The sequence below is a fragment of the Xanthomonas nasturtii genome (assembly GCF_023337365.3).
Taxonomy (GTDB): Bacteria; Pseudomonadota; Gammaproteobacteria; order Xanthomonadales; family Xanthomonadaceae; genus Xanthomonas; species Xanthomonas nasturtii.
On the sequence record NZ_CP142084.2, the window covers coordinates 3731981 to 3789199 of the forward strand.

At 65.7% G+C, this 57219-nt stretch carries 51 protein-coding genes, 1 other RNA gene and 1 pseudogene (2 of these 53 only partly in view); 32 read left to right on the forward strand and 21 right to left on the reverse strand.

The window, feature by feature from the left end; genetic code table 11:
- The 4 genes from M3O59_RS16205 to M3O59_RS16220 form a co-directional block, all read right to left on the reverse strand.
- Positions 1 to 29 carry the 5' portion of a nucleoside hydrolase gene (locus M3O59_RS16205; protein WP_064629457.1) on the reverse strand. It extends 910 nt beyond the left edge of the window, so the window shows 29 of its 939 coding nt (coding positions 1-29); it begins with the start codon at positions 27 to 29; its stop codon lies off the left edge, out of view.
- A 138-nt stretch (positions 30 to 167) separates the two neighbouring features.
- Entirely contained in the window at positions 168 to 2312 is a 2145-nt protein-coding gene (gene recG, locus M3O59_RS16210) for an ATP-dependent DNA helicase RecG (protein ID WP_064629459.1), read from the reverse strand.
- A gap of 30 nt (positions 2313 to 2342) precedes the next feature.
- Positions 2343 to 2723 carry a RidA family protein gene (locus tag M3O59_RS16215; protein ID WP_064629461.1) on the reverse strand — a complete coding sequence of 127 codons (381 nt, stop codon included), beginning with the start codon at positions 2721 to 2723 and terminating at the stop codon, positions 2343 to 2345.
- Between the two features lie 340 nt (positions 2724 to 3063).
- Complete coding sequence (locus M3O59_RS16220) at positions 3064 to 3396, reverse strand: UxaA family hydrolase (protein WP_249045127.1); 333 nt, start codon at positions 3394 to 3396, stop codon at positions 3064 to 3066.
- Between the two features lie 18 nt (positions 3397 to 3414).
- Here M3O59_RS16220 and M3O59_RS16225 point away from each other — a divergent pair, with 18 nt between their 5' ends.
- Complete coding sequence (locus tag M3O59_RS16225) at positions 3415 to 3717, forward strand: LysR substrate-binding domain-containing protein (protein ID WP_064634277.1); 303 nt, start codon at positions 3415 to 3417, stop codon at positions 3715 to 3717.
- A gap of 123 nt (positions 3718 to 3840) precedes the next feature.
- On the opposite strand, the gene M3O59_RS16230 is transcribed toward M3O59_RS16225, so the two are convergent.
- Positions 3841 to 6012 (reverse strand): RelA/SpoT family protein, encoded by a 2172-nt coding sequence (locus M3O59_RS16230; RefSeq protein WP_064634278.1) that lies wholly within the window; start codon positions 6010 to 6012, stop codon positions 3841 to 3843.
- Between the two features lie 198 nt (positions 6013 to 6210).
- On the opposite strand from M3O59_RS16230, the gene M3O59_RS16235 reads away from it, so the two are divergent.
- From M3O59_RS16235 to M3O59_RS16275, 9 genes are all read left to right on the forward strand, one after another.
- Positions 6211 to 6909 carry an HAD family hydrolase gene (locus M3O59_RS16235; protein WP_116905240.1) on the forward strand — a complete coding sequence of 233 codons (699 nt, stop codon included), beginning with the start codon at positions 6211 to 6213 and terminating at the stop codon, positions 6907 to 6909.
- Positions 6910 to 6934: 25 nt separating this feature from the next.
- Positions 6935 to 7888 carry a sugar-binding transcriptional regulator gene (locus M3O59_RS16240; RefSeq protein WP_005996784.1) on the forward strand — a complete coding sequence of 318 codons (954 nt, stop codon included), beginning with the start codon at positions 6935 to 6937 and terminating at the stop codon, positions 7886 to 7888.
- 184 nt (positions 7889 to 8072) lie between these two features.
- Positions 8073 to 9416 (forward strand): ABC transporter substrate-binding protein, encoded by a 1344-nt coding sequence (locus M3O59_RS16245; protein WP_116905241.1) that lies wholly within the window; start codon positions 8073 to 8075, stop codon positions 9414 to 9416.
- Between the two features lie 110 nt (positions 9417 to 9526).
- Complete coding sequence (locus tag M3O59_RS16250) at positions 9527 to 10822, forward strand: carbohydrate porin (protein WP_116905242.1); 1296 nt, start codon at positions 9527 to 9529, stop codon at positions 10820 to 10822.
- Between the two features lie 102 nt (positions 10823 to 10924).
- The gene (locus M3O59_RS16255; protein ID WP_116905243.1) at positions 10925 to 11794 is read left to right on the forward strand and encodes a carbohydrate ABC transporter permease; all 870 of its coding nucleotides are present in this window, start codon (positions 10925 to 10927) and stop codon (positions 11792 to 11794) included.
- Between the two features lies 1 nt (position 11795).
- Entirely contained in the window at positions 11796 to 12626 is an 831-nt protein-coding gene (locus M3O59_RS16260) for a carbohydrate ABC transporter permease (RefSeq protein ID WP_064634282.1), read from the forward strand.
- 25 nt (positions 12627 to 12651) lie between these two features.
- Positions 12652 to 13671 carry an ABC transporter ATP-binding protein gene (locus tag M3O59_RS16265; protein ID WP_116905244.1) on the forward strand — a complete coding sequence of 340 codons (1020 nt, stop codon included), beginning with the start codon at positions 12652 to 12654 and terminating at the stop codon, positions 13669 to 13671.
- A gap of 87 nt (positions 13672 to 13758) precedes the next feature.
- On the forward strand, positions 13759 to 14532 hold the full coding sequence (locus tag M3O59_RS16270) for an SDR family NAD(P)-dependent oxidoreductase (RefSeq protein ID WP_064634325.1): 774 nt from the start codon (positions 13759 to 13761) through the stop codon (positions 14530 to 14532).
- 3 nt (positions 14533 to 14535) lie between these two features.
- Positions 14536 to 16191: an FGGY-family carbohydrate kinase gene (locus M3O59_RS16275; protein ID WP_116905245.1), complete on the forward strand. Its 1656-nt coding sequence runs from the start codon at positions 14536 to 14538 to the stop codon at positions 16189 to 16191.
- A 298-nt stretch (positions 16192 to 16489) separates the two neighbouring features.
- On the opposite strand, the gene rpoZ is transcribed toward M3O59_RS16275, so the two are convergent.
- The 3 genes from rpoZ to M3O59_RS16290 all read right to left on the reverse strand — a co-directional run bounded on the left by rpoZ (position 16490) and on the right by M3O59_RS16290 (position 18725).
- Entirely contained in the window at positions 16490 to 16789 is a 300-nt protein-coding gene (gene rpoZ, locus M3O59_RS16280) for a DNA-directed RNA polymerase subunit omega (protein WP_002812428.1), read from the reverse strand.
- A 313-nt stretch (positions 16790 to 17102) separates the two neighbouring features.
- Entirely contained in the window at positions 17103 to 17714 is a 612-nt protein-coding gene (gene gmk / locus M3O59_RS16285; RefSeq protein ID WP_005996765.1) for a guanylate kinase, read from the reverse strand.
- 150 nt (positions 17715 to 17864) lie between these two features.
- Positions 17865 to 18725 carry a YicC/YloC family endoribonuclease gene (locus M3O59_RS16290; RefSeq protein ID WP_064634290.1) on the reverse strand — a complete coding sequence of 287 codons (861 nt, stop codon included), beginning with the start codon at positions 18723 to 18725 and terminating at the stop codon, positions 17865 to 17867.
- Between the two features lie 109 nt (positions 18726 to 18834).
- Between M3O59_RS16290 and rph the strand changes: the two genes are divergently transcribed.
- From rph to M3O59_RS16330, 8 genes are all read left to right on the forward strand, one after another.
- Positions 18835 to 19560, forward strand: coding sequence for a ribonuclease PH (rph, locus tag M3O59_RS16295; protein WP_064634292.1), 726 nt, complete (start codon positions 18835 to 18837; stop codon positions 19558 to 19560).
- Complete coding sequence (locus tag M3O59_RS16300) at positions 19557 to 19949, forward strand: VOC family protein (protein ID WP_064634294.1); 393 nt, start codon at positions 19557 to 19559, stop codon at positions 19947 to 19949. The genes rph and M3O59_RS16300 overlap by 4 nt, the downstream gene beginning before the upstream one ends.
- Complete coding sequence (gene rdgB, locus M3O59_RS16305; protein WP_064634296.1) at positions 19946 to 20545, forward strand: RdgB/HAM1 family non-canonical purine NTP pyrophosphatase; 600 nt, start codon at positions 19946 to 19948, stop codon at positions 20543 to 20545. Before M3O59_RS16300 ends, rdgB begins: the two co-directional genes overlap by 4 nt.
- Before the next feature lie 14 nt (positions 20546 to 20559).
- Positions 20560 to 21717 carry a radical SAM family heme chaperone HemW gene (hemW, locus tag M3O59_RS16310; protein WP_249045134.1) on the forward strand — a complete coding sequence of 386 codons (1158 nt, stop codon included), beginning with the start codon at positions 20560 to 20562 and terminating at the stop codon, positions 21715 to 21717.
- 159 nt (positions 21718 to 21876) lie between these two features.
- Entirely contained in the window at positions 21877 to 24300 is a 2424-nt protein-coding gene (locus tag M3O59_RS16315) for a DUF1631 domain-containing protein (RefSeq protein ID WP_249054347.1), read from the forward strand.
- Positions 24297 to 24644 (forward strand): PilZ domain-containing protein, encoded by a 348-nt coding sequence (locus M3O59_RS16320; protein ID WP_064634302.1) that lies wholly within the window; start codon positions 24297 to 24299, stop codon positions 24642 to 24644. The genes M3O59_RS16315 and M3O59_RS16320 overlap by 4 nt, the downstream gene beginning before the upstream one ends.
- Before the next feature lie 208 nt (positions 24645 to 24852).
- Positions 24853 to 26178 (forward strand): Xaa-Pro dipeptidase, encoded by a 1326-nt coding sequence (pepQ, locus tag M3O59_RS16325; protein WP_064634327.1) that lies wholly within the window; start codon positions 24853 to 24855, stop codon positions 26176 to 26178.
- Positions 26179 to 26358: 180 nt separating this feature from the next.
- A complete protein-coding gene (locus M3O59_RS16330) occupies positions 26359 to 26754 on the forward strand; it encodes an XVIPCD domain-containing protein (RefSeq protein ID WP_064634304.1) in 396 nt (131 codons plus the stop codon).
- Positions 26755 to 26933: 179 nt separating this feature from the next.
- Here M3O59_RS16330 and M3O59_RS16335 read toward each other — a convergent pair whose 3' ends face one another.
- Entirely contained in the window at positions 26934 to 28274 is a 1341-nt protein-coding gene (locus tag M3O59_RS16335) for an aminopeptidase P N-terminal domain-containing protein (RefSeq protein ID WP_249047706.1), read from the reverse strand.
- 13 nt (positions 28275 to 28287) lie between these two features.
- Positions 28288 to 28830 carry a YecA/YgfB family protein gene (locus M3O59_RS16340; RefSeq protein ID WP_064634308.1) on the reverse strand — a complete coding sequence of 181 codons (543 nt, stop codon included), beginning with the start codon at positions 28828 to 28830 and terminating at the stop codon, positions 28288 to 28290.
- A gap of 238 nt (positions 28831 to 29068) precedes the next feature.
- On the opposite strand from M3O59_RS16340, the gene M3O59_RS16345 reads away from it, so the two are divergent.
- The 8 genes from M3O59_RS16345 to M3O59_RS16380 all read left to right on the forward strand — a co-directional run bounded on the left by M3O59_RS16345 (position 29069) and on the right by M3O59_RS16380 (position 33521).
- The gene (locus tag M3O59_RS16345) at positions 29069 to 29290 is read left to right on the forward strand and encodes a TIGR02449 family protein (protein ID WP_116905260.1); all 222 of its coding nucleotides are present in this window, start codon (positions 29069 to 29071) and stop codon (positions 29288 to 29290) included.
- Entirely contained in the window at positions 29287 to 29586 is a 300-nt protein-coding gene (locus tag M3O59_RS16350) for a cell division protein ZapA (protein ID WP_064634310.1), read from the forward strand. Before M3O59_RS16345 ends, M3O59_RS16350 begins: the two co-directional genes overlap by 4 nt.
- A 95-nt stretch (positions 29587 to 29681) precedes the next feature.
- A non-coding RNA gene (gene ssrS, locus M3O59_RS16355) (6S RNA) lies at positions 29682 to 29865 on the forward strand.
- Positions 29866 to 30186: 321 nt separating this feature from the next.
- Positions 30187 to 30777 (forward strand): 5-formyltetrahydrofolate cyclo-ligase, encoded by a 591-nt coding sequence (locus M3O59_RS16360; RefSeq protein WP_064634311.1) that lies wholly within the window; start codon positions 30187 to 30189, stop codon positions 30775 to 30777.
- Entirely contained in the window at positions 30774 to 31244 is a 471-nt protein-coding gene (locus M3O59_RS16365; RefSeq protein ID WP_064634313.1) for an EVE domain-containing protein, read from the forward strand. The genes M3O59_RS16360 and M3O59_RS16365 overlap by 4 nt, the downstream gene beginning before the upstream one ends.
- Positions 31245 to 31341: 97 nt before the next feature.
- Positions 31342 to 31989 (forward strand): ribose-5-phosphate isomerase RpiA, encoded by a 648-nt coding sequence (gene rpiA, locus M3O59_RS16370; protein ID WP_064634315.1) that lies wholly within the window; start codon positions 31342 to 31344, stop codon positions 31987 to 31989.
- Positions 31990 to 32152: 163 nt separating this feature from the next.
- Entirely contained in the window at positions 32153 to 32599 is a 447-nt protein-coding gene (locus M3O59_RS16375) for a DUF192 domain-containing protein (RefSeq protein WP_064634317.1), read from the forward strand.
- Between the two features lie 40 nt (positions 32600 to 32639).
- Complete coding sequence (locus tag M3O59_RS16380) at positions 32640 to 33521, forward strand: SirB1 family protein (RefSeq protein ID WP_064634319.1); 882 nt, start codon at positions 32640 to 32642, stop codon at positions 33519 to 33521.
- A 268-nt stretch (positions 33522 to 33789) separates the two neighbouring features.
- Here M3O59_RS16380 and M3O59_RS16385 read toward each other — a convergent pair whose 3' ends face one another.
- Positions 33790 to 34029, reverse strand: a complete 240-nt coding sequence (locus M3O59_RS16385) for a rubredoxin (protein ID WP_064629154.1) — start codon at positions 34027 to 34029, stop codon at positions 33790 to 33792.
- Between the two features lie 23 nt (positions 34030 to 34052).
- Between M3O59_RS16385 and thiE the strand changes: the two genes are divergently transcribed.
- The gene (gene thiE / locus M3O59_RS16390; protein WP_116905252.1) at positions 34053 to 34676 is read left to right on the forward strand and encodes a thiamine phosphate synthase; all 624 of its coding nucleotides are present in this window, start codon (positions 34053 to 34055) and stop codon (positions 34674 to 34676) included.
- Positions 34677 to 35711: 1035 nt separating this feature from the next.
- Here the strand turns inward: thiE and M3O59_RS16395 are convergent.
- Positions 35712 to 38891, reverse strand: coding sequence for an outer membrane beta-barrel protein (locus tag M3O59_RS16395; RefSeq protein WP_249054351.1), 3180 nt, complete (start codon positions 38889 to 38891; stop codon positions 35712 to 35714).
- A 307-nt stretch (positions 38892 to 39198) separates the two neighbouring features.
- Between M3O59_RS16395 and hemL the strand changes: the two genes are divergently transcribed.
- The 3 genes and pseudogenes from hemL to M3O59_RS16410 all read left to right on the forward strand — a co-directional run bounded on the left by hemL (position 39199) and on the right by M3O59_RS16410 (position 45067).
- Positions 39199 to 40488 (forward strand): glutamate-1-semialdehyde 2,1-aminomutase, encoded by a 1290-nt coding sequence (hemL, locus tag M3O59_RS16400; protein WP_249054366.1) that lies wholly within the window; start codon positions 39199 to 39201, stop codon positions 40486 to 40488.
- A 543-nt stretch (positions 40489 to 41031) separates the two neighbouring features.
- Positions 41032 to 43802: pseudogene (locus M3O59_RS16405) on the forward strand (LuxR C-terminal-related transcriptional regulator).
- Between the two features lie 74 nt (positions 43803 to 43876).
- A complete protein-coding gene (locus M3O59_RS16410) occupies positions 43877 to 45067 on the forward strand; it encodes an FAD-dependent monooxygenase (protein ID WP_249054375.1) in 1191 nt (396 codons plus the stop codon).
- A gap of 232 nt (positions 45068 to 45299) precedes the next feature.
- Here the strand turns inward: M3O59_RS16410 and azu are convergent, their stop codons facing one another.
- From azu to M3O59_RS16440, 6 genes are all read right to left on the reverse strand, one after another.
- The gene (azu, locus tag M3O59_RS16415) at positions 45300 to 45749 is read right to left on the reverse strand and encodes an azurin (RefSeq protein ID WP_064629168.1); all 450 of its coding nucleotides are present in this window, start codon (positions 45747 to 45749) and stop codon (positions 45300 to 45302) included.
- Positions 45750 to 45956: 207 nt separating this feature from the next.
- Positions 45957 to 47159, reverse strand: a complete 1203-nt coding sequence (locus M3O59_RS16420) for a pyridoxal phosphate-dependent aminotransferase (RefSeq protein ID WP_116906908.1) — start codon at positions 47157 to 47159, stop codon at positions 45957 to 45959.
- A 30-nt stretch (positions 47160 to 47189) separates the two neighbouring features.
- On the reverse strand, positions 47190 to 47693 hold the full coding sequence (locus M3O59_RS16425; protein WP_116906909.1) for a RidA family protein: 504 nt from the start codon (positions 47691 to 47693) through the stop codon (positions 47190 to 47192).
- 22 nt (positions 47694 to 47715) lie between these two features.
- Positions 47716 to 48141 carry a c-type cytochrome gene (locus M3O59_RS16430; protein WP_064629171.1) on the reverse strand — a complete coding sequence of 142 codons (426 nt, stop codon included), beginning with the start codon at positions 48139 to 48141 and terminating at the stop codon, positions 47716 to 47718.
- Positions 48138 to 49745 (reverse strand): flavin monoamine oxidase family protein, encoded by a 1608-nt coding sequence (locus tag M3O59_RS16435; RefSeq protein ID WP_181920676.1) that lies wholly within the window; start codon positions 49743 to 49745, stop codon positions 48138 to 48140. Before M3O59_RS16435 ends, M3O59_RS16430 begins: the two co-directional genes overlap by 4 nt.
- A 70-nt stretch (positions 49746 to 49815) precedes the next feature.
- The gene (locus M3O59_RS16440; RefSeq protein WP_181920677.1) at positions 49816 to 52098 is read right to left on the reverse strand and encodes a TonB-dependent receptor; all 2283 of its coding nucleotides are present in this window, start codon (positions 52096 to 52098) and stop codon (positions 49816 to 49818) included.
- 297 nt (positions 52099 to 52395) lie between these two features.
- Here M3O59_RS16440 and M3O59_RS16445 point away from each other — a divergent pair, with 297 nt between their 5' ends.
- Positions 52396 to 53013 (forward strand): HAD-IA family hydrolase, encoded by a 618-nt coding sequence (locus M3O59_RS16445; RefSeq protein ID WP_116906912.1) that lies wholly within the window; start codon positions 52396 to 52398, stop codon positions 53011 to 53013.
- A 400-nt stretch (positions 53014 to 53413) separates the two neighbouring features.
- Here M3O59_RS16445 and M3O59_RS16450 read toward each other — a convergent pair whose 3' ends face one another.
- The gene (locus M3O59_RS16450) at positions 53414 to 54640 is read right to left on the reverse strand and encodes an acetylornithine transaminase (protein ID WP_116906848.1); all 1227 of its coding nucleotides are present in this window, start codon (positions 54638 to 54640) and stop codon (positions 53414 to 53416) included.
- Positions 54641 to 54712: 72 nt separating this feature from the next.
- Here M3O59_RS16450 and M3O59_RS16455 point away from each other — a divergent pair, with 72 nt between their 5' ends.
- Positions 54713 to 55585 carry an ion transporter gene (locus tag M3O59_RS16455; protein ID WP_064629178.1) on the forward strand — a complete coding sequence of 291 codons (873 nt, stop codon included), beginning with the start codon at positions 54713 to 54715 and terminating at the stop codon, positions 55583 to 55585.
- A 255-nt stretch (positions 55586 to 55840) separates the two neighbouring features.
- On the opposite strand, the gene M3O59_RS16460 is transcribed toward M3O59_RS16455, so the two are convergent.
- Together M3O59_RS16460 and M3O59_RS16465 are read right to left on the reverse strand one after the other, a co-directional pair.
- The gene (locus M3O59_RS16460) at positions 55841 to 56782 is read right to left on the reverse strand and encodes a YiiG family protein (protein ID WP_249047100.1); all 942 of its coding nucleotides are present in this window, start codon (positions 56780 to 56782) and stop codon (positions 55841 to 55843) included.
- A gap of 58 nt (positions 56783 to 56840) precedes the next feature.
- A protein-coding gene (locus M3O59_RS16465; RefSeq protein WP_116906849.1) for a YiiG family protein crosses the window boundary here: on the reverse strand, positions 56841 to 57219 show its 3' end. Its footprint extends 662 nt past the window's final position; only the last 379 of its 1041 coding nucleotides appear in the window; its start codon lies off the right edge, out of view — the gene reads right to left on this strand; it ends in the stop codon at positions 56841 to 56843.

The following is a 57219-nucleotide window of genomic DNA, read 5'->3' on the forward strand; positions in this document are numbered from 1 at the left end:
TCGATCAGCAGCGGTATCTTTTTGGTCATGGGATTGGAGATCGGGCATTCGGGATTCGTTGCGGCATCTTCGCAAGGATCGGCGAGCCGCGCGAATTCCGGGAACGTCCAGGTCGCAGCAACCCCGCTTTGACGAATCCCCAATCCCGACTCCCCACTCCCCGCCGCTCAAGCGGCCGCATACCGCACCGCGCCACCGATCCAGCGGGCGACGACGCGATCGGCGATTTCCGGCGCTTCGGCCAGCAGCCGTTCGGCCAGCACCTGCACGCGCGGTAGCAAGCCGGCGTCACGCGCCAGATCGGCGATGCGGAAACTGGCAAGGCCAGTCTGCCGTGTGCCCAGCAGTTCGCCGGGGCCGCGCAATTCCAGGTCCTTTTCCGCGATCACGAAGCCGTCGTTGGTCTGGCGCATGGTTTCCAGACGCTGGCGCGCCATCATCGACAGCGGGCCCTGGTACAGCAGCACGCAACTGGACGCGGCCGCGCCGCGCCCGACCCGGCCGCGCAGCTGGTGCAACTGGGCCAGGCCCAGGCGTTCGGCATTTTCGATGATCATCAGCGAGGCATTGGGCACGTCCACGCCGACTTCGATCACGGTGGTGGCAACCAGCAGATCGCTGCGGCCCTGCTTGAAATCGAGCATGGCCTTTTGTTTTTCGGCCGGCTTCATGCGGCCATGCACGAGTGCGACGCGCACGCCGGGCAGCTGCGCCGACAAGGCTTCGAAGGTGACTTCGGCGGCCTGCGCTTCGATACGTGGTGGCCCGTTTGGCGCACCCTTGCCGGGTTCCTCGCTTTCTTCGATCAGCGTGCATACCCAGTACGCCTGGCGTCCTTCGGCGCAGGCGGCGCGGATGCGCTCGACCAGATCGGGGCGGCGTTCTGCGCTCAGCACGATGGTCTGCACCGGCGTGCGGCCGGGCGGCAGTTCGTCGATGGCTGACACGTCCAGATCCGCATAGGTGGACATCGCCAGCGTGCGCGGGATCGGCGTGGCGGTCATCACCAACTGATGCGGCACGCTGCCCGCCGCCGCGCCCTTGTCGCGCAGTGCCAGGCGCTGGTGCACGCCGAAGCGGTGCTGTTCGTCGATGATGGCCAACGCCAGATCGTGGAAGACCACCGCTTCCTGCATCAGTGCGTGCGTGCCCACCACCACCTGTGCCTGGCCGGAGGCGACCTCGGCCATCGCCGCAGCGCGCGCCTTGCCGGTGACCTTGCCGGCCAGCCAGACGATGCGCACGCCCAGCGGCTCCAGCCAGCCACGCAGATTGGTGAGGTGCTGCTCGGCCAGCAGTTCGGTGGGTGCGGCGAGTGCGACCTGTTTGCCCTGCTCCACCGCCAGCATCGCCGCCAGCGCAGCGACCACGGTCTTGCCGCTGCCGACATCGCCTTGCACCAGCCGCAGCATCGGCGAGGGCTGCGCCAGGTCGTGTGCGATCTGCTCGAACACGCGTTGTTGCGCGCCGGTGAGCTGGAACGGCAAGGCGCTGCGCAATTGCTGCACCAACGTGCCGTTGCCGGGCAACACCGGCGCATGAAACCGCTGCAGCGCGATGCGCTGGCGGCGCAGGCTGAGTTGATGCGCCAGCAGTTCTTCGATGGCCAGGCGCTGCTGGGCCGGATGCCCGCCGGCGAGCAACTGCTGCGGGTCGGTATTCACCGGCGGGCGATGCATGGTCAGCAATGCCTCGCGCAGCGATGGCAGTTGCTCGTCCTGCAGCCAGTGCGGCGGCAGCAATTCCAGCGCGGCCTCCGGCGGCAACCGCTCCAGCGCCTGGCCGATGAGCTTGCGCAGCGTGGCCGGCCCAACGCCCTCCAATACCGGATAGACCGGGTCCAGGCTGTCGCCCAGCCCGGCGTCTTCGTCCGGCGCGAGCACGCGGTAGCTGGGGTGCACGATCTCCCAGCCGTGCTGGCCGGGCTTGGGCGTGCCGAACACGCGCACGCGCGTGCCGACGGCAAACTGCGCCACCTGCGCGGCGCGAAAGTGGAAGAAGCGCAGCACCACCGTGCCATGCGATTGGTCCGAGACCGCTACGCGCAGCACCGGCCGGAAGCGGAAGCCACGCTCCACCGCATCGACGCGCCCTTCGATCTGCGCCGGCACGCCGCCTTGCAACTGCGCGATGGTGGTCAGCCGCGTACGGTCTTCATAGCGCAGCGGCAGATGCAGCCACAGGTCCTGCACGCTCAGGATGCCGCGCGCGGCGAATTTGTCGGCCACCTTCGGGCCGACCCCGGGCAGGCTGGACAGCGGTGCCTGGCCGGCGGCGGCCAGGGCCGGGGTGACGGGACGCGCGCGCGGCACGACGGATCGAATCGGCTCAGTTGGGCACGATCACTCGATCACCATTACCGCATCGACTTCAAACCCGGCGCCCTTGGGCAGGCCGGACACTTCGATGGTGGAACGCGCGGGGAACGGGGCCTTGAAATACTCCTGCATCACCGCGTTGACGGCAGCGAACTGGCCAAGGTCGGTGAGGTACAGGCCAAGACGCACGATCTTGTCGAGCGAGCCGCCAGCCGCTTCGGCCACCGCCTTGAGGTTGTCGAACGCGCGACGCGCCTGCGCGCCAATGTCGCCCGGCACGATCTCGCCGGTAGCCGGGTCCAGCGGAATCTGACCGGAGAAATACACCGTGTTGCCGGCACGCACGGCCTGCGAATACGGGCCGATGGCGGCAGGCGCCTGGTCGGTATGGATGATCTGGGACATGGCGACTCCGTCAACACTGAAAACGAACGCGCATTGTATCGGCGCATGCGGTTGACGAGCGAATGGGGGATGGCTGCGCGCGGGCGGTAGCTGGCGGACTAGCGGCGCGCTGCTCGGTGCAATGGGCGTCTTGCCGTGGTAGTGGTTGCGGCTGGCTTTCGCTTGCGCGCCATGGCTTCAGTGAGGCTGCAGGTGTGCGCTGCTGGACGCTTGTGACGTCGTGCGTGAGGCTGCGCACGTACCCTCATCCGCCCCTTCGGGGCACCTTCTCCCCCATGAAGGGGGGACAATGTCCCGATGGGAGAAGGGAGGCGCGCCTTCTCCCGTGAGAGGGCCAGGACTAGGTAATCGGCGCCGGATTGAACAAAGCCAGATCGTTGTGCAGGCGGTGGTGTTCGGTCCAGGTGCGCTGGCCGCTGGCCACATCCAGATAGCGTTGGAACACCTCCCAACCCAGCTGCTCCAGCGTCTTGTCACCGGTGGCTACGCTGCCGGCATCGATGTCCATCAGGTCGGACCAGCGTTGCGCCAGTTCGCTGCGGGTGGCGACCTTGATCACCGGGACCATGCCCAGGCCGTAAGGCGTGCCGCGCCCGGTGGTGAACACATGCAGGTTCATGCCGGCCGCCACCTGCAGGGTGCCGCAGACAAAGTCGCTGGCCGGGTGGCGCAATACTGCAGGCCGTGTCCTTTGACCCGCTCGCCCTACGCGCCCGACGAAGCGCGCTATTTCTATGACCTGCTGGCGCAGCTGTTCGGCGCACGTGGCATCGCACCGCGCTCGGTGCAATACGTCAGCCAGATCCATCCGGTGCCGGCGCTGGTGCGCGCCGGCATGGGCATGGCACTCGTGCCAGAAGGCGCCAGCGGCTTGCGCTACGCCGGCATCGTCTACCTGCCGCTGCGCGATGAAACCCCTGCCACGCCGGTGGAGCTGCACCTGGTGTGGAAGCAGGACAACGACAACCCCGCGCTGCGTCGTTTGGTCGCCTGAGGGCCAGCATCAAGCCGTGCGCCCGCATCCGCTGCGGCATGCCCGCCACACCTTCCGAAGCGGCGAGCATCCGCACTCTGCTGGCAGCAACGGGCGTGTGGGAGCCGCGCCTCTGCGGCGTTCCTACTGCCGCCCTACGCTCTGCACCACGTGCAGGCGGCGCAGCCGGCGCATCACTTCAGCCAGATGGCGGCGGTCGCGCACCTGGATGTTGAAACGCAAGACGGCCGCATTGAAATCGCGGTCCAGGTAGTCCACGCGTTCGATATTGGATTTGCTTTGCGCGATCGCCGCAGCCAGCTGCGCCAGCACGCCGGTGCGGTTTTCCACTTCCACCACCAGCGCGGTGTCGTAATCGCCGGTGACGTTGGAGTCCCAATCGATCGGCACCCAGCGCTCGGGCGATTTGCGCAGCTCGGCCAGGTTCGGGCAGTCCAGGCGGTGCACCACGATGCCTTTGCCGGCGGTGTGGTAGCCCATGATTTCGTCGCCGGGAATCGGCTGACAACAGTTGGCGAAACTGATCACGCCGCGTTCGCTGCCGTCGATCAGGATCTTTTCGTGCGAGTGCTTGGAATGGCCGCCACCACGCAATTCAGCGTAGGCCATCAACGCCTGCGCGGCCTGATTGGGCATCCAGTTGCCCAGCGCCACATCGGCCAGCAGCGCTTCCAGACGCGGATAGCGGTGCTCGTTGAGGAAAGCGTCCAGGCGTCCCTTGGGCAGCCGCTCCAGCGAGGAATCCATCGCTTCCAGCGCGCGATCGAGCATGCGATGGCCCAGCTGCACGGCATCTTCGTGCTCGAGCTGCTTGAGCTGGTGGCGGATCGCGGTGCGCGCCTTGCTGCTGACCACAAATTCCAGCCACTGCGGCTTGGGCGTGGCCGAGCGCGCGGTGATGATTTCCACCGCCTGCCCACTGACCAGCTTGGTGCGCAGCGGCACCAGCTTCTTGTCCACACGCGAAGCCACCGCGCGGTTACCCACGTCGGTATGCACCGCGTAGGCAAAATCCAGCGCAGTGGAATTGCGCGGCAGCGCCAGAATCTTGCCCTTGGGCGTGAACAGATAGACCTCGTCCGGGAACAGGTCGACCTTGACGTTGTCCAGAAACTCCAGCGACGAGCCGGCGGCGCGCTGCGAGTCGATCAACCCCACGATCCAGTCGTGCGCGCGGCTCTGCGCACTGTTGGGCGAGGTTGAGCCCGCCTTGTAAGTCCAATGTGCGGCCACGCCGCGTTCGGCGATCAGGTCCATTTCTTCGGTGCGTATCTGCACTTCGATCGGCGAGCCGTAGGGGCCGAACAACACCGTGTGCAACGACTGGTAGCCGTTGGCCTTCGGGATCGCGATGAAATCGCGGAAGCGCCCATCCAGCGGCTTGAAGCTGGCATGCACCGCACCGAGGGCGTGGTAGCAATCGGCCACCGAACGCACCACCAGGCGGAAGCCGAACACATCCATCACCTGGTCGAAGGATTTGTTCTCTTCGTGCATCTTGGAATAGATGCTCCAGGGCGTCTTGATGCGGCTGACCAGACGATGTTCCAGCCCTTCCTTGGCCAGGCGCTGGCTCAGCTGTACTTCCACCTGCGCCATCGATTCGCGCCGCACCACCGGCTGGCTGCGGATGTGTTTCTCGAGGATGGCGTGGCGCCACGGGTACAACGCACGGAAGCCCAGATTCTGCAGCTCGGACTTGATCAGGCTCATGCCCAGGCGCTGGGCGATGGGTGCGTAGATCTCCAGCGTCTCGCGTGCGATACGGCCACGCGCTTCGGTGCTCTGCGCGCCGAGCGTGCGCATGTTGTGCAGGCGGTCGGCCAGCTTGATCATGATCACGCGCAGGTCGCGCGACATCGCCAGCAGCATCTTACGGAAACTTTCCGCCGCCGCTTCCTGGCGGTCGCGGAACTTGAGCTTGTCCAGCTTGGTCACGCCATCGACCAGCTCGGCCACCGCTTCGCCGAATTCGGACGCCAGCTCTTCGCGCGTCAGCGGGGTGTCTTCGATGGTGTCGTGCAGGATCGCGGCGATCAGCGATTCCATGTCCAGGCCCAGCTCGGCAAGCACGCCGGCCACGGCCACCGGATGGGTGATGTAGGGCTCGCCGGACTTGCGGGTCTGGCCGGCATGCGCCATGGCGCCCACTTCCCAGGCACGGCGCAAGATCGGCAGCTGCTCCTTGGGCAGGTAGCTGGCAGCGCGTTCGAGGTGCAGGACGTAGTCGGGGATGGCCTGGTCGGAAGACGGAGACGTCACGACGGTCGCCTGGGCAGTGGGGCCTGGGTTCATGCGCGAAGACTATGCCAGTGGCCGGTTTGCGGCAACGCGGCATGCGTGCCCGGCAGGCCGGCGGCCTTTCATCGGGCACAGCGCTCCCCCTCACGCCGGACGCAACGGCCACTCTGAACGCCCCTGCAATTTTGCCCAGCGTGGCGGCATTTGCCCGAATTGATACACTCGGGCCCGCATCGCTCCTGGGATTCGCCCATGCACGCTACGCCCGACCTGCTGATCTTCGACTGCGACGGCGTGCTGGTCGACAGCGAGCCGTTGGCTTGCGCGGTTCTGGCCCAGGCACTGCAACAACACGGCGTGGACATCGACATCGGCGGCGTCCAGCAGCACTTTCTCGGGCGCAGCCTGGGCAGCGTGCGCGCGCATGTGCAGACGCTGGGTCGCACGCTGCCGGACACCTTCGAGCGCGACCTCACTGCCGCGTTACTGGCCCGCGTAGGCACAGAATTGCAGCCGATGCCGGGCGTGGCCGCGCTGCTGGACACAGTGCAGACACCACGGTGTGTTGCCTCCTCCAGCCATCTGGAGCGGGTGCGCCTGTGCCTGCAGGTCACCGGCCTGGCGGGTCATTTCCGCGCGCATATCTACACCGCCGAGCTGGTCGCCCGTGGCAAGCCCGCGCCGGACCTGTTCCTGCTCGCCGCCGCACGCATGCACGCGGCCCCTGCCTCCTGCCTGGTGATCGAAGACAGCCCGAGCGGCGTGCAGGCCGCATGCGCGGCCGGGATGCAGGTCTGGGGATTCACCGGCGGCGGTCATCACCGCGCCACTGCTGCCGCCGCTGCGCTGCTCGCTGCCGCAGGCGCATCGCAGGTGTTTGCAGACATGCCGGCCGTGGCCGCCGCACTTGGCGCCATCGGCACCAAGCGCCTGGGCACTACGTTAGGCTGAGACTTCCACGCAGACAGATGTGACGATGGCCAACCCCGATAACGACACCAGCCGACTCGATGCCGCAGCCAGAGCGGGCTGGCTGTACTACATCGCCGGCAACACCCAGGACGAGATCGCACGCAAGCTCAAGGTCTCGCGCGCCACCGCGCAGCGCCTGGTGTCGTTGTGCCTGAGCCAGCGGTTGATCACCTTCCGGCTGGAACATCCGATCGCCGCCTGCATGGATCTGGCCGCGCAGCTGCAAGACCGTTTCGGCATGCGCTATTGCGAGGTCGCGCCCACAGATCCGGCCGACCCGCACCTGGTCACCGGGGTCGCCGAACGTGCCGCGGCGCTGCTGGAATCCACCCTGCGCAGCGACACCCCGAGCATCATCGGCATCGGTACCGGCCGCGCCATGCGTGCGGCGGTGGAGCGCATTCCTGCGATGCAGACGCGCAATCATCAGTTGGTGTCGCTGGTCGGCAACATTTCCCCGGACGGCTCCGCCAGCCCGTTCGATGCAGTGGCGCGGCTGGCCGACCTGACCGGTGCGCAGCACTACCCGATGCCGCTGCCGGTGTTTCTGTCCTCGCAGGAAGAACGCGAAACGCTGTTGGGGATCGAAGCAGTGCGCCGGGTCCGCGCGATCGCCGCAAAGGCCGACCTGCGCCTGGTCGGTGTTGGCCAGCTCGATCAAACCGCGCCCCTGCATGTGGATGGTTTCATCAGCCGCACCGAACTGCTGGACCTGATCCGGCTGGGTGCGGTGGGCGAAGTGATCGGCTGGGCGCTCACCGCAGCCGGCGACATCATCGATGCAGGCACCAACCTGCGGTTGACCAGCGTGCCGCACCCGGTGCCGGCAACCAGCCTGTCGATCGGCGTAGCCGTGGGCAACGCCAAGGTGGGTCCGATCAAGGCCGCGCTGAAGGGCCGCATCCTCAACGGTCTGATCACCGACGAGCACACCGCCAAGGCGTTGCTCGCCAGCTGAGCGGTGCCATCGCGGCGGGCTCGATCGCAGTTCATTGCTGAAATTTCCCGGCGATTGCGGGCGCTTTGGCGTGCGCTGCGATGCTGCGCTGCAAGATCGAAAGTGCTTTACAGCGCGGCGAGGTCGTGGGCATATGCGCACCACACGGGCATTTGCTCAACCAACCTCAAGCTGAGGCACCGGTATGAACACTTCGATCAAGACCCTGATCTGCGCGGGACTGAGTGCAGCACTGGCGGCATGCGGCGGCGGCGCGAGCAACAGCGGCGCTGCGTCCAAGCCAGACACCCTGGTGATCGCCACGGTCAACAACGGCGACATGATCCGCATGCAGAAGTTGACCTCGGATTTCACCGCCACCCATCCGCAGATCAAGCTCGAATGGGTCACCCTGGAAGAGAACGTGCTCCGCCAGCGCGTCACCACCGACATCGCCACCAAGGGCGGCCAGTTCGATGTACTGACCATCGGTACCTACGAGGTGCCGATCTGGGCCGAGCGCGGCTGGCTCAAGCCGCTCACGTTCGATGCGGACTATCAGGTGGACGATCTGATCCCGCAGATCCGTGATGCGGCCAGTCACAACGGCCAGCTGTATGCCGCCCCGTTCTACGCCGAAGGCTCGATGCTGATGTACCGCACCGACCTGCTGCAAAAGGCCGGCTTGAGCATGCCGGCGCAGCCGTCGTGGAGCTTCGTGGCCGAGGCCGCCCGCAAGATGACCGACAAGCAGGCCGGCATCTACGGCATCTGCCTGCGCGGCAAGGCCGGCTGGGGCGAGAACATGGCCTTGATCAGTGCGATGGGCAATGCCTTCGGTGCGCGCTGGTTCGACGAACAGTGGAAGCCGCAGTTCGACCAGCCGGAATGGAAAGCCGCCCTGCAGACCTATGTGGATGTCATGAAGCAGGCCGGCCCGCCGGGCGCCGCGTCCAACGGCTTCAACGAGAACCTTGCGTTGTTCACCGCAGGCAAGTGCGCAATGTGGGTCGATGCCACGGTGGCCGCATCGTTCATCAGTAATCCGAGCGAATCCAAGGTCTCGGACAAGGTCGGCTTTGCTGCGGCGCCGGATGCGGGCAAGGGCAAGACCACCGGCTGGCTGTGGGCCTGGAATCTGGCCATCCCGGCCAGCTCCAAAAAGGCCGACAAGGCGCAGGCCTTCATCGCCTGGGCCACTAGCAAGCACTACACCGAGCTGGTGGCCGGCAAGGAAGGCTGGGGCAATGTGCCGCCGGGGACGCGCCAGTCGCTGTACACCACGGCCGAGTACCTCAAGGCCGCCCCCTTCGCCAAGCAGACGCTGACTGCCATCCAGGGCGCCGACACCCATCGCCCCACGGTCAAGCCGGTGCCGTATGTCGGCGTGCAGTACGCGGCCATCCCCGAGTTCCAGTCGATCGGCACCACCGTGGGCCAGCAGTTTTCCGCGGCGCTCACCGGCTCGATCAGCGTGGATGAAGCATTGAAGAATGCGCAGGCAGCGACCGAGCGCGAGATGCAGCGGGCCGGCTACCCCAAACGCTAGCTGCAGGGCGCAACGTGCAGGTTCGAGGGCCCGGGCACCCTGCCCGGCCCATCCCTGGCCACAGACATGCTCCGGCGTCACGGCGCCGCATCTACTCCACGAGGCAATCGATGAAGATCAGGCACACCACACCTGCGCTGACGCTGGTGCTCGCCGGTCTGGCCTGCATGCAGGCCAGCGCCCAGGCATTCGACCCGGACAAGCATATTGGCGGCGACTGGGGCGGCCTGCGCAGCCAGCTGGCCGATGACGGCATCCAGTTCAAACTGGCGCACTTCAGCCAGACCGCCCACAACACCTCCGGCGGGCTGCGCGAGCGCACTGCCTATGCCGATCAATTCTTCCTGGGCGGCTACTTCGACCTGGACCGGCTATGGGGCTGGTCCGGCGCCGATTTCAAACTGGAGATCACCAATCGCAACGGCGAGTTGATCAACAACACCGCCGGCATCCCCACGCTGTTGCAGTCGCAGCAGATCTTCGGGCGCGGCGATGTCACACGCCTGACCCAGTTCTCGCTGACCCAACGCCTGTTCGACGACAGGCTGACCCTGAAGGCCGGCCGCCTGTATCCCAGCGCCGATTTCTTCGCGCTGAACTGCAACTACCAGCACCTGACCTTCTGCAGCGGCGGCTCGTCCAACTACATCAGCAACAACTGGTATGGCGACCCGCTCAGCGCCTGGGGTGGTGTGGCCACGTTCAGCCCGGACAAACGCTGGTTTTTCCGCGTGGGCGGCTACGACGCCAACCCGCAAAACCGGTCAACCGACCAGGGCCTCAAGCTCGGCACCTCCGGCGACGACCACGGCACCATGATCGTCGCCGAAGTGGAGTACAAACCCGACTACGGCAACGGGATCGATGGCGACTACCGCATCGGTGCAACCCGCAACAGCAACGATCAGCTGCGCGTCTATACCCGCTCGGGCGTGCCGACCAGCCTCGGCACCGATCCGGCCGCGCTGCACGACACCGACCGTGCGTTCTACGCCAATTTCGAACAACAGGTCACCAGCAATGGTGCCGGAGGCGGTTTGCGGCTGTTTGCAAGCATCATCGACGCCGATGACGAGGTCAGCACCGTAGGCCAGGTGCTGGCGATCGGCGGGTTCTGGAAAGGTCTGTCCGCTGCGCGACCCAACGACCGCGTTAGCGTGGCCGTGGGCCGCAATGCGCTCAGCAATTCATTGCGCACGGCGCAAACCCGCTACAACCAACGCTTGCCCACAGGCACGACGGCCATTGGCGTGCAGCGCTACGAATACCCCATCGAGTTCAATTACAACATCGCCGTCAGCCGCGGGATCGAAGTCATGCCCAGCGTGCAGTACATCCGTCATCCGGGTGGGCTGGATGGCGACAACGCCACCATTTGGGGCCTGCAGGTCAGCCTGAACTTCTGACGCACCACCGGCCGTGCGGTCGACGTGTCCCTCTGCGTCGACGCATGCGGCCACTGCCATGCATTGCAGGCGCGCTGCCTGCCTCCACCCTGGACCTTGCCGATGGCTACGCACCAAACGCAAAAACTCGCACGGTTTCTGATCGCCCCGTCGATCGTGCTGCTGCTGGCCTGGATGATCGTGCCGCTGGCGATGACGGTGTGGTTTTCCACGTTGAACTACAACCTGCTCACCCCGGAAAAGACTTTCGTCGGACTGGGCAACTACCGCTACTTTCTGGGCAACCCGGCGTTCATGTCATCGTTGGGCAATACCCTGTTGCTGGTCGGGTCGGTACTGGCGATCACTGCGGTGTTCGGCGTGCTGATCGCATTGCTGCTGGATCAGGTATTCGTGGGCCGCCGCATCGTGCGCTTGCTGTTGATCGCGCCGTTCTTCGTGATGCCGACGGTGAGCGCGCTGATCTGGAAGAACCTGCTGATGCATCCGGTGTCCGGATTGCTGGCGTGGCTTTGGCAAAGCGTTGGGCTGACGCCGATCGACTGGTTCACCCAGTACCCGATGTTTTCCATCATCGTCATCGTGGCCTGGCAATGGTTGCCGTTTGCGGTGCTGATCCTGCTGACCGCACTGCAGTCACTGGATGAAGAACAACAGGAAGCCGCGCTGATGGACGGCGCCGGCACGTTCGATCGCTTCTTCCATCTGACCCTGCCGCATCTGGCGCGCCCACTGACCATCGTGGTGTTGATCGAAACCATCTTCCTGCTCACCGTGTTCGTGGAGATCTACGTCACCACCGGCGGCGGGCCCGGCCTGCAGACCACCAACCTGGCGTACCTGATCTATTCGCAGGCACTGCTGCAGTACGACGTGGGTGCCGCCTCGGCAGGCGGATTGATCGCCGTGGTGCTGGCCAATATCGCGGCCATCTTCCTGGTGCGCATCGTCGGCAAGAACCTGGAGACCTGAGATGGCACGTCGTACTCCCACGCTGCAGATACTCGTCACCACGGTTGCCGCATGGGTGGTCGGCGGGGTGATCTTCTTCCCGATCCTGTGGATGCTGCTGACCAGCTTCAAGACCGAAGTCGATGCGTTTTCCAGCCCGCCCAGCTTCGTGTTCTTCCATTGGACACTGGAGAATTACATCGCCGTGCAGGGCCGCAGCGACTACTTCGCGCATGCCTGGAATTCGGTGGCGGTGTCGGTGGGGTCGACCCTGATCGCGCTTGTCATCGCCATCCCTGCTGCATGGTCGATGGCGTTCTCGCCGACCAAGCGCACGCGCGGCATCCTGTTGTGGATGTTGTCCACCAAGATGCTGCCGCCGGTGGGCGTGCTGGTGCCGATCTATCTGCTGTACCGCGATTCCGGGCTGCTGGATACGCAGCTGGGCCTGATCATCGTGCTTTGCCTGAGCAACCTGCCGATCATGGTCTGGATGTTGTTCAACTACTTCAAGGACATCCCCAAGGACATCCTGGAAGCGGCGCGCATGGATGGCGCCACCATCGGCAAGGAGATCCTTTACATCCTGGCGCCGATGGCAGTGCCCGGCATCGCGTCTTCGCTGCTGCTCAACGTGATCCTGGCCTGGAACGAGGCGTTCTGGTCGTTGAATCTGTCCTCGTCGCAGGCCTCGCCGTTGACCGCGTTCATCGCCTCGTACTCAAGCCCGGAAGGCCTGTTCTGGGCCAAGTTGTCGGCCGCCTCGACGATGGCCATCGCACCGATCCTGGTGCTGGGCTGGTTCTGCCAGAAGCAGCTCGTGCGCGGGCTCACCTTCGGCGCGGTGAAGTAGCTCACTCAACTTTGATAGGTGGTTCATGGGACGCATCACGCTGCAAGGTGTCAGCAAATCCTTCGACGATACCCAGGTCATCCACGGCGCGGATCTGGAGATCGACGATGGCAAGTTCGTGGTCTTCGTGGGCCCGTCCGGCTGCGGCAAGACCACGTTATTGCGCTTGATCGCCGGGCTGGAAGACGTCAGTGGCGGGCGCATCCTCATCGATGGCCAGGACGTGACCGGCCTGGCGCCGGCCAAGCGTGGATTGTCGATGGTGTTTCAGTCATACGCGCTGTATCCGCACATGAGCGTGCGCAAGAACATCGCCTTCGGCCTGAAGATGGCGCGCGTACCCAGTGCCGAGATCGAGCGGCGCGTGGCGCAGGCCGCCACGGTGCTCAACCTCACCGATTATCTGGACCGCAAACCCGGGCAGTTGTCCGGCGGCCAGCGCCAGCGCGTGGCGATCGGCCGCGCCATCGTGCGCGAGCCAAAGGGCTTCCTGTTCGACGAGCCGCTATCCAATCTGGATGCCGCCCTGCGCGTCCAGATGCGCCTGGAAGTCACGCGCCTGCAGAAGCAGCTCAAGACCACCGCGGTGTACGTCACCCACGACCAGGTCGAAGCGATGACCATGGCCGACGAGATCGTGGTGCTGCAGGCCGGACGCATCGAGCAGGTGGGCACGCCGCTGGAGTTGTACGAGCGCCCTGCCAACGTGTTCGTGGCCGGCTTCATCGGCTCGCCGCGCATGAATCTGTTGCAGGGCGAGGTGGCCGCGCGCCATGGCGCAGTCACGCTCGGGGTGCGCCCGGAACATATCGCCGTGCAGCGCGGCAACCCCGCACCCGGCAGCGGCGATGCCTGGCAGGGCAGCGTGATCCAGGCCGAGCATCTGGGTAGCGACACCTTCGTCTACGTGGCGATCCCCGGCGTGGGCACGATCGATGCGCGCTGCACCGGCGATCTGCGCGTGCACGTTGGCGAGACGGTGACCCTGATCCCCGACCCGCAGCATCTGCACCGCTTCGACGCGCAGCAACAGGCCATGCGCTGAGCGCGCCACTGCCTCGTTGTTCCTCCCATGTACTCCTCCCCGTTTTCGCTTCCTCCCCCACGATCAAGACCAGCAGGAGATATGCCGATGTATCTGGACAAGTTCAAACTCGATGGCCGCGTGGCGGTCGTCACCGGTGGCGGCCGTGCGATCGGCCTGGCGATCTGCGAAGCGCTGGCCGAAGCCGGTGCCAAGGTGGTCATTGCCGATCACGATGGCGCTGTGGCCGAGCAAGGCCTGGCCACCCTGCGCAGCAAGGGCCTGGATGCGCAGATCGTGCAGATGGACGTCACCGATTCGGCACGCGTTACCAGCGTGGCCGATGCATTGAACGCCCAGTTCGGCAAGGTCGACATCCTGGTCAACAACGCCGGCATCGCGCGTAGCCAGACCCCGGCCGAAACGGTCACCGACGAGCACTGGCTCAATGTCATCGACGTCAACCTCAATGGCACCTTCTGGTGCTGCCGCGCGTTCGGCAAGCACATGCTGGACAGCGGCGACGGCGTGATCGTCAACGTCGGCTCGATGTCCGGCTTCATCGTCAACAAGCCGCAGGCGCAGGCTTACTACAACGCCTCCAAAGCGGCGGTGCATCACCTGACCAAATCGCTGGCCGCCGAATGGGGCGCACGCGGCGTGCGCGTCAATGCAGTTGCGCCGACCTACATCGCCACGCCACTGAATGCCTTCGTCAAGGAAGACCCGGCGATGTACGACGCCTGGATCGGCGGCACGCCGATGGGGCGGCTGGGCGAAGTGGAAGAAATCGCTTCGGTGGCGCTGTTTCTGGCCTCCCCCGCCGCCAGCCTGATGACCGGTAGCATCGTGCTGGCCGACGGCGGCTATACCTGCTGGTAAACCATGCAACCGACCAACGAGGCAATCTACATCGGCGTGGACGTGGGCACCGGCAGCGCCCGCGCCGGGCTGTTCGACGCGCGCGGCCAATTGCTCGGCACCGCGCGCCACCCCATCCAGACCTGGTACCTGCCCGGCGAGATGGTCGAACAATCGTCGACAGACATCTGGCAGGCCTGCGTGCAGGCGATCCGCGCCGCGCTGGCGCACACTGGTGTGGACGCTGCGCAGGTGGCCGGCATCGGCTTCGATGCCACTTGCTCGCTGGTGGCGGTGGCCGCCGACGGCGGGCCGGTGTGCATCAGCCCCAGCGGCCAGGCCGAGCGCGACGTCATCGTATGGATGGACCACCGCGCCATTGCCCAGGCCGCGCACATCAACGCCACCGACGAGCCGGTGCTGCGCTATGTCGGCGGGCAGATCTCGCCGGAAATGCAGACCCCCAAGCTGCTATGGCTCAAGCAGCATCTGCCCGACAGCTACACACGTGCCGCGCATTTCTTCGACCTGGCCGACTGGTTGAGCTGGCGCGCCACCGGCAGCACTGACCGTTCGCTATGCACGGTGACCTGCAAATGGACCTACGTGCAGCACGAAGGGGGCTGGAGCCGGCGTTACTTCGAACGCATCGGCCTGGGCGACCTGCTGGACGACGCGGCCGCACGGATCGGTAGCAGCGTGGTGCCGCCGGGCACCGCGCTGGGCCAGGGGCTGACGGCGCGCGCCGCGGAAGAGTTGGGCCTGCGTGCGGGTACGGCGGTGGGCGCAGCGTTGATCGATGCCCACGCCGGTGCCATCGGCACGCTCGCCAGCCCGTCCGCAGATGGCCAGCCGATGCCGCTCACCGCACGGTTGGCCTATATCTTCGGCACCTCGGCCTGCGTGTTGGCCAGCACGCAGACGCCGTGCTTCACGCCCGGCGTCTGGGGGCCTTACGGCTCCGCACTGGTTCCAGGGCTATGGCTCAACGAAGGCGGCCAATCCGCCGCCGGCGTGGCAATCGACACCCTGGTGCGCTCGCACCCGGGCTATGCCGACGCCCAGGCACAGGCGGCCGCCGCAGGCCAGGATGTGCTGCAGTGGCTGGAAGAGCGCGTGCTGGCGCGCGTGGGCAGCGCGTCCCAGGCCGCCGTGCTGGCGCGCCGGCTGCATGTGCTGCCGGACTATCTGGGCAACCGTTCGCCCGATGCCGACCCCAACGCGCGCGCGATGATCGCCGGGCTGACCATCGATCACGATCTGCAAGGCCTGGAAGCGCTGTACGTGGCCGGCATCTGCGGCCTGGGCTACGGGCTGGCCGAGATCATCGATGCGCTGCGCGCGCAGGGCGTCAGGTTCGACAGCGTGATCATGAGTGGCGGCGCCAGCCACAGCCGCCTGGTCCGCCAATTGATGGCCGATGCCTGTGGCGTGCCGGTGCAGGTCGCTGCCACCGCCGAACCGGTGCTGCTGGGCAGCGCGATGCTGGCCGCGGTGGCCAGCGGCGGATTCGGCGACCTGCCCGCGGCGATGTCGGCGATGAGCGGCCTGGGCGCGAGTACCGCGGCAACGCCGGAAGACATCGCACGCTTGCATGCCGCAAAGCGGCGCGGATACCAGGCCATGCAGGCGCTGGATCGGCAGCTGCGCCGCACGATGGAAGGCGCCGGCAAAGAATGACTGCTGACGCCAGCGGCGTGCGCGGCAAGCACGTGCGTTGTTGGCGTCGGTCTGACGACCAGCGCGCGGGTCGGTTGGCTGCACTGCATCGACGTCGATAAGCGCATCGTCGCGGGCAGCGGTGGACGGAACGTGCGGCGCGCAGCATGCACGCCACACGGCAGCGCAGCGCGCGAGGTCCAAACTCGTCTCACCGCGCCACAGTCATCCTGCCGCATGCGCCATGCCTCAAAACGCAAACAGCCCGCACAAGGCGGGCTGTCCGGATAGCGTCGGCCACCGCAGTGGCGGGTGGCGATCAGTCGTCGTTCTTGGACATGTCTTCGTCGGCCACCACTTCGGCGGCGGCCCATTCCAGCGCTTCGCGCTCGGCACGCTCGCGTTCGGCCTTTTCGACTTCGTCGATCAGCGCGTTGTCGATCCGGCGTGCGGCGATCTCGCGCAGTGCCATCACGGTGGGCTTGTCGCTGGCATCGGCGTTTTCGATCAGCGGCTGTACGCCGTTGGCGAGCTGACGGGCGCGCTTGGAGGCCATCATGACCAGCTCGAAACGGTTGTTCACGACTTCCAGGCAATCTTCTACGGTAATGCGGGCCATGCGGGCTCCCGGCGACCAGCAACGGCCGCGCATCGAATGAGGGAAAGGGGGCGGAGTGTACGCCGCCGCCGCTGGCCGGGCAACCAGCGAGCGTTCAGTTTACTTTGAAATCAGCAACTTGGGCCGAGTCTACCCACCCGCACGTCCGTCCGGGTGCGCAGAACATCCCTTGCATACCCGGCTGTGAGCCGATCAGCCGCCATCCGCGCAGTCCACACCGCTACGCCGGCAGATCACCACACTGCACGGCGTTGGCGTCGGAGCAAGCGCGCAGACATCGAGCATCACGCGCCTGTAAGCAGAGACGACGAGCTCAGTCCAGCAGCGCCTGGATCAACCCGGCGTGCCGCTGTTGCTGTGCCTGCCGACGCAACCGGCTGGCGGTGAAGATGGCGCACATCTCCGAGACCGCGGTGTCGAAGGTCTCGTTGATGATCACGTAATCGAACTCTTCGAAATGCAGCATTTCTTCGCGGGCGGCAGCCAGGCGTTGCGCCATCACGTCCTCGCTGTCCTGCCCACGCTTGCGCATGCGCTCGTCCAGCGCCTGGCGCGAGGGCGGCAGGATGAACACGCTCACCGCATCGGGCACTTTCTGACGCACCTGGCGCGCGCCCTGCCAGTCGATCTCCAGCAGCACGTCGTGACCGGCAGCCAGCTGCGGCTCCACCGACTGCCGCGCGGTGCCTTTCCAGTCGCCATGCACCAGCGCGTATTCGAAGAAATCGCCCGCCTCGATCATGCCCTGGAACTCGTCGGCGGAGACGAAATGGTAGTGCTCGGCATGCCGCTCGCCCGGCCGCGGCGCGCGCGAGGTGAAGGAGATCGACAAGGCGATCTTCGGGTCGCGCGCCAGGGTGGCGTTGACGATGCTGCTCTTGCCGGCGCCCGAGGGGGCCGCAACGATATAGAGAGTGCCGCGCATAGGTCAGGGATTCGGGATTGGGGAGTCGGATGTCGCGAACGAACTGCGGACCGGTACCACCGGGGTCGACATGCTACCGGGATTGGCTTCGGCCCGCTGAAACGCGAGGTTGCCGTCGACCAATTCCGAATCCCCAATCACCAATCCCGGCTACTCGATGTTCTGCACCTGCTCGCGGATCTGGTCGATCAACACCTTCAGATCCACGGCGGCATTGGAGGTGCGGCTGTCCACCGATTTGGAGCCCAGGGTGTTGGCTTCGCGGTTGAATTCCTGCAGCAGGAAGTCCAGGCGGCGGCCGACCGGCTCGCGCTGCTTGAGCACGCGGCGGATTTCGGCGATGTGGCTGGACAGGCGGTCCAGCTCCTCGTCCACGTCGAGCTTCTGCAGCCACAGCACCAGTTCCTGCTCGGCACGGCCCGGTTCCACCGGATGCGGCAGATCGGCCAGGCGTGCGGCCAACTTGGCGCGCTGCCCTTCGCGGATCACCGGAATCAGGATGCGCACCTCGGCGGCAATGCGTTCGATCGCATCCACCCGCTCGCTGATCGCCTCGGCCAGCTTGCTGCCTTCGCGCTCGCGTGCGGCGACAAAGCTGTCCACCACCTCGTCCAGCAAGGCCAGCGCCTGCGCCTGCAGCGCGGGCGCGTCCACGTCCTGCACCTGCAGCACGCCGGGCAGTTGCAGCAAATCGGTGAAGCCCACCTGCAGCTTGGGAAACAGGCCATCCAGCCGCGTGGCCAGCGCGCCCAGTTCCTGCAACAACGCTTCGTTGACCGCCAGCGTCTGCGCGTTTTCGGGCGCGCGCAGGCGCAGCGTCAGATCCAGTTTGCCGCGGCTGTTCTTCGCTGCCACGCGCTCACGCAGCAACGGCTCCAGCGCACGCAATTCCTCGGGCAGGCGCGTACCCACTTCCAAAAATCGATGGTTGACCGAGCGCAGCTCGCAACCGAGCGTGCCCCAGGGCGTGATGCGTTCGCCGCCAGCAAACGCGGTCATGCTTCGGATCATCGTGAATCCCGTGCCGTCAAAGCGCGAATGGTACCCTAGCGGCCCTTGCCGGCTGCCTGCACGCTGCGCACTGAAGCCAGACCCACCTCCCGACTTCCGGACTCATCGCATGACCTTTTCCCGTCCCAGCGGCCGCACGGCCGACCAGCTGCGCCCGGTGCGCATCGAACGCGCCTTCACCCGCCATGCCGAAGGCTCGGTGCTGGTGAGCTTCGGCGACACCCGCGTGCTGTGCACCGCCAGCGTGGAAAACCGCGTGCCAGGGTTTCTGCGCGGCAAGGGCGAAGGCTGGGTCACCGCCGAATACGGCATGTTGCCGCGCTCCACCCACACCCGTTCCGACCGCGAGGCCGCACGTGGCAAGCAGGGCGGGCGCACGCTGGAAATCCAGCGCCTGATCGGCCGCGCACTGCGCGCCTGCGTGGACCGCAATGCGCTGGGCGAGCGCACCATCACCCTGGACTGCGACGTGCTGCAGGCCGATGGCGGCACCCGCACCGCCGCCATCACCGGCGCTTACGTGGCGCTGGCCGATGCGGTGAACCTGCTGCTCAAGCGCGGCGACATCAAGAAGCACCCGCTGATCGGCGCGGTGGCTGCGGTGTCGGTGGGCATCTATCGCGGCGAACCGGTGCTGGATCTGGATTACCCGGAAGACAGCGACTGCGATACCGACATGAATGTGGTGATGAACGATGGCGGCGGCTTCATCGAGCTGCAGGGCACCGCCGAAGGCCACGCGTTCCGTCGCGAGGAACTCAACGCACTGCTCGCACTCGCCGAAAAAGGCATGGGCGAATTGTTCGCGCTGCAACGCGCCGCACTGGCCGGATGAGCCGCCGTATCGCCCTGACCACCTTGCTGGTTGCCGATTACGATGCGGCCATTGCCTGGTACACCGGCGCACTGGGTTTCCACGTACTGCAGGACCGCCCGCTCGATGATGGCAAGCGCTGGCTGGTGATCGGCCCCGGCACTGCGCAAGACGCCGGCCTGCTGCTCGCGCAACCGGCCGACGCTGCGCAACGTGCGCGCATCGGCGACCAGACCGGTGGGCGGGTGGATCATTTCCTCTACACCGACGACTTCTGGCGCGACCACGCGGCCATGCAGGCCTTCGGTGTGGAATTTCTGGAAACCCCGCGCGAGGAGCCGTACGGCACGGTGGTGGTGTTCCGCGATCTGTACGGCACCAGGTGGGACCTGCTGGAGCCCAAGCAATGAAACACCTGGTCCTGGCCAGCGGCAACGCCGGCAAGCTGGAAGAACTGCGCGCCATGCTGGCCGCACTGCCGCTGCGCATCGTCGCGCAAGGCGAGCTGGGTGTGGAAGATGTGCCGGAAACCGGCCTGACCTTCGTCGAGAACGCGTTGATCAAGGCACGTCATGCCAGCGCGGTGACCGGCTTGCCGGCGCTGGCCGATGATTCGGGCTTGATCGTCGATGCGCTCGGCGGTGCGCCAGGCTTGTACAGCGCGCGCTACGCCGGCAGCCCGACCAATGCGCTGGCCAACAATGCCAAGTTGCTCGATGCCATGCGCGATGTACCAGCGGATCGCCGCAGCGCGCGGTTTTACGCGGTGATCGTGTTGCTGCGTCACCCGGAAGATCCGCAACCGCTGATTGCCGAAGGCAGCTGGGAAGGCGTGATCACCACCGAGCCGCGCGGCGATGGCGGCTTCGGCTACAACCCGGTGTTTCTGGATCCGGTGTACGGCCTGACCGCTGCGGAAATGGATTCCGCCTTGAAGAACCGCCTCAGCCATCGCGCGGTGGCCCTGGCCACGCTGCAGCACAAGCTGCATGCGTTGGCGTTGTGAATCACGCTAGCGCAATGCCCCAACTGATCCCACCGCCGCTGTCGCTCTACGTGCACCTGCCCTGGTGCGTGCGCAAATGCCCGTACTGCGATTTCAATTCGCATGCGGCCAAGGGCGTGCTGCCGTTCGAGGAGTACGTAGATGCACTGATCCGCGACCTGGATGCAGACCTGCCGCTGGTGTGGGGCCGCGTGGTGCATTCGGTATTCTTCGGCGGCGGCACCCCCAGCCTGTTTCCGGCCGAGGCGATCGACCGCTTTCTGCAAGCGGCTGCGGCGCGGCTGCGCTTCGCGCCGAATCTTGAGATCACGCTGGAAACCAATCCCGGCACTGCCGAGCATGGCCGTTTCGAACACTACCGCGCCGCGGGCGTGAACCGCCTGAGTTTCGGCGTGCAGACCTTCGACGACGTGGCGCTGCAGCGGCTTGGGCGCATTCACGACAGCGCCGATGCCGAGCGTGCGATCAAACTGGCGCAGGACGCCGGCTACGACAATTTCAATATCGACCTGATGTATGCGTTGCCCGAACAGACGCTGCTGCAGGCCGAGCACGATCTGGAGCGCGCGTTTGCGCTGCAACCCACGCACGTGTCTCACTACCAGCTCACGCTGGAGCCGAACACGGTGTTCTTCGCCCGCCCGCCCAAGGGCATCCCCGACGACGATGCGGCCTGGGATATCCAGGAACACTGCCAACGCCTGCTGGCCGAGGCCGGCTATGCACAGTACGAAGTGAGCGCGTATGCCAAACCGGGGCGGCAGTGCGCGCACAATCTCAACTACTGGCGTTTCGGCGATTACCTGGGCATTGGCGCGGGTGCGCACGGCAAGATCAGCTCCGGTGCCCAAGAGCATGTGCTGCGGCGTTGGAAGCACAAGCATCCGCAAAGCTATCTGGCCAGCGCCGGCACGCCTGCATCGATTGGCGGCGATGAAGTCGTGCCGCGCGAGCGGCTGCCGTTCGAATACATGCTCAACCTGCTGCGCCTGCATGAAGGCTTCCGGCTGAGCGATTTCGAGGCATCCACCGGCCTTGCGGCCGCGGCCATCGAGCTGCCGCTGGCGCGCGCAGTGGCCCAAGGCTGGATGACCCGGCAGGACGAACGCGTGGTGCCGACCGAGCTGGGCCGCCGGTTCACCAACGATGTGGTCGAGCTGTTCCTGGGTTAGCCGCGCCCAACGTCGCCGGTAAGCCGGCAGCGCAGCGCGCCCGCTTAGCCACTGTATGGCACAGCGGCACGCGGATGCGCACGCACGCACCGCTGTCGCGCGCCCCGCTGAAAAACATGCTACATAGCTCACGCTTCGAACCGAGCCAACCTCCCCCGGATGTCCACGCCCGTCTCTTCCCTGCAGCCCGCACTCAGCGGCCCGATCGCCGATGCACCAGTGTCCGCGCGCGGCCGGCGCCTGCTCGACATGCTGCACGCGCAATGCGTGCAGGTGCTCAGTGGACCGCTGCGGCTGACCGTGGTCGCGCTGGAACGCGAACTGCTGCATCAGGCCGAACACGCACGCAATAGCCAGATCCAGGCCGAAACCTACGCGCAGATGCGCGGCCTGCGCGACCACATCGATCGGTTCCCGCAAGCGTTTCTGCAGCAACTGGCGCAGGTGCTGGCCGGCCTGCGCGAACGCCCGGTGCTCACGCCGTTGACCGATGCCGCGGCACCGCTGCAGATGCTCACCCTGGTCGAAGACACCGATATCGATCGCGACATCGTGCTGAGCGACATCGCACGCCGCGAAACCTCGCGCCGCGCCGATGCACTGCATTTGCTGGCGCAACGCCTGGCGGTGATCGGCGCAGTGCCCGAGTTCGAGCTGGAAGAACTGCCGCTTGGCCCCTACGCGCTGTGCCGCGTCCTGCGGCAGTGCGGCGAAACGTTGGGCCTGAGCCTGGATAGGCAGCTGACGCTGTACAAGGTCTTCGAGCGCCAGGTGATGGAGCGCCTGGGCGATCTGTTCGAGCGCGCCAACAGCCTGCTCGAACAGGAAGGGATCCTGCCGGGGCTGATCTATCACCCGTACCTGGTCAAGCCCACGCAGGTGCAGACCCGGCGTGCACCGCCGGGATCGGCGCACGCGCCCACGCACGCCGCGGCAACCAACCGACATGCGGCGTCCGCGCGGATGCCGCGGCCAGCCACCGGCTGGGCAGGCCAGTCCGCCCCCACAGCATGGCAAAGCGCCTTGCTGGCCCCCGCCCCTGTGGCACCAGCGCTTGCGCTTGCTGCACCCGGGCAGGCGATGTCACCGGCACTCAACGATGCGGTGCAGGCGCTGGGCGGCCTGATGGCGTCGGCACGCCAGTCGCAGGCGGCTGGTCACGCAGGCCACACAGGCGCAGGGACGCCTGCCAGCAACGGCCAGACGCCCTCGCCGACCTCGCTCGCCGCAGCAGCCCAGGCGCCGCGGAAAAGTGTCGCTGCCGTGCCCAAGGCAGCGCTCGGCGATGCGCTGGCCAGCCTGCAAGGTGCGCATGCCGCGCAGGCGGCAGCGACGCCACAGGCACCGGGCATCGATGCGGTGCAGCGGCAGGTGCTGGAGCTGCTGCGCAGCCAGCACGGCCCGGATGCCGCGCTGTCGCCGCAGGACAACGACACCTTCGACCTGCTCGGCCTGCTCTACGCGCAGGTGCAGCGCGAGGTGCGCGAGCAGACCCCGGCGCAGGCGCTGCTGGCCAAATTGCAGGTGCCGGTGGTACGTGCCGCGCTGGCCGATGCGCATTTTTTTGTGCACGACCAGCACCCGGTGCGCGAATTGCTCAACACCGTGGCCGAATCCGGCGCGGTCTGGCTGGGCGAAGACGACGTCGACCCGCAGTTGCTGCACAAGCTGGGCAGCGCGGTCGACAAGATCGTCAATGATTATCGAGGCGACGAGGCCGTGTTCGCTGCGGCCAACGACGACATCCAGACGCATCTGCGCGCACTCGCACGCAAGGCCGAAGTGGCCGAGCGGCGGCATGTGGATGCCGCGCGCGGCAAGGAGCGGCTGGAATCGGCCAAGCAGCAGGCCGCCGCGCGCATCGAGCACTTGTGCGAACACAGCGCCCCGCCGCGCTTCGTGCAATCGCTGCTGCGCCAGGCCTGGTCGGACGTGCTCACGCTGACCTTGCTGCGGCAGGGCGAGCAGTCGCCCGAATGGGACGAGCGCCAGGCGCTGACCGCGCGCATTGCCGAGGTCACCTGCCGCAGCAAGGGCCAGCCCACCGACATCGCCCTTGGCACCGATGTGGAAACTGCACTGCTGCAGGTGGGGTATCACCACGATGAGGCAGCGGCGATCGCGCGGCGGCTGTCCACGCCCGGTGGCGAAGACGCGGTGACCTCGCGCACCGAGCTTGCCGCCAAGCTCAAGGCGCGCACGCGGCTCGGCGACCAGGGCGAAAGCGCGGCGCGCAAGCCGGTGACCACGCCGCGCACGCCGGCCGAAGAAGAGTGCCATACGCAGCTGCGCAGCCTGCCGTTCGGCACCTGGTTCGAATTCGTGATCAACCAGCAAGGCGACCAGCGTCGGCAACGGCTGTCCTGGTACAGCCCGATGACCGGCAACGCGCTGTTCGTGAATCAGCGCGGGCAGAAGGTGGGCGAGCAATCGCTGGACAGCCTGGCGCGGTTGATGGCCGGTGGGCAGGCCCGTCTATTGGTCGAAGAAAAATCGCGTCTGATCGATCGCGCCTGGCATGCCACCGTGCGCACGCTGCGCAGCCTGGCCGGCCAGTCGCCCGTTGCCGAGGCCCAGCCATGATCCAGGACACCCGCCGCGCGCCGCGCCGGCAACCGACCGACCTGCTGCCGGTCATCGACATGCTCAGCGAAGCGCAGATCGGCCGGGTCGGCAATGTCTCCGAAACCGGCATGCTGTTGTTGGCCTCGGTTCCGCTGCACGACGATGCCTTGTACCAGTTGCGCTTCACGCTGCCCGAGCGGGTCGGCCGCGCCACCGCGATCGATGTCGGCGTGCATCTGCTGTGGTCCGAAGCCGCGCACGCGCCGGGGCAAGCCTGGGCCGGCGTTCGCTTCCTGAGCATGTCCGAACCGCACCGGCAACGCCTGCGCGCCTGGATCGCCGAAGAACACATGACCGGATAGGCGCAGCGCCACCACGACTGCCCAGCCGCCAGGCGGGCGCGGCCGATGCTCGATGCGCTCCGTACTACCCGTGCACGGCACTCTGCGCCGCTGTCGTTATGCACCCGACGACTGCGTGGCAGTTTTTTCAGGCGCTTCAGGACGCAGCGCCGCTGCCAGGATTGCGGCAAAATTGCGCATTGCCTTTGCCTTGCCGATCGAGCCCCGCATGACCCAGCCCTCCTTGAGCAGCCTGTACTCCGACCACCTGCGCACGCTCACCGCGCGCGCCGACCAAGCGCTGCAGCGCGGCGGTTTCGAGCATCTGGTGGTTCCCAGCGGCAGCACGCATTACCAGCTGTTCGACGACCGCGATTACCCGTATGCGGTCAACCCGCAATTCAAGGCCTGGGTGCCGCTGACGCGGGTGCCCAACAGCTGGCTGGTCTACACGCCGGGCAAGCGCCCGACGGTGATCTTCTATCAGCCGTTCGACTACTGGCATGTGGTGCCCGACGCGCCCAGCGGTTGGTGGGTCGAACACTGCGACATCCACATCATCCGCACCCCGGACCAGGCACTGGCGCTGCTGCCCAAACAACCTGCGCGCTGCGCGATTCTCGGCGAGGCGCAAAGCACGCTCGGTGCGTATGTGCCGAACAACCCGCAGCCGGTGCTCGACTACCTGGACTACCAGCGCGCGTTCAAGACGCCGTACGAGCTGGCGTTGCTGCGCATCGCGCAGCAACTGGCGGTGCGCGGCCATCGCGCTGCGGAAGCGGCGTTCCGCGCTGGCCAGAGCGAGTTCGGCATCCACATGGCGTATTGCGCGGCAGTGGGCCAGGACGCCAACGAGTTGCCGTACGGCAACATCATCGCGCTCAACGAACACGGCGCGGTGCTGCACTACACCGAACTGGGCCAACAGCCGCCGCAACCGCTGCGCAGCTTCCTGATCGACGCCGGCGCCTCCGCCTACGGCTACGCCAGCGACATCACCCGCAGCTATGCCGCCGACCCCGGCAGCGAGTTCCAGGCCTTGATCGATGCGGTGGATGCCGCGCAGATCCGCATGGGCCAGAACGTACGCGCCGGCGTGGACTACAAGCAGCTGCATATCGACGCGCATCTGGCGTTGATGGGCATCCTCAAGGACTTCGGCGTCCTCACCGTCTCGCCGGAAGCCGCATTGGCCACCGGCGTCAGCGCCGCCTTCTTCCCGCATGGCCTGGGCCATCTGATCGGCCTGCAGGTGCACGATGTGGCGGGTTTTGCGGCAAGCGACCGCGGCGGCCGCATCGAGCGCCCGGCCGGCCACCCGTATCTGCGCCTGACCCGCGTGCTGGAGCCGGGCATGGTGGTCACCATCGAACCGGGCGTGTACTTCATCGACATGCTGCTGGACGAAGTGAAGAAGAACGGCCACGCCGCCAGCGTCGATTGGGCGCGCGTGGAGCAGTTCAAACCGTTCGGCGGCATCCGCATCGAGGACGAAGTGGTGTGCACCGAGGGCAACCCAGAAAACCTGACCCGCCCGGTCTTCGCCGCAGCATGATGCCCAGGGCCGCCTGACGACATCACCGCGCGCGGTGCCGGGCCGGGCCGGCACGGACAGGGCACGGCATCCACATGCACTGCGCATACACTTGGCTCTCAGGCGCGTGGCTCGGGCGCGCGATCCCCCACCCGCTAACGCAACGCGACGGTTCAGCACCACCACGCACGGAACATTGCCATGAACGATCCACGCCAGCCTTCGCACCCGGACCACCCGATGTACCAGCAGATCGAACGCGGCGTGCACGCGATCGATGCGGCGCACGGCCGCACGCCTGACCAGACCAGCGCCCGCCTCACCGCAGCGCTGTTGCCGCTGGCCAAGGAAGGCGGGCTGTCGCGCGTGGACCATGTACTGATGAGCGAGGCGAACAATCGCGGCGTGCACGGCGGCGAGAACGTCTTCGTGGTGCAAGGCGACCCGGCCAACCCGGCGCATCTGCGTGCGCACATGAAAACCGAACAGGCGCTCGGCACCCCGGAAGAACAGTCGTTCGAGCGCGCGCGGCAATTCGCCGGGCCCGGCGAGCCGGTACAGCAGCACGAACGCACGCAGACACCGCAGCTCGGTTAAGAGAACCGCCTGCAGCAAAGTGACCAGGCGCGTCGTGTCTGCACTGCGACAGGCAGAGCGCGGCGTGCGCGACGACGCCGGCCCCGATCGGATGCGCCCGGAAATCGGAACACCATCCGCAGCGCGGGCGTCGCCTGCAGCGCAACGCACCGATCTTGGCCACCGCTGGTGTTGCAGCGCTAGACGCGCGCTGCGTCGCGATCCGCCATCTCCGCTTCGATCTCGTCGGCACTGCGCGCCAATGCATCGGTCAGCACGCGGTGGCCATCGGCAGTGATCAGCACGTTGTCTTCGGTGCGGATACCGATGCCGCGCCACTTGGCCTCCACCGATGTGTCGTCGGCAGACACGTACAAGCCCGGCTCGATGGTGAACACCATGCCGGGCTCGAGCAGCCGCGACTCGCCGGCCAACCGGTAGTCGCCCACATCGTGCACATCCAGGCCCAGCCAATGGCCGGTCTTGTGCCGATAGAAGCGCTTGTACTGCGCGTCGGCGATGTTGCGCTCCAGCGTGCCCTTGAGCAGGCCAAGGCGCAGCAGCCCTTCGGTCAGGGTTTGCACCGCGGCCAGATGCCCGGCTTCGTACGCCACGCCGGGGCGCGCCTGCGCAAGCGCAGATGCCTGTGCGGCGCCGACCAGATCGTGGAGTGCACGCTGCGCCGGGGTGAAGCGGCCATTGACCGGAAAGGTGCGGGTGATGTCGGCCGCATAGCCGCGGTATTCGGCGCCGGCATCGATCAGCACCAGCTCGCCATCGCGGCTACGCGCGTTGTTGGCGCGGTAATGCAGCACGCAGGCATTGCTGCCGGTGCCGACGATGCTGCCATAGGCCGGCCACGCATCGGCGGCGCGGAATTCGCGCTCGACCTCGGCCTGCAACGCGTACTCATGCACGCCCGGCCGCGCCAGATGCATTGCGGCGCGATGCGCGCGCACGCTGATATCGGCGGCGTGCTGCATCAAGGCAATCTCGTCGCGCGACTTGAACAACCGCTGCTCGTGCAGCAGATGGCCGAGTTCGAGAAATTCATGCGGCGGCTGCGCACCGTGGCGCACCTGCTCGCGCACGCGCTTGAGCCAACCGATCAGTTTGAGATCGAAATCGACATCGCGCCCGAAGTGGTAGTACACCCGGCTGCGCCCTTCCAGCAGGCCCGGCAGGATCTCGTCGACATCGTCGATGGGGTACGCATCGTCCATGCCGTAGCGCTCTACCGCGCCTTCCTGGCCCTCGCGCGGGCCGTCCCAGGCTTCGCGCTCGGCATCGCGCTCGCGGCAGAACAGGATCGCTTCGCCATGCTTGCGGCCGGGCACCAGCACCAGTACCGCTTCCGGCTCGGGAAACCCGCTCAGATACCAGAAGTCCGAATCCTGACGATACGGGTAATGCGTGTCGTGGCTGCGGATGCGCTCAGGCGCAGCCGGCAAAATCAGGATGGCCTGCTCGCCGGCCATCTGCATCAGTTGCTTGCGTCGGCGCGCATATTCGGCCGCGCCGATCCCGGTGAGCTTTTTCATGACGGTACGGCGATCAGTTCAAGCGTTGACGGAAACGCGGCCCCATCACGCAGTCGCCATGCAGCAACAGCACCGCTACGCGCACGAATTCTTCGATCTCGGCCAAGGCGGTGTCGTCCTCGTCGGCCGCGTCGAAATCGTCGCTGGAGGCTTGCGCCAACCGCGCCAGATCCTGCAACGCTTCTTCGCCTTCTTCGCTCAGTGCCGGGCGCTGCTGCGCAGCCAGGCCGAAACCGCCCAGGAAGGCGCGGCACCAGTCGAACAAGGCATCGGTGCGCGCCGGCAACGGCGCGCCGTCTTCGACCAGCAGCAGCTCGAAGGCGAAATCGCGGTCTTCCAGCTGCGCCACGGTGGCCTGGCGCAGCTGGTCCAGCGCACCGCCCTGCTTGGGCGCGACCTGGCCACTGTCGGCCAGAATCCGCGCCAGCCAGTCGGCGCTGTCGGCACCGCCACCGGAGAGCCACCCGCACAGCCCGCCATGCAACTCCGCCGCAGAGGACGCCAGCGCAAGCTGACGGCTTTCGTTTTGCACAGCGGTTACGTCGGGCAGATCCATCGGGTCATCCAGGCTGAAGAGCGATAAGGTGCCGACGCACGGGCCGGCGATATGACTTCCCAGTGTATCAAGGCGGCCTGCATGGGCCGCTATCGGCGCGCTCCATGCAGCGTTCCACGCGCGCGCCACCGGCCCGCCCGGGTACTGCGGAAGGCCTTGCCGCACCTGGGCTGACGACGGCGTCCGGGGCATGCGTGGGCGCTTGACCGCCGCGCGCACGCGCCCCTATCGTGAGCGCATGGACAACGCTGCCGCCCTCGCTCAGATCCGCGCACTCGCCGCCCGCGTGGAGGCCTTGGTGGAGCGCACCCAACGGCTCACCGACGAGAACCGCAGCCTGCGCCATCAACAGGAGCAGCTGATCGGCGAGCGTGCGCAACTGCTGACCAAGAACGAACAGGCGCGTTCGCGCGTGGAAGCGATGATCGTCCGCTTGAAGTCACTGGAGCAGCACACGTGAGCAGCAACGAACCGGTCAGCGTGCGTATTCTGGATCGTGAATACACGGTGGGCGTGACGGCGGACGAACGCGAAAGTCTCACCGCCGCCGCGCGGCTGCTGGACCTGCGCATGCGCGAGATCCGCGGCAGCAATCGCATGGCGGCGGTGGATCGTGTCGCAGTGCTGGCTGCGCTCAACCTGGCGCATGAATTGCAGCAATTGCGCGAACAGCAGGCACTCTACGACCGTGAATTGGCGAACACGCTGGACAGCCTGAATCGCCGGCTGGACAGCGTTGCCGACACACCGCGCTGAGTGGAATTCGCACTGCCATCGCAAATATGAATCTTCAAGCCCGCCGACCGACGAATGGGCTAGCCATCGCGGCGCAGAGGTCTATACTTCGCTTGCGTTCTCTGCTGTAAACGACAGCGTGCAAAACATTCGCCTTGTCCCTTAATTACGACCACGGGGGCGCGACGAAGCCGGGTGTGCAAGTCCGCCTTGTAGCGGGAAGCCCGATGGCCTCACAACGTCCCCACTTGAACCCCGGGTTCAAGGTCGTTTCGCCCGCATCGTCATGGCGGAGAATGCAAATCTGAAACGGCGCCTTCGGGCGTCGTTTCTTTTTGTGTGTCTGACCATTTGCACTTGCAGAGGTTGAACCAGCACTGCTGGCTGGCTGCGTTCGCGACTCTGTTGCCGTATCGGCTGCACTCCCACGCACTGCAAGACGCCCGCCGCATCGCGCGCACAGGCGCGTGCAGACGCCATTTAGCGTTAGTGCGCGCACCGCATGGCGTTCGCTGTGCGGCATCCGGCACAACGTGCGCTTGCAGGCGGCACTGCACGCCGCGCTAGGCATGCGCACGTGCGCCATCGACAATGCAGCACCGATAGCGCTGCGAGACACCCATGACCGAGGACCGAGACGCGTTGCGTCGGCAATTGCGTGCGCACCGGCGCAGCCTGCCGGCAACGCAGCGATTGGCCGCAGCCGATGCAGTGGCCGAGCGCTTGCTGGCACTGCCGTTCGCACCGCATGACGGCGCCGTGGCGGGGTACTGGGCGATGGATGGCGAAATTGCGCTGCATCGCTGGCAGCTTAGCTTGCCGGCCGGGGTGCGCTATTGCCTGCCGGTGCTGGACGGGCGCGTATTACGCTTTGCCCCCTGGCGGCCAGGCCAGCCGTTGCTGAGCAATCGCTACGGCATTCCCGAGCCGGACGTGGATCGCGCCGACACGTTGGCGCCCGAAGAGATGGCGCTGGTGATCACCCCGCTGACCGGCTTCGATGCGGCGTGCCGTCGGCTGGGCATGGGAGGCGGCTGGTATGATCGCAGCTTCGCGTTCCGGCATCGCCAGGCGCCGCCGCCCTGGCTGGTCGGCGTCGGCTTCGCCGCGCAGCAGGTGCCTGCCTTGCCCACCGAATCCTGGGACGTGCGCGTGGACGCCATCTGCACCGAACACGCCACCTTCCTGAAAGACGACAGCCTCTCTGCATGACTGCCCGCAAGCGCTACTGGTTGATGAAGTCCGAGCCGGACACCTTTTCCATCGACGATCTGGAGCGCGTCGGCACCGAGCCGTGGAACGGCGTGCGCAACTACCAGGCGCGCAATTTCATGCGCGATGGCATGCAGGTGGGCGACGGGGTGTTCTTCTATCACTCCAACTGCAAGGTGCCCGGCATCGTCGGCATCGCCAAGGTTGCCAGCGACGCGTATCCGGACGACACCCAGTTCGATCCCAAGTCCGACTACCACGACCCCAAGGCCACCCGCGAAGACCCGCGCTGGATGCTGGTGGACGTGGCGTTCGAGCGCAAACTCAAACGCACGATTTCACTGGATGAAATCAAGCAACAGGCCGATGCGCTGGGCGAAGGCTTCCCGCTGATCGCGCGCGGCAACCGCCTGTCGATCCTGCCGGTAACCGCTGCGCAATGGAAAGTGTTGCTGGCGATGGAATAGCCGTGATTGGGGATTCGGCATTGGAGATTCGCCCATCGCCGCCCCGCGTGACCTGCCCTGACGAATCCATTCCCAATCACTCATCCCGAGCTCCCCAATGTCCGAAGCAAAACGCCTGGCCGCCGAAAAGGCACTCGATTACGTGGAAGACGGCATGATCGTCGGTGTCGGCACCGGCTCGACGGTGGCCTACTTCATCGATGCGCTGGGCCGCATCGGTCACCGCATCAAGGGCGCAGTGTCCAGCTCCGAACAGAGCAGCGCGCGCCTGCGCCAGCACGGCATCGAGGTGCTGGACCTCAACCACACCGGCAATCTGTCGCTGTATGTGGACGGCGCCGACGAGTGCGACCCGGACCGCTGCCTGATCAAGGGCGGCGGCGCAGCGCTGACGCGCGAGAAGATCATTGCCGAGGCCAGCGAGCGCTTCGTCTGCATCGTCGACCCCAGCAAGCAGGTGCCGGTGCTGGGCACGTTTCCACTGCCGGTGGAAGTGATTCCGATGGCACGCAGCCTGGTCGCCCGCCAGATCCTGGCGTTGACCGGCGGCCAGCCGGTGTGGCGCGATGGGGTGGTCACCGACAACGGCAACGTGGTGCTGGACGTACACAACCTGCAGATCACCGACCCGGTGGCGCTGGAGCACAGCCTGAACCAGATTCCCGGCGTGGTCTGCGTGGGCCTGTTCGCGCGTCGCCCGGCCGATGTAGTGATCGTCGGTGGCGAGCCGCCGCGGGTGATCTGAGCGACCGCGTGCAAGCACGCGCATACGCAGTAGCGGCCCGCTTTGCGAAGCGACAGCGGGCCGGACTCCCGTCACATGCGATGACGGTACACCGCACTACAGCGGCTTGACGCACGCGGCCGCTTGGCAGATGGTGCGGCATCCCCGCCCACTGGTATGCCGCATGCGCCGTCTTTGCCTCCTCGCCCTTGCGTTGTTGATCCTGCTCAGCGGCTGCGCCAGCAGCGGTTCCTGGGTGGAGCTGGCCGGCACGCGCTATCAGGTGGAGCTGGCGCAAAACGATGCCGACCGCACCAAGGGGCTGATGTTCCGCGATGCCATGGAGGAAGATCACGGCATGCTGTTCATCCACGACCGCCAGGAACCGATGGCGTACTGGATGAAAAACACCAAGATCGCGCTGGATATCCTGTATTTCGATGAACAGCGCCGGCTGGTGTCGCAACAGCGCGATGTGCCGCCCTGTTCGGCCGGCGATGCCTGCCCGCCCTACCCCAGCAAGGCGCCCGCCCGCTACGTGCTGGAACTCAATGCCGGCCAGGCGGCCAGGCTCAAGCTGCAGGATGGCGCCGAACTCACTTTCAGCCCGGATATTCCCAAGCTGAAGTGATTCACAGCGATGCGGTGTCTCCTGTCAGGAAGTACCGGACTTGAACCCTGCGCCGCTTGCCGACACTCTTGGCAGCATGGTCGACATGCTCCCACTTCCCCATTGGACCGCGCTCGCCAGCCTGGACGACGATGCGGTGCCGTTGATGTCCACCGCGCTGCTGATTGCGCGCGACGAGTACCCGCAGCTGGATGCCGAGCTGTACGACACGCTGGTGCAGAGCCACGTCGAGCATTTGCGCCGCGAGGTGGACGCGATCGATCTGTGGCCGCTGAAGATGGCGGCGGTCAATCGCTACCTGTTCGATGAGCTGGGCTACTCGGGCAATCACGACGAGTACTACGACCCGCGCAACAGCTACCTCAACCAGGTGTTCGAGCGCCGGTTGGGCAATCCGATTTCGCTGGCGATGGTGCAGATCGAAGTGGCCCGCCGGCTGGGCATTCCCTTGGCGGGGGTGTCGTTTCCCGGGCATTTCCTGGTGCGCCTGCCGGTGGACGACGGCGTGCTGGTGATGGACCCGTTCAACGGCGGCCGCCCGCTGGGCGTGGACGAGCTACGCGAGCGTGCCCGCCCGCACCTGGGCGGCGAAATTCCCGACGACCGCGCGCTGGCGCAGATCCTCGACCCGGCACCGCACCGCGCGATCCTGATCCGCATCCTGCGCAACCTGCACGGCGTGTACGCCGACGCCGAGCATTGGGACCGCGCCGCACGCAGCGCAGACCGCATCCTGAAGCTGGTGCCCGACCAACCCGAAGCGTTGCGCGACCGCGGCATGGCCTACCTGCATCTGGGCCACCGCAATGGCGCCCGCCACGATCTCTCGCGCTACCTGATGCTCAACCCGAGCGCGCAGGACGCCGCCAATCTGCACGAGCACTTGGTGGAATTGAACAGCCAGCGTGCGCGGGCGCACTGAGGGAAGCGGTACGCCCAGGCTTGGCGCGTGTGGCGTCAGGGTCTCGACGCTGACGGCTGTCATCTGAAGACAGCAGGCACGGCGGCAGCAGGCACGGGTCTGCCACTGATCTAAATACCCAACTCCTCGGTCGCGCGGATGCCGCCTGGGCTTGGCGAGACAGGTCCATCGTTTGCGGATCTCAATCAGATGCGCCGCCGGCCTGCCTTGCTACACCAGCGGCGCCCTCGCAGCACGTGGGTGCCGGACAGCGTGGCCTTCACGGCGCTCAGTCGACTTCCACCATCTCGAAGTCGTCCTTGGTCACGCCGCAATCGGGACAGGTCCAGGTGTCCGGGACGTCTTGCCAGCGGGTGCCCGGGGCGATGCCTTCTTCGGGGATGCCGTCGGCCTCATGGTAGAGAAACCCGCAGACGACGCACATCCAGGTGCGGTAGGTGGTCGTGGATGTCTCGCTCATCGGATAATCGCGGTCATGCAACGGTGGGGCTGCATTGTCCCATTCCATCCACCGCTTTCGGAAGCGCTGCCATGCTCAACCGCCTTGACGTCCGCGGCGTCTACCTGATCACCCCGGACGAGCCCGACACGCAGCGCCTGCTGCTGCGCACGGCACCGCTGCTGGCGTCGATCGCCTGGCTGCAATACCGCAACAAGCAGGCCGGCGCGGCGCTGCGACTGCGCCAAGCCAGCGCCCTGCGCCAGGCCTGCGCAGCGCATGGCGTGCCATTGATCATCAACGACGATGCGCAGCTGGCCGCGCAGGTCGGTGCGCAGGGCGTGCATCTGGGCGAAGACGATGGCGAGGTGGCGACAGCGCGCGCGCTGCTGGGCGAGCAGGCCATCATCGGGGCGTCGTGCTACGACGAGATCGCCCGCGCGCGCGCCGCAGCCGCAGCAGGCGCCAGCTATGTCGCCTTTGGCGCGTTTTTCCCCACCACCACCAAGCAGACCACCCGGCGCGCGACGCCTGCGCTGCTGCAGCAGGCTGAAGAACTCAACCTGCCGCGCGTGGCGATCGGTGGCATCGCGCCTGCGCAGGTGCCCGCGTTGGTGACTGCCGGTGCCGACCTGGTTGCGGTGGTCAGCGGCGTGTACGCAGCGCCAGACCCGGTCGCAGCAGTGCAGGCGTATCGCGCAGGGTTTGCAAGGTAGTTCTGCAAGCGTTGAGGATGATTGATCGTGGCTGTGTCATCCGTTTCAAGGCAGCACGATGTCTTTCGTAGCAGTGATTGGGTCGAAAGCCGGATGCGTCGAGGGCGCGGGGCCTCGCCCGACAGTTGGTTGGCGGCTTCATTGAAGAATGCGATCACCGCACCGGACAATTTGTTGGCTACGTTGTTGAATGCTCTGCGCAACGACCAACTTGACTGGTCCTTGGCCGCTTACCGTCGCGGGACCTTGAGCGGCATGGATGCCGCGCCAGAGCTTACATGGACGTACTTGCAGCGTGTCCTGCGATGGTGAGTGGGCAAGGACCTTGCAGCAAAGTCGCACGCCATCCGCTCTGCGCCTGACCTTTCCGTACTAAGCCATCAGGTCGAGGCGCCTGCACTGTGCGTATCGCGATCACTTGGCTATCTTCAAGTCTGGTCGAGGGCGCGGTGCCCTCACCGCTCGCGGGACACGCCGTTAACCTGTCCATGGGGGCTCGGTGGCGGCATCCATGCCGCCAACGGTCCCGCAATCGGTGAGGACACCGCACCAGTAAAGTTGGCTGGTGGTTTGTTGAAGAGCGAGTACATCGCGTCGCAAGTTAGCTAATCGCTCGTTGAAGACTATGCGCACCGACCATCTCCACTGGTCCTTGGCCGCTTACCGTCGCGGGACCTTGAGCGGCATGGATGCCGCGCCAGAGCCTCCAGGGACGGATTCACGGCGTGTCCTGCGATGGTGGGCGGGCAAGGGCCCTGCAGCCAAGGAGCAGACCGTTAAGCTCCTAAGCTCCTAAGCTCCTAAGCTCAATCATCCAAGCTGCATAATCCGATTCCAACTAACGCTATTTGTACGTCGCATTGCTTGGCCTCAAAAACCAAGTGCATTCAAGTACGCAGTTCACCTGCACGCGATGGCAAGTGGCGAGGCGCGCAGCAGAACCACCGATCAACCGCTCTACACGTGCATCCAAACAAAACAGCGACGCGTGCTTTCACGCGTCGCTGCCGGGACTGCCTTTGCCGCGTGATCCGATCAGAAATCGTAGCTCAACGTTACCCGGCCCGAGCGTGGTGCCTGATAGGCCACGACCTGATCCCATAGCGGGTTGGTGGTGTTATCGGGCAGCTGCGAGAACGGATAGATGTTGGTCGCGGTCTGCTCGTTGGTGATGTTGAATACGTCGAAGCGCAACGCCAGCTTGCCGTCGGCAAACGCCGGCTTGTAAGTCACGCCCATATCCAGCTGGGCGATCCAGCCCAGGCGGCCCTGCGAGCCCGGAGGCGATGCCACACCGGTGCCGGTTTCCGGGTTGTAGCAGTAGTGGTAGGGCCCGCCGGTGATGGCGCTGCCGCCGTAGCCGGCCGGATCGCGACCGCTGTACTCGGTGCCGTAGTAATTGCCCAGGCAATTATGCGGCGCACCGGAAATCAGGCTGAAATTGGCCGAAGCGCCCCATTGCGGGTTGAACTGATAGAAGCCGAACAGCTTGAGCTGATGGCGGTGATCGTTGGATTGATCGCCGTTGAAGTGCTCCATCAATGCCGCGTGGTCCCAGCTCTGCGTGGTCGAGACCGATGCCTGCCCCTGATAGCTGCCCAGTGCACCGCCGGTGCGCCACAGGTCCGAACGCACCTGACCTTCGGTGGTGCCGTAGCTGTGCGACCAGACGTAATTGACCTTGGCGTACCACTTGCCGTCGAACGGACGCTCCAGGTTGAATTCCACCGCCGAGTAATTGCGCTTGAACTTCGGGAAACCCGCCGCTTCGCGGCTGACCGACACTTCGTGGAACTGCCCATCGGTGCCGATCACACCCCAGGTGTTGGTCTGGCCCGGATTGATCAACGAGGCACCAGCCACTCTTGAGAAGTCGATGGTGACGCCCTGCGCCGCCGCCGCATCGATCAACGCGGTATTGGCGACATCATAGTTCTGGTCGTCGATGCCCGCATTGAGACGGCGATGCGTGCCGCGCACGCCCAACACCCAACCGGTGTCCAGCTGTTTGGTGAAGCCGAGAATGACTTCGTCCTGATTTTCGCCCTCGATATCCTTGGCCACTGCGGTGCGCACATCGGCGATGCGGCCAAAGCGCGAATTGGCCGACACCGCCGAGCCCAGCTGCTGCGCCAGGACCGGTGTGCCATCGGCGTTGATGCCGCTGTAGGTGAAATAGGTGTCTGTCGTGGTGGCCGGCGTAAACAGACTCACTGCCGACAGCGGCAGGCCGAGGTAGTAGCGGCCGACGTTGCCGAACACCTTCAGGCTGGAATCGCCGTTGACGTCCCAGCTGAAGCCCAAGCGCGGCGCCCAGGCATTGTCCACTTCAATGTAGGGGTCGCCGAACGGGGTGTAGTTGGTGAACTCGTCCTTGCGCAGGCCGATGCTCAGCAACAGGTTGTCGGTCACCTGCCACTTGTCTTCGATGTAGTAGGCGCGTTGCTTGGCTTCGTACGAATACAGGCTGGTGTTGATATTGCGCACCACGTAATAGCCGCTCGACCCGTTGACCGGATCGACCAGGCCCGGGCTTGGCGCGCCGATGCCGCCGGCTTCGTTGGCAGACTGGCTGACCAACCCGCCGGTGGCCAACCCATTGGGGTCGTTGGTCTGGCCGTAGGTCCAGGCGAAGCCGGGGCCGGACAGCACCGAGCCAACGTCGATCCCTTCTGACTTCTGGTTGTCGATACCGAAATTGAGCGTGTGGTGGCCGAGGCGCCATTCCAGATTCAGGCGTTGATTGTCTTTCTTGTACGCACGGTCCGGCGAGCTGACCGAGGTGACCAGCTGGCTACCGATGCGTGGCGTGCCGCCGGTATAGGCCGGATTTTGCAGTGCGGCGCTATTGATCACCGGGCCGCTGGCCGCGTTGTAATTGAACGGGGTCAGCTCGTCGGGCGTGCGCATCTTGCCGTACAGCGCGGTCACAGTGAGGTTGTCGCCGAGGTAGCCGGTGTACTTGCCGGTGAACAGCGTGGGGCCGGTCTTCCAGGTGGATTCGTCGGTGAAATAGCTGCCGCGCGTGCGATTGACATAGTCGTAGCGATAGATCGAACCGTTGGTCTCCGCCTCATCGCTGGCCCCGGTCACCTCGATCAGGTGGTTGTCGGTGATGTTCCAGTCCACCTTGGCGTACCAGCGCTTCTGCTTGTAGTCGTAGTCGGTGAGGCCGCCGGTGCGGCCGTTGTCGGTGTCGCGGTTGGTGCCCACGCGCACGCCGTCCGAATCCACCTGCTCGGCGGCAAGGAAGAAGAACAGCTTGTCCTGGATGATCGGCCCGCCGACGTAGGCGCTGTAGGTGGTCTGGTTGGCTTCGGCCTCGCTGGCCGGCTGGTACAGGCCGTTGGCCGCGCGCGCATACCGGTAGGCGGCGTTGTTGACCGTGCTGCCCTGGCTGTCCGGGCGCCAGTAGATATCGCGCTGGTTGGCGCGCAGGCCATTGGGCTCCCAGATGACGGCGGCGCCGAACTTCCACTCGTTGGTGCCGCGCTTGCCGATCTGGTTGATCACACCGCCGTTGGCGCGGCCGTACTGCGCGCCGTAGCCGCCGGTAAAGATTTCCTGCTGGTCGATGGCGCCGTACGGCAGGGTCAGGCCGCCCAGGTTGTTGCTGATGGTGGTGGTGTTGAAGCCATTGAGGTAATAGGCGTTTTCGCTGGCGGCAGAACCGCCGAAGCTGGGCAGCGAGCCGCCGAGCGGGCCGTTGTCGAAGCCGCCGCTGTTGACCACCACCCCCGGTGCCAGCAGCGCGATCGCTTCGGCGGTGCGGCCCAGCGGCAGTTGCTGCAACTGTTCTGCGGTGATCACGGTGCGCGTGTCCACGCTGCTGACGTCGATGGTGGTCAGGCCCGCGGCGCTGACCGTAACGCTGTCCAGGGTCTGCACGCTGCTCCCCGCAGCGTTGGCAGCGAACGACACATCGGTGTTGGCGCCGACGGTGATGCTGACGTTCTCCCGGGTTTCCACCACCGCGCCATCGCGCTTGACCGTGACCTTGTACGTGCCAAGCGGAAGATTGCCGGCGGTGTAGCGGCCCCGTGCGTCCACCGGCACTTCACGACTCAGGCCACTGTTGTTTTCCACCAGCACGCTCGTGCCACTTCCCTGCCCTACGCTGCCGACGATGCTGCCGGTGGTCGATTGGGCGTGTGCACTGCCGATGGCCACAACCAGCGCCAACGCCAGGGCACGCTTCTGGATACGACGGTTCATGCTTTCTCCCCAAGATGGAAACTGCCGGCAAGGCGGCTAAATGAAGGGGGCCGACGGCCACCGGAATCACACTTTCTGAAGATCGACAGCGGAGCGCCAATGACTGCGCGCCATCAGCTGATGCCCAAACTGTCGATGCCGTCGCGTTCGATCATAGGCAGCCGGGTTGCCCTACCCGCCCACTCCGACGGGTAGGCGGGTGTTCTGCGGGTAGGCGCGCGAGGCCGCAGGCCTGACAATGGCGGACGCGATGCCCGCCGCCGGGCGTCGATGTCCCCCAATCGGTATTTCTCAAGGATCTGCGCGCATGAACCACACCCGCTCCCACGCACTGTTCGCCCAGGCGCAGACCTTGCTCCCCGGCGGCGTCAACTCGCCGGTGCGGGCGTTCAAGTCGGTCGGGGGGGAGCCGTTCTTCGTGGCGCGTGCCGATGGCCCGTACCTGTTCGATGTCGACGACAACCGCTACATCGACTACGTGGGCTCATGGGGCCCGATGATTGCCGGGCATAACCACCCGGCCGTGCGGGAAGCGGTGGAGCGCGCGATCCGCGACGGGCTGTCGTTCGGTGCGCCCTGCGCGGCCGAAGTGACCATGGCGCAGACCATCAACCGGCTGGTGCCTTCCTGCGAGATGGTACGCATGGTCAACTCCGGCACCGAGGCCACGCTTTCGGCGGTGCGCCTGGCGCGCGGCGCCACCGGGCGCAATCGCATCGTCAAGTTCGAAGGCTGTTATCACGGCCACGGCGACTCGTTCCTGGTCAAGGCCGGCAGCGGCATGCTGACCCTGGGCGTACCGACCTCGCCGGGCGTGCCGGCGGGCTTGAGCGAGCTCACCGCCACGCTGAGCTTCAACGACTTCGAAGGCGCCACCGCCTTGTTCGACGAGATCGGCGCCGACGTGGCAGCGGTGATCATCGAGCCGGTGGTGGGCAACGCCAACTGCATTCCGCCGCTGGCAGGCTATCTGCAGCATCTGCGCACGCTGTGCACGCGGCACGGCGCGTTGCTGATCTTCGACGAAGTGATGACCGGCTTCCGCGTCGCGCTGGGTGGGGCGCAGGCGCTGTACGGGGTGACGCCGGACCTGAGCACCTTCGGCAAGATCATCGGCGGCGGCATGCCGGTGGGCGCATACGGCGGCCGTCGCGAGCTGATGGAGCAGATCGCTCCGGCCGGGCCGATCTACCAGGCGGGTACCTTGTCGGGCAACCCGGTCGCCATGGCCGCCGGCCTGGCGATGCTGGAACTGGTGCAGGAACCCGGCTTCCATGCGCGCCTGAGCGAAGCCACCAGCGTGCTGTGCGAAGGCCTGGAAGATGCCGCACGCGCGGCCGGTATCGCCGTCACCACCAACCAGGTGGGCGGCATGTTCGGGCTGTTCTTCACCGACGAGATCGTAGAGAGCTATGCGCAGGCCACCGCCTGCGACGTGACCCGCTTCAACCGCTTCTTCCACGCCATGCTGCAGCGGGGCGTGTACCTGGCGCCCTCGGCATACGAGGCCGGCTTCATGTCCAGCGCGCACGATGAGGCGGTGATCGAAGCTACGCTGGCAGCTGCGCGCGAAGCGTTTGCGGAAGTGGCGCGCTGAGGAATCGGGAATCGGGAATCGGGGATTGGCGATTGCGGGAGCGTTCGCGGCTCACGGGGCGCGGCACGGCGCGGTGTGATCGTGGCGGACTTGCTGTTGCGCTAGGTGCTTGCGCCTAGTCGCGTTGCCCTGAGTGTCAAGGGCTTGGTTGTGCGTGCGCTGCGGCCTGTTCATGGCGAAAGCCGCCGCGGACCTGTGCGTGTTGCAGGAACACCTGTCGGCGTCGCAAAGGTGATGTGCCGCTGTGTCTGCCTGGCCCCAATCACCGCCAGGCGCGCTCTAATGTTTCTCGACCATGCGCACGGGGCGGCGCATCCGTGGGGATGCCGCCGTCAACGCGGCGCCACATGCTTTGCTTTTGTCGTGTGGCTGTCATATGTTTCTGAAAGGTGCTCAGGGACGGGCATGGGTGGGGACCCTTGAAGCAGCGCTGCACCGTCGTCGCCGATTCCGGCGATGCACCTGCATTGCCGCTGTTTCACCACGATCTGCAGCGTGTCGAGCCGGCGCGCTGCCGACGCTTGCCAGGGCCGCCCTCGCCTCATGCTCAAGCCTGTTGCGCTGCTCACCCCGCGCCCGTCACCGTCGCGCGCCCCCGTCACTCCCGATTGGCTGCTTGCCGGCAAGCTGGAGCCGCCGTTGCCGCGCCCCGGTGCGGTAGTGCGTGGCGCGCTGCTGACTGCGCTGGATCAGGCCCAGGCACGCCCGCTGACGCTGTTGCTTGCCCCACCCGGCTTCGGCAAGACCACGCTGCTGGCGCAGTGGCATGCGCAACTGAGTGCGCGCGAGCATGGCGCGGCGGCGTGGCTGTCTTTGGACGAAGAAGACGCGGATGCGGCGCGTTTCCTGAGCCATCTTGCGCTGGCGCTGCAGAGCGCTGGCGCCGACCACGCGCTGTGCGCTGCGGTGCTGCACCACCGCGACCAGGACCCGCGCGAAGCGGCGACCATGTTGCTTCGCGCACTGCGCGCCGCGCCGCGCCGCATCAGCATGATTCTCGACGACTACGACCGGCTCGGCAGCAGCCTTGTCGACGAAGTGGTGCTGCGCCTGATCGAACACAGCGGTGGACGCCTGCATTTAGTGCTTGCCACCCGGCGTGTGCCCAACCTGCCGCTGGCACGGCTGGATCTGCAAGCCCAGCTCAGCCGCGTCGGTAGCGCGCAACTGGCGCTCGACGAGGCGGAAGCGCAAGCGTTACTTGGCACGCACGTGCCGGCGCCGGTGGTGGACGAACTGCGCCGCTATACCGAAGGCTGGCCGGTGGCGCTGCATCTGGCGCGGCTCTGGCTGGAAGGCGACGCGCAACGTCAGCAAGAGGTTGCGGCGCGTTTCTCCGGACGCAGCGCACAGGTTGCGGCGTATCTGGCCGAACAGGTGGTCAACGATCTGGACGCGGACACCCGCGACCTGCTGCTACGCACCAGCCCACTGGAACGCATCAGCGCATCGCTCGCCGATGCGGTGCGCCAGCGCGACGACAGCGGCCGGCTGCTGGCGCGGCTGGAACATTTTCATGGCCTGCTGATCCCCCTGGATGGCGAACGCGAGTGGTTCCGCTATCACCCGCTGTTTGCCGACTTCTTGCAGCAGCTGCTCGAGCGCGAACATCCCGGCCAGAGCGGGCAGCTGCATCAACGCGCGGCGCGTTGGTTCGGCGACCATCAGCATCTGGCCGAAGCGGTACGGCATGCCTCACGCGGGGGCTGTGGCGATCTTGCCGCCAGCTACATCGCGCGCGCCGGCACCTGGCAATTATTGCTGACCCACGGCACCCATGCAGTGCGTGCGCTGTTGCGCCATTTCGACCACCGCACCATCCGCGACACGCCTGCGTTGAATCTCACCCAGGCGCATCTGCACGTAAAGCTTGGCGAGTTCAGTCATGCGCGGCTGTTGCTGGAGCGCTTCCGCGATTTTCCGGCCGCGTTGCGCGAGCCGCTGCAGCGTGACTACACCGTGGTGGTGGCGTTGCTGCGCGACCGTCTGGATGAAATCTGCGGCAATCCGCATGGCCTGACCCAGATCGCCGCCCAGGCCAACGCGCTGGATGAAGACGACCATCTCGGCCGCGGTATGTTGCTGTGCATCTGCGCGACCACCGCGATTGCGCAGGGCGCATTCGCGGTGGCCGAGCGTTACGCACTCAACGCGCGCGACGCGATGCAGCGCGGCGGCAGCGAGCTGGGGGCCAGCCAGGCAGTGCTGTCGCTGGGCCAGAGCCTGTTCTATCGCGGCCGGCTCAGCGATGCAGAAGCCTGCTACCAGCAGGCATTGAGCTGGTGCGCACGCACCCCGCAACCGGATCGCGTGCTGGAAGCCGCCGGTCAATGCCTGCTCGCGCAATTGCACCACGAACGCGGGCACCACGACGACGCTGCCGATCTACTGCATCCGGCGCTGGAATTGCTGGAGCAACACGACGGCGGCATGGATGTGCTGCCGCCGGATACGGCACCGCGCTGGGGCTGGAGCGCCTCCGCGACCACAGCGGGCGCAGTGCATTGTTGTTGCTGGAGCATGTCGAGCAGATCGCGCACGGGCGCAAGCTGGCGCGCTTGTCGGAACTGGCTGCGGCATGGCGGCTGATGCTGTTGCTGGAGCATCCGGGCAACGCCGCGATCGATGTGCTCATCGCACGTACCGGCGGCGAATCCGGCCTGGCGCACACGTTGCGCTCGCCACACCGCTGGCACGACCGCGCGGCGATGGGCTTCGCACTTGCGCGCTGGCATCGCCTGGCCGGGCGCAGCAGCGCGGCGCTGACCATCCTTGGACAGATCGAACAGGCCTGCCTGGCCAACGACAATGCCTGCCACCTGGCACGCACCCGCGCGCGCATCGCGCTGGTACTGCAGCAACGCGGCGAACTGGTCGCTGCCCTGCCGCATCTGTACAGCGCGCTGGAGCATGTCGCGCTGACGCAAAGCTGGCAGGCGATCGTGGAACTGGGCTTGCCGGCCAAGGCGATGCTGCGTTCGCTACGCCAGCACGACCCGCACACCGTCGGCGGCACCACGCGTGCGCTGACCATCCAGGCCTTGCTCGAACGCCTCAGCGGCGACGACGATCCGGCCGGCGACATCTTCAGCGAACGCGAACTGGAAGTGCTGGCGCAACTGGCGCGCGGCTATTCCAACAAGCAGATCGCACGCTGCCTGCACCTGTCGGAAAACACGGTCAAATTCCATCTGAAGAACCTCTACCGCAAACTCGACGCACGCAGCCGAGAAAGCGCGCTGGCGCAGGCCTTGCAGCGCGGGTTGTTGCGCACAGCGGATCGGCCCGGCAGTCCGGAGACGGCGCCAGGCTGACCGCCAGCACCGGCGCTGGCTTCCGCCGATAAAGATACATCATGTATGATGTATCTTTATCGGGAGATCACAGCATGGCTGCTCGCATCCTTGTCACTGGCGCCAGCGTTGCCGGCACCACCACGGCCTGGTGGCTTGCCAGGTATGGCCGCGATGTTGAAGTCGTGGAGCGCGCACCCGCGTTCCGTGATGGCGGACAAAACGTGGACGTGCGCGGCACCGCGCGAGACGTGCTGCGCCGGATGGGCCTGGAGGCGTTGCTGCTCGAACGCAGCACCCGGGAGCGCGGCACCGATTGGGTCACCGAAGACAATCACGTGGTCGGCCGCTTCGAAGCGGCGCACTCCGACACCGACGGCGGCCCGACTGCGGAGATGGAAATACGCCGCGGCGATATCGCCCGGATCATCTACGAGGCCGCAGCAGCGCAAGGAGTCCGCTTCCGCTTCGGTGACAGCATCGCACGCATTGAGCAGCGCGACGGCGGCGTCCAGGTCACCTTTGCCGGCGGCCACCAGGAAACCTATGCGCTTGTGGTGATCGCCGAGGGCGTCGGCTCGCACACCAGGGAGCTGGTTTTTCCCGCAGAGAATCGGCCGCGCTGGATGGACCTGACGATTGCCTATTTCAGCATTCCGCAGATCGCCAGCGACGGCGTCTATGCGCGGCAATACAACACGCTTGGCGGCCGGGGAGCGGTGGTAAAACCTGCGCGCGACGGCAAGTTGGGAGTCTATCTCGGCATCCAGAAGCGACCCGGTCACGAGAACAGCTGGAGCGTGGCGCAGCAGCGCGCCTTCATTCGTGCGCAGTTCTCTGCGCTGGGTTGGGAGTTTCCGCGCATCATGGATGCGATGACGGACGTCGACGACTTCTACTTCGATGTGCTGCGCCAGGTACGCATGGACCGCTGGTCCAACGGTCGGGTGGTCCTGACCGGCGATGCGGCATGGTGCCCGACCGCACTGTCAGGCATCGGCACCACGCTTGCGATCGTGGGTGCCTACGTCCTTGCCGGAGAGCTTGCCAGGTCGGACACGCCGGCAACTGCCTTCGCGCGCTACGAACGCATCATGCGCCCCTTCGTCAAACAGGGGCAAAACATTCCCAAGCTGGTCCCGCGCCTGCTGTGGCCGCATACCCGCTTCGGGCTGGCAGTGCTGCGCAAGGTCATCCGCCTGGCCAGCCGGCCGGCGCTCAGGTCGTTCATCAACAACCATTTTGCGCGGGACGCCAACGCAATCGCCTTGCCACGCTACGAGTAGACTAACCGTTTGACCGGAAAAGCCAGCTAAAAAAGCAGCCTGCACAGCGTTCGGCGAAAGACGCTGACGCTGATGCGCCAACGCCGAAACTAGAAGCAGCGTCCACGGCGCTGGTTGGCGCTGCCGCCCACTCCGGTCGCGATCGCCCTGGAGCATGCGACGCGACCGCGCGTCAGCCCCCCCTCACACTTCACTCCTGCCGCGGCCACGCACACCTGCGGCACGTGACAGCTCAACCAAACATCAGCGTGCCCTTCATCATCGCCCAGTGGCCGGGGAACGAGCAGAAGAAGGTGTAATCGCCGCCCTTGCTCAACTTGCTGGTGGGAAAGCTGACCGTGGTGCTATCGCCGCCGCCGATGACCTTGGTGTGCGCGATCACGCGCGCGTCGGCCTTGGGCAGATAGCTGTCGGCAATGGTGGAACGCACGCCGGCATTGGCCACTGCCTGGAAGTCGGCGGACTTGGTCAGCACCCAGTTGTGCCCCATCACCGTGGCGGCCATCTTGCCGGAGTGCTTGAGCGTGAGCTCCACCTGCGTGCAGTCGGGTGCCAGCTTGATCGCGCTCTGGTCGAACTTCATCTGATCGTTGCCGGTGATGGTCACCGCGCAGGTGCGCGCCCAGGCCGAAGGCGCCATCAGCACCAGGGCACACACGGCAATCGTGGAAAACAGCTTCAAGGGAACACTCCTGCACTAAGAGATCGCAACCATATCGCACGCGGCGCCGGTGCGGCAGTGTGGCCTGGTGAGACGCAACGATACTGCCAATATCGCGCGCCGGCGCAATCATCGACGCATCAAGCGCGCCACCTGCGTGGAATGCGCATCGGCAGTCACTGCGGAGGACACGGCCTTACGCGACCGAGCCGCCGACGCACGCCTGCATCACGCGTAATGGAAAAACCCATCCATCGGATCCATCACTGCAGAGGCAACCGCCGGCACCGGCAGCGGGCCACGCTTGCCGGCGATCACCTGCACGAATGCCTGCTTGAAGCGCGCCATCTCCGCGTCGGTGCCCACCGTAATCCGCGACCAGGTTGGCCACACCGGCCAGCTGCGGCCGATGAACACGCCATGGGTGGCCATGTCGTCCTTGAAGCCTGCCGCCGGCCGCCGCACATCGACCATGAAACAGTTGCTCTCCGATGCAGTGCAGGCATAGCCGTGCTTGCCGAGAAATTCCAGCACATCCTTGCGGGTGGCGGCGGTGCGTGCGCGCCGCTGCGGCACCAATGCAGGGTCGCGCAAACTGGCCAACCCTGCGGCGGCAGCGGTCACCGGCAGGCTGTTGACGCCATAGAACATCAGCTTGGCCAGCAGCTCCGGGCGCGCGGCTGCATAGCCCAGGCGGATGCCGGCCATGCCGTAGAGTTTGGAGAAGGTGCGCAACACCACCACGTCCTCGCCGGCGGCGACCATGTCGACCACGCTGCTGGTGCTCTGCGCGAAGTGGATATAGGCCTCGTCCACCACCAGCACACTGCCCTTGGGCTTGTGCGCCAATGCGTAGTCCAGATCCTTGCGCGCAGTGACCGAGCCGGTGGGGTTATTGGGATTGCAGATGCAGATCACGCCGGGGCTGGCGTCGGCCGCGCACATTGCCTGCACATCGTGCGAAAAGTCCTTGCGCAGCGGCACCTTGATCAGTTTTGCGCCATTGCGTGCGGCCGCACGCCAACCGGATTCGTAGGTGGGATCGGCGGTGACGAGCGCTGCGCTGGGCGAGGTGAACGCCAGCATCGTGTAGTCCAGCGGCTCGGTGGAGCCGGCGTAGGCCATCAGATGATCCACCGGCAGCTTGAGTTCGGCAGCCAAGGTGGTCATCAATTCCATCTGCACTTCACGCAGGTAACGCCCGCCTTGCGGTGCGATCTGCGCAATGGCCTTCACTGCAGCGGCGGACGGGCCATCCGGGAATTCGTTGGAGCCGATCATGACCGGCGCCAATGCACTTGCCGGTGTCGGCGCGATGGCAGCGGAGCGTTCGGCAGCGCTGGCCAACAGCGGCAAGCTGCCTGCACCGGCGGCGCCGGCAAACAGCGCGGAGTCGCGGAGAAACGTGCGGCGCGAAAGAGCAGTTTTCATGACAACCTCCAGCAGGACGGTAACGCGGGCTCAGGGACGCACAGCGACAACTTCGATCTCGACCCGGTACAGCGGGTTACCCAACGCCGCGATCTGGAAGGCCGAGCGCGCCGGCAGGTTGGGCTGTTCCTTGGTGCCGAAGAACTGGCGATACCCTTCCATGAACCCGTTGAAATCCATCTTGCCGCCCATGGCCGGGTCGCCGACCAGAAACACCTGCATCTTCACCACATCGCCCATGCCCAGGCCGAGCGATTTCAGCTGGTCCTGGATCTGCTTCAACACGCTCACCGTTTGCGCCTTGGTGTCGCCATAGGCGGCAGCCGAATCCTTCGCTGCGCTGGTGTCGATCACCGCCGGCACCTTGCCGCTGACATACACCGTAGCCTTGCCGGCGGGAATTTCCACCGCTGCGGCAATGGGGAAATCGCTGTTGGGAATCTTGTGGCGGATCACCTCGGCAGCATCTGCAGCGCTGAGGCCTGCAGACAGCACGACGGTGGCGACGAGGGCATTGACGGCGGGACGGAACATGGCAACTCCTTGGAAGAGAGAATCAGTGGCGCAGCAGCTTGACGTCGTCGGCAGTGACACGCTCGGCATGGTCGTTGCCGAAATGGGTGCGCACATAGCTCACCACTTCGGCCACCTGCCGATCTGTGAGCATATCGCTGAATCCCGGCATGCCGGCGTGACCGTCGAGCACCATCATGGTGACGTAGGGCGCAGCCGCCAGCTTGGGATTTCCGGCAAGCGCTGGGTATTCGCCGGCGCCCTGCGCACCGCTGCCGGCGGGCATGTGGCAGCCCTGGCAGACCGCGCGGTACACATGCTCGCCGGAGGCGGTGGCGAACCCCTTCTGCGGATACAGCGCCGTGGCGTCGGAACTTTGCGCCTGCGCGTCGCACAGGCCGGGCGGAAGCAGCGCAGCGCCGATGACCAGCGCAACGGCCGCAGCAAACAGACGTGGCAACAGGCTCATGCGCGGCCTCCCCCGGAAATGACCTTGCGATGCAGGCGGCCAACGACATCGTGCGCAGCCAGAATCGCGCCCTCCTGCCAGGCCGGGATGTACGACACATGCTCACCGGCCAGCGCCAGGCGCCCGTCGATCTGGCACAACGGTTCGTAATGCTCGGCGCGTGCCTGCTCGCTCCACATGCCGAAGCAGCCATGTGCGAACGGCACGCGGTGCCAACCGACGGCGATGCCGTTTTCGAATTCGCGTGGATACTGCGGATGCAGCTGCGTGCCGTATTCCACCGCCTTGCGCACGCGCTGCTCCGGCGTCATCGACGTGAATTGGTAAGCATCCAGCCCCCACACATAGGCGCCGAGCAGCACCCCTTTGCCGGGGCTGTGGTAGTTGGTGCTGGGGTAACTGATCAAGGTGATCGGCAGGTCGGTATAGCTGATGCCGCCATAGATCGCTTCGTCCTCTTCCCAGAAGCGGCGCTTGAATTGCAACCCCACCTTCACCGATGCCGCGTACGGCACCTTGCCGATCGCCGTGGTCATCGCGTCGCCGGCGGTGACCGGAATACGGCTCAGCACCGACAACGGAATCGTGCAGATGCACCAATCCGCGCTGGCAATGCGTTCTTCGCCGCCACGCGCTGCGTCCTGCCAGGACACGCGCACGCCGCTGCCGTCCTGATCGATCTTGGTGACCTTGGCGTTATAGGTGATGGCATCGCCGAGCTGACGCGCGAATGCCTTGCCGATCTGGTCCATGCCGCCCACCGGCTGGAACATGGTGGTCTGCATTTCGTAGTTGTTGCCGGCCGCCAGCGTGGTCCACAGGCGCGAGTGCAGCACGTCCTGCACGCTGAAGGGGTCGGAGAACTCCGGCTTGCCCGACAAGCCACCACCGGGATACCGCGCAAAGCCGCGCCGCTCGCTGCTGTCCTTGCCTTTGACGTAACCGAACTTTTGATCGAGCGCGCCCCAGGTGCGCAAGGATTCCAGCAACACTTCCTGGTCTTCGCGGCTCACGCTCTTGTCCAAGGCATGTTGCTGCGTGCACTTGGCCAGCAACTCGGACACGTGGCCCTTGTAATCGGCGTCGATGGCGCGAAAACGCTGCGGTTTGCCGCCGAAGCCCTTTTCGCTATGCAGCAGCGCGTTGTAGTTGACCTGGTTGAAGGCTTCCAATGCCACGCCGAACTGCTTGCAATAACTCAGCACCGCCTTGTGGTGATGCGGTATGCGCCATGGGCCGGGATTGAGATATAGCCCGTCATCGAACTGGCAGTGCTGCGCGGCGCCACCCAACTCGGTGTAGCGGTCGCCGCCACGCAGTGTCCAGTTCCGCCCGCCGGGGCGGTCGTTGTATTCCAGCACCTGCACGCGGTAACCGGCCTTGCGCAGTTCGAATGCGGCGCTCATGCCGGCCAGCCCGGCGCCCAGGATCAGGACCGAGGCGCCCTTGGGGTCGCCATCCAGCTGCAATGGCCCCTTGAAACTGGATTCGGCCGCCATGCCCAGGCTGCTCATCGCCTGATACATCATCGCGCCGCCAGCGGTCATGCCAATGCGCGCCAGCAATTGCCGCCGCGTCATCGTTCCCGTGTGATTACCTTGCATCAACGTCATTTCCCCTGCATGTCATGGACAAACGCGCGTCGCCGGCATGCGTGCCGGCGACGGCTGCACCTCAAAATCTATAGGCCAGGCTGGCGAACAGCTGGCGCGGTGCGATCAGCTGATACGACCCGGAGCTTTCGTTGGGAAATACCGCACCGATCGCATCGTCCTTGTCGAACAGGTTGTAGACCGACAGCTGCAAGCGCCCGCCGGCAAGAAACCCACTGTCTTTGCCCTGGTACCCGACGCTGCCGTTGACGATGAAAGTGGCGTCCACCTGATCGGTATTGAGCGTGTCGCCGTAGCGCTTGCCGGTGTATTTGGTGTCGAGGTTGGCGAAGAAATGCTCGCCTTCCCAACCGCCGTTGAGGCTGAACATCAGCTTGGGCGAATCCGGCACTTCGTTGCCTTCCACCTGCACCAGGTTGCCGCTGACCAGGCCGAAGTAGTTGTCCTGGAATTCGGATGTGTTCCAGGTCAGCGAGGCGCCCAGCCGCCAGCCCGGCGCCGGTTTCCACATGCCGGAGACTTCTGCGCCGTAGGTCTGCACATCGCCGACGTTGGCGTAGACGGTGGGCGCCACCACCAGCGGGTCCGGGTCGGTGAGCGCGATGATGCGGTTTTCGTAATCGATCTTGTAGGCGGCGATATAGCCGCTCCACTGCGTGGATTCGGCGCGGATGCCGATATCGATGTTGGTGGATTCTTCCGGCGCGATCTCCGGGTTGAACGCACCCGAGGTCAGCGCCAGCCGCGGTGCGGAACTGAAGTTCTCCGCGTAATTGGCAAACACCTGCACGCCTTCGGCAAGCTGGAAGCTGGCACCGACCTGCGGCTGGAACCAGTCGCTGTTGTTGATGGTCACATTGCGCCGCACACCGATATTGAAATCGTCCAGGTTGGCGATGCCGTTGTAGTCGCGTTTGACATCCAGGCCCTTGGCGCCGAACTCTATCGTGAGCCTGTCATCGAGCAGACGCAGCGTGTCCTTGATGTAGAGCTGCTTCACCTCGGTGGAGAAATGGTTGTCGTAGTAGATGACGATCGGCAGCGAGCCTTTGAGTAGCGCGCCGGTGGCCGGGTCCAGGTTGTATAACGGGCGCACCTGATCGAAATCGTAGTTTTCGTACCACGCGCCGACTTCGAGTTTGTTGTGCTCGGTCTCCCACGACACCGCCGTGGTCGCGCCGTAGCGATCGCCGCCCATGATTTCTTCGCGCCGGGTCATCGCACCGACATTGGTGACGTTGCCGTTGGCATCGACAATCTGCGGGTCGTTGATGGCGATGTCGGTGCGGCCCGGCGTGCCGGCGATGGCATCGTTGTACAAGCCGGTGGCCGTGCTCGGCGGGGTGCCGCCGACGCCGTAGCCGTGCTTGTTTTCGTAGTAGCCGGTGAAGGTGAAGCCGATCGCATCGTTGAACAGGAAATCGCCATGCAAGCTGAGCAGCGAATCGCGCCGGCCGTTCTGCCATTGGCTGTAATGCTCGGCATCCACTTCCGGGTTGCCGGTGATGCGTTCGTGCAGATCCCACGCCACCGAACCGTCGGAGTTGTACGACTGCACGTCGTAGTCCTTGCGGTTGTTGTAGATCCAGCCCAGGGTCAGGCTGCCCGCGTCCCAGGCCTGGCGAATCTTGGCTTCGAAGTGGTCGCTCTTTTGCGTGGCCGGTTCCATGTCCCACACCCCGCCCTGCGTGCGCGATGCGGAGAGGTACGCGCTGGGGCCGCCTTCCCACCAATCCGGCGTATCCAGGCGCACGAAGCTGCGCACCAGATCGTCCGAACCGATGGTCTGGGTGAGATTGCCGCTCCAGCTATCACCGCCCTTCGGCGGCAGGCTGGTGTAACGGATCGCACCACCGAGTGCGTGATACGAGGGCTGCGTGACATCGCCCGAGCCGGCCGACACGGTGACGTCCAGCAGGTTCTCGCTGGACACGTAACGGGTGATCGGCCCGCCTTCGCGGGTGTCGAAGGTTTCGATCGGAATACCGTCCAGGGTCACGCCGATCTGGTTGGCGGAAAACCCGCGGATGGTCATCGAATCGCCGAACTCGTATAGCCCGAACGGGTCGGTGGTCTGCACGTTCACGCCGGGCAGGCTGGCCAACAGCTGCTGCGGCGCCACCCCGGGCACCTGCGCCTGGATCTCGGCAACCGAGATGGACGCGGTGGTGCGCGTGGAACCGGTGCCCACCACGCTGACCGCATCCAGCGTGCGCGCGTCCTGCGCCACGGCGGGCAGGCTGTGTGCGCCGGCCAGCAACAAGGTCATCGACGCCAGCATGTGGCGCGAGCGGGTGGTGCTGAGGATGACGGCGACCGAGGCCGCCAGGTGATCGGTATTCAGGCACTTTCGCATGCACTCAAACCCCTGGAGACGTGTAGCGTGCTGAGTGACCGGGCGCTCCCCCGAGACCGGCCGACACCGCAAATGCGGCATGCATCGACCATAACCAGCACAGTTCCGCCGCAACCGCGGTGCGGAGGGTAGGGTCGGCGCAGGCGGGTAGGTTCCTACCGAATTCAGAACTCTGAATAGGTCTCTCGGCGACCTACCTACGCGATTTCGGGCATAGCAGGTCTTGCGCGCTTGCGATGCCGCCACGAATCGACAACGCTGCGCAGCCACTGCACGAGCACGCCTATGCCGCCCGCACCACCGTCGCTGCTGTTGCTCGATTTCGATGGCGTGCTCGCGCACTACGCGCGGCCACGGCGCATGGCCGCGCTTGCGGCAGCAGCGGGCTGCGCACCGCAGCGGGTGCACGAGGTGCTGTTCACCCAAGGTCTGGAGCGCGCCTACGATGCCGGCACGATCGACACGCAGGCGTATCTGGCGCAGTTGAGCCAGGGGCTCGGGCACACGGTCGATCGCGCCACCTGGGTCGCGGCCCGCATCGCCGCCTGCCGCGCCGACCCATCGGTCGTGGCGCAGGTGCTGGCGGTGTCGGCGACCACGGCGGTGGCGGTGCTCACCAACAACGGCCCGCTGATGATGGACGCGATCGAGCGGATCGTGCCGCCGCTGTTCCCGCTCTTGCGCGGCCGCGTGCTATGCAGCGGCACACTCGGCGGCCGCAAACCAGATGTGCAGGTGTATCAGCGCGCGCTTGCGCAACTCGGCCAACGCGCCGAGCGCACGCTGTTTGTCGACGACCTGTTCGTCAACGTGCGCGGCGCACGCGCCGCCGGCCTGCACGCCGACACCGTGCGCGACGCCCGCGCAGTACGGCGGGTATTGAAGCGGCACGGCTTGGGATAAGTGTCGGGATTGGGGAATCGGGAATCGGGAATCGGGAATCGGGATTCGGGATTCGGGATTCGGGATTCGGGATTCGGGGATCGGGGATCGGGGATCGGGGATCGGGGATCGGAAGCGTCGCAAACCGCAGCGAACAGCGGTACTGCATGCAGCTCCGACGAAGCAGCGCGCGCCACCAGACAGCACAGCGATGCCTTCAGCCCCTCTCCCCTCGGGAGAGGGGTTGGGGTGAGGGTACGGCGGAAGACAACCAACTCACAGCAGCGAGCTGAGCCCCCAAATTACGCCAGAACCTCAAAAGCAAACGAGCAACAGCCCGCGCAATCACGCCCACCAGACTGCGCACGCTCACCCCACGCCAAGCCCAATCATCCTGCACTGCGCATGACGCAGGCATCCATCACGGCTGCGCGACATACTCGGCAATCGCCAACCGCAAACGCGCCAAACCGTCGGCCAGCTCCGCATCGGTGAGATTGAGCGCCGGCACAAAGCGCAGCACATCGGGGCCAGCCTGCAGCAACAGCAAGCCATGCGTGGCGGCAAGGTCCAGGATCGCCCCCGCCTGACCGGCATGCGCCGGCACCAGCACCGCGCCCAGCATCAAGCCGCGTCCGCGGATCTGCGCAAACAGGCCGAACTCGGCATGCAATGCCTCCAGCCCTGCGCGCAATGCGGCCGATTGACGCTCCACATTGGCCGCAATGTCCGGCGACGCCAGCTTGCGCAGCGCTACGCGCGCCACCGCCGCGGCCAGCGGGTTACCGCCGAAGGTGGTGCCGTGCGCGCCGAACTGCATGGTGTCGGCCACCTTGGGCCCGGCCAGCATCGCGCCGATCGGGAAACCGCCTCCCAGCGCCTTGGCCAGGGTCACGATGTCCGGCGTCACCTGTTCCTGCCAATGCGCGAACAGCGTGCCGGTGCGGCCCATGCCGCATTGAATCTCGTCCAGCACCAGCAACGCATCGTGCTGGTCGCAGAGCGCGCGTACGCGGCTCAGGAAGCCCGGCGCGGCCGGCATCACCCCGCCCTCGCCCTGGATCGGCTCCACCATCACCGCCGCCACATCGCCGCTCGCCACGGCCGCTTCCAGCGCCGCCACATCGTTGAAATCCACGTAGCGAAAGCCGCCCGGCAGCGGCTCATAGCCTTCCTGGTACTTGGGCTGCGCGGTCGCAGTGACCGACGCCAGGGTGCGCCCATGAAAACTGCCGCGGAAGGTCACGATGACGCGCTTGTCTGCCGGCCGGCCCTGGCTGCTGGCCCACTTGCGCACCAGCTTGATCGCGGCCTCGTTGGCCTCGGTGCCGGAATTGCACAGGAACACCTTGTGCGCGAAACGCGAAGCGGTCACCAGCTCTTCGGCCAGTTTCAGCGGCGGCGCACTGAAAAACACGTTGCTGGTGTGCCACAGCTTGCCGGCCTGCTCGGTCAGCGCAGCCATCAGATCGGGGTCGTTATGGCCGAGCCCGCTGACCGCGATGCCAGACGACAGATCCAGATAGTCGCGGCCCTGATCGTCCCACACGCGACTGCCCTGGCCACGCTCCAGCACCACCTGGCGCGGGCGATACACCGGCAGGTAGTAGTGCGCCAGGGACAGGGGCGAATCGGCAGCGGTGCTCATGGTGGTGGGTCGCAGAAACGAAGGGAGAACCTGCATTCTCGCGCATTCGCCGGCCTGCGGCACAATGTGCGCATGCGCCCTTTCTCCGATCCTCAACTCACTCCCGCCACCGACAACGGCTGGCGCCGGCAGTGGTACGACATCATCTACCGCCACGACACCCGCCCCTCGCGCAATTTCGACCTGATGCTGGTGGCCGCGATCCTGGCCAGCGTGGTGGTGATCATGATCGACAGCGTGCCGCGCATCCATTCGCATGCGGCGCACTGGCTGGTGCCGCTGGAATGGGCATTCACCGTGCTCTTCACCATCGAGTACGCGCTGCGGCTGGCGGTGGTGCGGCGCCCGCTGCACTACGCGCTCAGCGTGTGGGGTGTGATCGACCTGCTGTCGATCCTGCCCAGCTATCTGTCGTTCTTCGTGCCCGGTGCGCAGACGCTGCTGGTGGTACGCGTGCTGCGCATCCTGCGGCTGTTCCGCATTCTCAAACTCACCCGCTATATCGAAGAAAGCGGGCAGCTGCTGGACGCGCTCTGGCGCAGCCGGCGCAAGGTCTTGGTGTTCCTGTTCACCGTGCTCACCATCACCGTGATCGCCGGCGCCACGATGTACATCATCGAAGGCCCGCAACACGGTTTCACCAGCATCCCGACCAGCATGTACTGGGCCATCGTCACCATGGCCACGGTAGGTTTCGGCGACCTGGTGCCACAGACCACACTGGGCCGCTTCGTCACTTCGGCGCTGATCTTGATCGGTTACAGCATCATCGCGGTGCCCACCGGCATCTATACCGCCGAGCTGGCCAGCTCACTGCGCGAGGGTGGCCACACCGGCAAACGCGATGTGCGCAACTGCGCCCGCTGCGGGCTGGAAGGCCACGCGGCGGACGCACGCTATTGCCGGCAATGCGCCGAGCCGCTGCCGGAGATCTCCAACGGCTAACGCGGTGCTGCGGCCCTGGTACGACGAACGCACTCCTTCGCGGCTTTCCACAGCCCAAGGCCCCACCGAATAGTGATGAATAGTTCGGATAGATCAGTCGTAGAGCGGATGATCTGTCGCTTGGCTGCAGGCCCTCGACCGACTCGGCTTCGAACTAAATCCAATTCCGCTATTACTCGAAATAGCGGTGCCTTTGAAACTTGCCACTCACCTGTTCGATCCGATCCACAACGCGGCAGCGAAAAGCGCACAGCCTCAATGCGACATGCGATTACTCATGTCGATCAGATCGTTGTAACTGGCCAGCACCGCCTGGCGCGTGCCGCCCGGTGGGAGCGAGCCGCTTTCCAGCAGCATCTGCTCGCTCTTGTTCAATGGTGTCTTGGTGCGGATACGCTCGACCAGCCGCCCCGACTCGCGCGCCAGCTTGTCGGCGGAACGTTCCATATGGCCCCACATCGCATCGCCCTGCCCGATCTTGGCCTTCTGCGCCTCTTCCAGAATGCCTTGGTAGCGCGCCAGCTGGGACTGCGCTGCGGCAAGGTCCGGCGTGTCGTTGTCGAGTACCTGCACCAGCTGCTTGCCTTCGCCGATGATCTTCAAGTGATACCAGGAAGCGCTGCGGCCTTCTTCCTTTTCAATCGCATCGATCTGCGCCTGGCGACGCGTGTCTTCATTATGTTCAAGCGCGGCATTCATGGCTTCGCCGGCTTCGAAGAATGCCTGATAGGCCTGCATCAGCGGCGCGTGCAGTGCCTTCATGCCCTTGCCGTCGTCGCGTAGATAATCCTGCCGGTCGTAGTATCGCACCGCTTCCCCGATACGCTCGTTGAGCGTGGTGAAGCGGTCTTGATAAGTCTTGGCCACCGGGTCGAGCTCGGGGTTGGCCGGCGTTTGCGCCAACGCCGCGGTCATCGGCGCGCCGCATTCGTCCACGTGATGCGACAGCACCGTGCCCGGTGCATGGATACCGCTTTCCTTGCCGGTCGGACCCGCCTCGGGGTCCTGCATCCAGCCGATGTATTGCTGGTAGCTCTCATGGATCGGCTGCTCGACGCCGTTGAAGCAGGTGATGTAGGCATTGATCTTGTCGGCGCCTTCCACCGCGGCGGCGGGTGCGTTTTTCTGGCAGCCGGCAAGCAGCGCGGCCAAAGCGATCGCCGTGGCGAGTGGCGCATAACGATATTGGTGGGTCATCTTGTATTCCATTGATGGTTGAAGAAGATGGCCGCCGCAGCGTGCGGCCGAAAGGTATCTAGCGCAGCCGGTCGCCCGGCACGCGCGCGATGGCTGAGGACAACAGTGATGACTGACGATTGCTTTCGGACACCAGCACGTTGTAGGTGTCCAGCAATTTGCGCGACGCGCCTTCGGGCGCCAGCAAGGGGTTATCCAGCCAGCCCTGTTCCAGCTTGCTATACGGTGTTTTTTCGACCAGCCGTTTCACCCGCGCCTTGGCTTGCCTGCGGAAGGTTTCTGCAGCGGTTTCGAAGCTGTTCCAACTCAACTCGCCCGGCTCCTGGTCGGCCACCTGTGCGTGCGCCTCATCGGAGAGACGGTTGAAGCCGTCCAGCAGCGCGTTGACACGTGCCACGTCGAACGGCTCCTGTTCCAGCGCATCGGCGATCTCCTTG

Bases quoted from the DNA above. Each gene is read 5' to 3' on its own strand.
- M3O59_RS16320 (WP_064634302.1), top strand. From the start codon at position 24,297: ATGATCCAGGACACCCGCCGCGCGCCGCGCCGGCAACCGACCGACCTG.
- M3O59_RS16270 (WP_064634325.1), top strand. From the start codon at position 13,759: ATGTATCTGGACAAGTTCAAACTCGATGGCCGCGTGGCGGTCGTCACC.
- thiE (WP_116905252.1), top strand. From the start codon at position 34,053: ATGCTCAACCGCCTTGACGTCCGCGGCGTCTACCTGATCACCCCGGAC.
- M3O59_RS16365 (WP_064634313.1), top strand. From the start codon at position 30,774: ATGACTGCCCGCAAGCGCTACTGGTTGATGAAGTCCGAGCCGGACACC.
- M3O59_RS16315 (WP_249054347.1), top strand. From the start codon at position 21,877: ATGTCCACGCCCGTCTCTTCCCTGCAGCCCGCACTCAGCGGCCCGATC.
- M3O59_RS16385 (WP_064629154.1), bottom strand. From the start codon at position 34,029: ATGGAATGGGACAATGCAGCCCCACCGTTGCATGACCGCGATTATCCG.
- M3O59_RS16425 (WP_116906909.1), bottom strand. From the start codon at position 47,693: ATGTTCCGTCCCGCCGTCAATGCCCTCGTCGCCACCGTCGTGCTGTCT.
- M3O59_RS16410 (WP_249054375.1), top strand. From the start codon at position 43,877: ATGGCTGCTCGCATCCTTGTCACTGGCGCCAGCGTTGCCGGCACCACC.
- M3O59_RS16445 (WP_116906912.1), top strand. From the start codon at position 52,396: ATGCCGCCCGCACCACCGTCGCTGCTGTTGCTCGATTTCGATGGCGTG.
- M3O59_RS16215 (WP_064629461.1), bottom strand. From the start codon at position 2,723: ATGTCCCAGATCATCCATACCGACCAGGCGCCTGCCGCCATCGGCCCG.
- M3O59_RS16290 (WP_064634290.1), bottom strand. From the start codon at position 18,725: ATGATCCGAAGCATGACCGCGTTTGCTGGCGGCGAACGCATCACGCCC.
- M3O59_RS16375 (WP_064634317.1), top strand. From the start codon at position 32,153: ATGCGCCGTCTTTGCCTCCTCGCCCTTGCGTTGTTGATCCTGCTCAGC.
- M3O59_RS16330 (WP_064634304.1), top strand. From the start codon at position 26,359: ATGAACGATCCACGCCAGCCTTCGCACCCGGACCACCCGATGTACCAG.
- M3O59_RS16360 (WP_064634311.1), top strand. From the start codon at position 30,187: ATGACCGAGGACCGAGACGCGTTGCGTCGGCAATTGCGTGCGCACCGG.
- M3O59_RS16450 (WP_116906848.1), bottom strand. From the start codon at position 54,640: ATGAGCACCGCTGCCGATTCGCCCCTGTCCCTGGCGCACTACTACCTG.
- M3O59_RS16260 (WP_064634282.1), top strand. From the start codon at position 11,796: ATGGCACGTCGTACTCCCACGCTGCAGATACTCGTCACCACGGTTGCC.
- gmk (WP_005996765.1), bottom strand. From the start codon at position 17,714: ATGCGCGGCACTCTCTATATCGTTGCGGCCCCCTCGGGCGCCGGCAAG.
- rph (WP_064634292.1), top strand. From the start codon at position 18,835: ATGACCTTTTCCCGTCCCAGCGGCCGCACGGCCGACCAGCTGCGCCCG.
- M3O59_RS16460 (WP_249047100.1), bottom strand. From the start codon at position 56,782: ATGACCCACCAATATCGTTATGCGCCACTCGCCACGGCGATCGCTTTG.
- pepQ (WP_064634327.1), top strand. From the start codon at position 24,853: ATGACCCAGCCCTCCTTGAGCAGCCTGTACTCCGACCACCTGCGCACG.
- hemW (WP_249045134.1), top strand. From the start codon at position 20,560: ATGCCCCAACTGATCCCACCGCCGCTGTCGCTCTACGTGCACCTGCCC.
- M3O59_RS16430 (WP_064629171.1), bottom strand. From the start codon at position 48,141: ATGAGCCTGTTGCCACGTCTGTTTGCTGCGGCCGTTGCGCTGGTCATC.
- M3O59_RS16300 (WP_064634294.1), top strand. From the start codon at position 19,557: ATGAGCCGCCGTATCGCCCTGACCACCTTGCTGGTTGCCGATTACGAT.
- rdgB (WP_064634296.1), top strand. From the start codon at position 19,946: ATGAAACACCTGGTCCTGGCCAGCGGCAACGCCGGCAAGCTGGAAGAA.
- M3O59_RS16395 (WP_249054351.1), bottom strand. From the start codon at position 38,891: ATGAACCGTCGTATCCAGAAGCGTGCCCTGGCGTTGGCGCTGGTTGTG.
- M3O59_RS16435 (WP_181920676.1), bottom strand. From the start codon at position 49,745: ATGCAAGGTAATCACACGGGAACGATGACGCGGCGGCAATTGCTGGCG.
- M3O59_RS16235 (WP_116905240.1), top strand. From the start codon at position 6,211: ATGCACGCTACGCCCGACCTGCTGATCTTCGACTGCGACGGCGTGCTG.
- M3O59_RS16240 (WP_005996784.1), top strand. From the start codon at position 6,935: ATGGCCAACCCCGATAACGACACCAGCCGACTCGATGCCGCAGCCAGA.
- M3O59_RS16420 (WP_116906908.1), bottom strand. From the start codon at position 47,159: ATGAAAACTGCTCTTTCGCGCCGCACGTTTCTCCGCGACTCCGCGCTG.
- M3O59_RS16245 (WP_116905241.1), top strand. From the start codon at position 8,073: ATGAACACTTCGATCAAGACCCTGATCTGCGCGGGACTGAGTGCAGCA.
- M3O59_RS16265 (WP_116905244.1), top strand. From the start codon at position 12,652: ATGGGACGCATCACGCTGCAAGGTGTCAGCAAATCCTTCGACGATACC.
- rpiA (WP_064634315.1), top strand. From the start codon at position 31,342: ATGTCCGAAGCAAAACGCCTGGCCGCCGAAAAGGCACTCGATTACGTG.
- hemL (WP_249054366.1), top strand. From the start codon at position 39,199: ATGAACCACACCCGCTCCCACGCACTGTTCGCCCAGGCGCAGACCTTG.
- rpoZ (WP_002812428.1), bottom strand. From the start codon at position 16,789: ATGGCCCGCATTACCGTAGAAGATTGCCTGGAAGTCGTGAACAACCGT.
- M3O59_RS16345 (WP_116905260.1), top strand. From the start codon at position 29,069: ATGGACAACGCTGCCGCCCTCGCTCAGATCCGCGCACTCGCCGCCCGC.
- M3O59_RS16455 (WP_064629178.1), top strand. From the start codon at position 54,713: ATGCGCCCTTTCTCCGATCCTCAACTCACTCCCGCCACCGACAACGGC.
- M3O59_RS16255 (WP_116905243.1), top strand. From the start codon at position 10,925: ATGGCTACGCACCAAACGCAAAAACTCGCACGGTTTCTGATCGCCCCG.
- M3O59_RS16230 (WP_064634278.1), bottom strand. From the start codon at position 6,012: ATGAACCCAGGCCCCACTGCCCAGGCGACCGTCGTGACGTCTCCGTCT.
- M3O59_RS16335 (WP_249047706.1), bottom strand. From the start codon at position 28,274: ATGAAAAAGCTCACCGGGATCGGCGCGGCCGAATATGCGCGCCGACGC.
- M3O59_RS16340 (WP_064634308.1), bottom strand. From the start codon at position 28,830: ATGGATCTGCCCGACGTAACCGCTGTGCAAAACGAAAGCCGTCAGCTT.
- M3O59_RS16250 (WP_116905242.1), top strand. From the start codon at position 9,527: ATGAAGATCAGGCACACCACACCTGCGCTGACGCTGGTGCTCGCCGGT.
- M3O59_RS16275 (WP_116905245.1), top strand. From the start codon at position 14,536: ATGCAACCGACCAACGAGGCAATCTACATCGGCGTGGACGTGGGCACC.